Annotated in this window: 51 protein-coding genes, 3 tRNA genes and 1 pseudogene (1 of these 55 running past the window's edge); 26 read left to right on the forward strand and 29 right to left on the reverse strand. The window is 65.9% G+C overall.

What is annotated here, in order from left to right; translation table 11 throughout:
• The coding region (locus PV768_RS17205) for a hypothetical protein (protein WP_421093675.1) at positions 1-197 on the forward strand (197 nt) is incomplete at its 5' end.
• A 172-nt stretch (positions 198-369) separates the two neighbouring features.
• Here PV768_RS17205 and PV768_RS17210 read toward each other — a convergent pair.
• The 3 genes from PV768_RS17210 to PV768_RS17220 are packed head-to-tail and all read right to left on the reverse strand — an operon-like array spanning position 370 to position 7907.
• Positions 370-4068: a 1,4-alpha-glucan branching enzyme gene (locus tag PV768_RS17210; protein WP_321215377.1), complete on the reverse strand. Its 3699-nt coding sequence runs from the start codon at positions 4066-4068 to the stop codon at positions 370-372.
• Positions 4069-4071: 3 nt separating this feature from the next.
• Positions 4072-5868 (reverse strand): maltose alpha-D-glucosyltransferase, encoded by a 1797-nt coding sequence (treS, locus tag PV768_RS17215; RefSeq protein WP_421093676.1) that lies wholly within the window; start codon positions 5866-5868, stop codon positions 4072-4074.
• The gene (locus tag PV768_RS17220) at positions 5865-7907 is read right to left on the reverse strand and encodes an alpha-1,4-glucan--maltose-1-phosphate maltosyltransferase (protein ID WP_321216216.1); all 2043 of its coding nucleotides are present in this window, start codon (positions 7905-7907) and stop codon (positions 5865-5867) included. The genes treS and PV768_RS17220 overlap by 4 nt, the downstream gene beginning before the upstream one ends.
• Positions 7908-8078: 171 nt before the next feature.
• Here PV768_RS17220 and glgP point away from each other — a divergent pair, with 171 nt between their 5' ends.
• The gene (gene glgP, locus PV768_RS17225; protein WP_321215375.1) at positions 8079-10697 is read left to right on the forward strand and encodes an alpha-glucan family phosphorylase; all 2619 of its coding nucleotides are present in this window, start codon (positions 8079-8081) and stop codon (positions 10695-10697) included.
• A 32-nt stretch (positions 10698-10729) separates the two neighbouring features.
• Positions 10730-12511, forward strand: a complete 1782-nt coding sequence (locus PV768_RS17230) for a thiamine pyrophosphate-requiring protein (protein WP_421093677.1) — start codon at positions 10730-10732, stop codon at positions 12509-12511.
• Here PV768_RS17230 and PV768_RS17235 read toward each other — a convergent pair.
• From PV768_RS17235 to PV768_RS17270, 8 genes are all read right to left on the reverse strand, one after another.
• Positions 12508-12864, reverse strand: coding sequence for a barstar family protein (locus tag PV768_RS17235; protein WP_104996833.1), 357 nt, complete (start codon positions 12862-12864; stop codon positions 12508-12510). The genes PV768_RS17230 and PV768_RS17235 overlap by 4 nt on opposite strands.
• Positions 12865-12872: 8 nt before the next feature.
• The gene (locus tag PV768_RS17240; protein ID WP_323058106.1) at positions 12873-13343 is read right to left on the reverse strand and encodes a ribonuclease domain-containing protein; all 471 of its coding nucleotides are present in this window, start codon (positions 13341-13343) and stop codon (positions 12873-12875) included.
• 18 nt (positions 13344-13361) lie between these two features.
• Positions 13362-15473: a glycogen debranching protein GlgX gene (gene glgX / locus PV768_RS17245; protein ID WP_157239106.1), complete on the reverse strand. Its 2112-nt coding sequence runs from the start codon at positions 15471-15473 to the stop codon at positions 13362-13364.
• 10 nt (positions 15474-15483) lie between these two features.
• Entirely contained in the window at positions 15484-16473 is a 990-nt protein-coding gene (rlmB, locus tag PV768_RS17250) for a 23S rRNA (guanosine(2251)-2'-O)-methyltransferase RlmB (RefSeq protein ID WP_157239108.1), read from the reverse strand.
• A gap of 102 nt (positions 16474-16575) precedes the next feature.
• Positions 16576-18051, reverse strand: coding sequence for a cysteine--tRNA ligase (gene cysS / locus PV768_RS17255; RefSeq protein WP_421093678.1), 1476 nt, complete (start codon positions 18049-18051; stop codon positions 16576-16578).
• A gap of 9 nt (positions 18052-18060) precedes the next feature.
• Positions 18061-18576: a 2-C-methyl-D-erythritol 2,4-cyclodiphosphate synthase gene (gene ispF / locus PV768_RS17260; protein ID WP_157239110.1), complete on the reverse strand. Its 516-nt coding sequence runs from the start codon at positions 18574-18576 to the stop codon at positions 18061-18063.
• A gap of 2 nt (positions 18577-18578) precedes the next feature.
• Positions 18579-19361, reverse strand: a complete 783-nt coding sequence (gene ispD / locus PV768_RS17265) for a 2-C-methyl-D-erythritol 4-phosphate cytidylyltransferase (protein WP_421093679.1) — start codon at positions 19359-19361, stop codon at positions 18579-18581.
• A 119-nt stretch (positions 19362-19480) separates the two neighbouring features.
• Complete coding sequence (locus tag PV768_RS17270; RefSeq protein WP_011690592.1) at positions 19481-19963, reverse strand: CarD family transcriptional regulator; 483 nt, start codon at positions 19961-19963, stop codon at positions 19481-19483.
• A gap of 273 nt (positions 19964-20236) precedes the next feature.
• Here PV768_RS17270 and PV768_RS17275 point away from each other — a divergent pair, with 273 nt between their 5' ends.
• Complete coding sequence (locus PV768_RS17275) at positions 20237-20785, forward strand: hypothetical protein (RefSeq protein WP_157242697.1); 549 nt, start codon at positions 20237-20239, stop codon at positions 20783-20785.
• 91 nt (positions 20786-20876) lie between these two features.
• Here the strand turns inward: PV768_RS17275 and PV768_RS17280 are convergent, their stop codons facing one another.
• Both PV768_RS17280 and PV768_RS17285 read right to left on the reverse strand, forming a co-directional pair.
• Complete coding sequence (locus PV768_RS17280) at positions 20877-21557, reverse strand: response regulator transcription factor (protein WP_050056313.1); 681 nt, start codon at positions 21555-21557, stop codon at positions 20877-20879.
• Complete coding sequence (locus PV768_RS17285; RefSeq protein WP_157242698.1) at positions 21554-22798, reverse strand: sensor histidine kinase; 1245 nt, start codon at positions 22796-22798, stop codon at positions 21554-21556. The genes PV768_RS17280 and PV768_RS17285 overlap by 4 nt, the downstream gene beginning before the upstream one ends.
• A 206-nt stretch (positions 22799-23004) precedes the next feature.
• Between PV768_RS17285 and phoU the strand changes: the two genes are divergently transcribed.
• The gene (gene phoU, locus PV768_RS17290) at positions 23005-23667 is read left to right on the forward strand and encodes a phosphate signaling complex protein PhoU (RefSeq protein WP_321215370.1); all 663 of its coding nucleotides are present in this window, start codon (positions 23005-23007) and stop codon (positions 23665-23667) included.
• 70 nt (positions 23668-23737) lie between these two features.
• On the opposite strand, the gene PV768_RS17295 is transcribed toward phoU, so the two are convergent.
• Positions 23738-24484 (reverse strand): phosphoglyceromutase, encoded by a 747-nt coding sequence (locus PV768_RS17295; RefSeq protein WP_104996822.1) that lies wholly within the window; start codon positions 24482-24484, stop codon positions 23738-23740.
• 96 nt (positions 24485-24580) lie between these two features.
• Here PV768_RS17295 and PV768_RS17300 point away from each other — a divergent pair, with 96 nt between their 5' ends.
• Complete coding sequence (locus PV768_RS17300; protein ID WP_421093680.1) at positions 24581-25438, forward strand: class I SAM-dependent methyltransferase; 858 nt, start codon at positions 24581-24583, stop codon at positions 25436-25438.
• A gap of 29 nt (positions 25439-25467) precedes the next feature.
• On the opposite strand, the gene PV768_RS17305 is transcribed toward PV768_RS17300, so the two are convergent.
• Together PV768_RS17305 and PV768_RS17310 are read right to left on the reverse strand one after the other, a co-directional pair.
• Complete coding sequence (locus tag PV768_RS17305; RefSeq protein ID WP_321215368.1) at positions 25468-25827, reverse strand: DUF2516 family protein; 360 nt, start codon at positions 25825-25827, stop codon at positions 25468-25470.
• Between the two features lie 10 nt (positions 25828-25837).
• On the reverse strand, positions 25838-27040 hold the full coding sequence (locus PV768_RS17310; RefSeq protein ID WP_421093681.1) for a trans-sulfuration enzyme family protein: 1203 nt from the start codon (positions 27038-27040) through the stop codon (positions 25838-25840).
• A gap of 116 nt (positions 27041-27156) precedes the next feature.
• Here PV768_RS17310 and tmk point away from each other — a divergent pair, with 116 nt between their 5' ends.
• The 4 genes from tmk to PV768_RS17330 all read left to right on the forward strand — a co-directional run bounded on the left by tmk (position 27157) and on the right by PV768_RS17330 (position 30753).
• A complete protein-coding gene (tmk, locus tag PV768_RS17315) occupies positions 27157-27855 on the forward strand; it encodes a dTMP kinase (RefSeq protein WP_321215366.1) in 699 nt (232 codons plus the stop codon).
• The gene (locus PV768_RS17320; RefSeq protein ID WP_421093682.1) at positions 27852-28994 is read left to right on the forward strand and encodes a DNA polymerase III subunit delta'; all 1143 of its coding nucleotides are present in this window, start codon (positions 27852-27854) and stop codon (positions 28992-28994) included. Before tmk ends, PV768_RS17320 begins: the two co-directional genes overlap by 4 nt.
• Before the next feature lie 16 nt (positions 28995-29010).
• The gene (locus PV768_RS17325) at positions 29011-30576 is read left to right on the forward strand and encodes an alpha/beta hydrolase (RefSeq protein ID WP_157239115.1); all 1566 of its coding nucleotides are present in this window, start codon (positions 29011-29013) and stop codon (positions 30574-30576) included.
• Between the two features lie 104 nt (positions 30577-30680).
• Positions 30681-30753 (forward strand) — tRNA-Thr (locus PV768_RS17330).
• A 287-nt stretch (positions 30754-31040) separates the two neighbouring features.
• Here the strand turns inward: PV768_RS17330 and PV768_RS17335 are convergent.
• The gene (locus tag PV768_RS17335; RefSeq protein WP_421093683.1) at positions 31041-32576 is read right to left on the reverse strand and encodes an alkaline phosphatase D family protein; all 1536 of its coding nucleotides are present in this window, start codon (positions 32574-32576) and stop codon (positions 31041-31043) included.
• Positions 32577-32927: 351 nt separating this feature from the next.
• Between PV768_RS17335 and PV768_RS17340 the strand changes: the two genes are divergently transcribed.
• Positions 32928-34616, forward strand: coding sequence for a phosphodiester glycosidase family protein (locus PV768_RS17340; RefSeq protein ID WP_421093684.1), 1689 nt, complete (start codon positions 32928-32930; stop codon positions 34614-34616).
• A gap of 107 nt (positions 34617-34723) precedes the next feature.
• Positions 34724-34897 (forward strand): CsbD family protein, encoded by a 174-nt coding sequence (locus PV768_RS17345; protein WP_321215362.1) that lies wholly within the window; start codon positions 34724-34726, stop codon positions 34895-34897.
• A gap of 375 nt (positions 34898-35272) precedes the next feature.
• Here the strand turns inward: PV768_RS17345 and PV768_RS17350 are convergent.
• A pseudogene (locus tag PV768_RS17350) lies at positions 35273-35371 on the reverse strand (integrase core domain-containing protein); the annotation flags it as partial.
• Positions 35372-35571: 200 nt separating this feature from the next.
• Between PV768_RS17350 and PV768_RS17355 the strand changes: the two are divergent.
• Positions 35572-36138, forward strand: a complete 567-nt coding sequence (locus PV768_RS17355) for a hypothetical protein (protein WP_157239124.1) — start codon at positions 35572-35574, stop codon at positions 36136-36138.
• Here PV768_RS17355 and PV768_RS17360 read toward each other — a convergent pair.
• Positions 36135-36707, reverse strand: coding sequence for a DNA/RNA non-specific endonuclease (locus PV768_RS17360; RefSeq protein WP_421093685.1), 573 nt, complete (start codon positions 36705-36707; stop codon positions 36135-36137). The two genes, PV768_RS17355 and PV768_RS17360, sit on opposite strands and share 4 nt — an antisense overlap.
• Before the next feature lie 124 nt (positions 36708-36831).
• On the opposite strand from PV768_RS17360, the gene PV768_RS17365 reads away from it, so the two are divergent.
• Positions 36832-37779, forward strand: a complete 948-nt coding sequence (locus PV768_RS17365; protein WP_421093686.1) for a DUF6454 family protein — start codon at positions 36832-36834, stop codon at positions 37777-37779.
• 192 nt (positions 37780-37971) lie between these two features.
• Complete coding sequence (locus PV768_RS17370; protein WP_421093687.1) at positions 37972-38598, forward strand: hypothetical protein; 627 nt, start codon at positions 37972-37974, stop codon at positions 38596-38598.
• Positions 38599-38613: 15 nt separating this feature from the next.
• On the opposite strand, the gene PV768_RS17375 is transcribed toward PV768_RS17370, so the two are convergent.
• A complete protein-coding gene (locus PV768_RS17375) occupies positions 38614-40209 on the reverse strand; it encodes an alkaline phosphatase D family protein (protein ID WP_421093688.1) in 1596 nt (531 codons plus the stop codon).
• A 191-nt stretch (positions 40210-40400) separates the two neighbouring features.
• Here PV768_RS17375 and PV768_RS17380 point away from each other — a divergent pair, with 191 nt between their 5' ends.
• From PV768_RS17380 to PV768_RS17405, 6 genes are all read left to right on the forward strand, one after another.
• Positions 40401-40589 (forward strand): hypothetical protein, encoded by a 189-nt coding sequence (locus PV768_RS17380; protein ID WP_421093689.1) that lies wholly within the window; start codon positions 40401-40403, stop codon positions 40587-40589.
• A 480-nt stretch (positions 40590-41069) separates the two neighbouring features.
• Complete coding sequence (locus PV768_RS17385) at positions 41070-41288, forward strand: phosphodiester glycosidase family protein (protein WP_421093690.1); 219 nt, start codon at positions 41070-41072, stop codon at positions 41286-41288.
• A gap of 70 nt (positions 41289-41358) precedes the next feature.
• The gene (locus PV768_RS17390) at positions 41359-42318 is read left to right on the forward strand and encodes a hypothetical protein (RefSeq protein ID WP_421093691.1); all 960 of its coding nucleotides are present in this window, start codon (positions 41359-41361) and stop codon (positions 42316-42318) included.
• Between the two features lie 522 nt (positions 42319-42840).
• On the forward strand, positions 42841-43554 hold the full coding sequence (locus PV768_RS17395; protein ID WP_157239132.1) for a DUF416 family protein: 714 nt from the start codon (positions 42841-42843) through the stop codon (positions 43552-43554).
• 38 nt (positions 43555-43592) lie between these two features.
• Entirely contained in the window at positions 43593-44027 is a 435-nt protein-coding gene (gene comJ / locus PV768_RS17400) for a competence protein ComJ (protein ID WP_157239134.1), read from the forward strand.
• Positions 44028-44383: 356 nt separating this feature from the next.
• Complete coding sequence (locus tag PV768_RS17405) at positions 44384-44569, forward strand: hypothetical protein (protein WP_157239136.1); 186 nt, start codon at positions 44384-44386, stop codon at positions 44567-44569.
• Between the two features lie 108 nt (positions 44570-44677).
• On the opposite strand, the gene PV768_RS17410 is transcribed toward PV768_RS17405, so the two are convergent.
• From PV768_RS17410 to PV768_RS17445, 8 genes are all read right to left on the reverse strand, one after another.
• Positions 44678-45523, reverse strand: coding sequence for an aldo/keto reductase (locus PV768_RS17410; protein WP_157239138.1), 846 nt, complete (start codon positions 45521-45523; stop codon positions 44678-44680).
• Positions 45524-45586: 63 nt separating this feature from the next.
• A complete protein-coding gene (locus PV768_RS17415; protein ID WP_157239140.1) occupies positions 45587-46063 on the reverse strand; it encodes a hypothetical protein in 477 nt (158 codons plus the stop codon).
• 7 nt (positions 46064-46070) lie between these two features.
• On the reverse strand, positions 46071-46703 hold the full coding sequence (locus PV768_RS17420; RefSeq protein ID WP_157239142.1) for a bacterial proteasome activator family protein: 633 nt from the start codon (positions 46701-46703) through the stop codon (positions 46071-46073).
• Positions 46704-46780: 77 nt separating this feature from the next.
• On the reverse strand, positions 46781-46984 hold the full coding sequence (locus PV768_RS17425) for a YbdD/YjiX family protein (RefSeq protein ID WP_157239143.1): 204 nt from the start codon (positions 46982-46984) through the stop codon (positions 46781-46783).
• A complete protein-coding gene (locus PV768_RS17430; protein WP_157239145.1) occupies positions 46981-49284 on the reverse strand; it encodes a carbon starvation CstA family protein in 2304 nt (767 codons plus the stop codon). The genes PV768_RS17425 and PV768_RS17430 overlap by 4 nt, the downstream gene beginning before the upstream one ends.
• Before the next feature lie 232 nt (positions 49285-49516).
• A complete protein-coding gene (locus tag PV768_RS17435; RefSeq protein ID WP_157239147.1) occupies positions 49517-49801 on the reverse strand; it encodes a DUF1540 domain-containing protein in 285 nt (94 codons plus the stop codon).
• Between the two features lie 94 nt (positions 49802-49895).
• Complete coding sequence (locus tag PV768_RS17440) at positions 49896-50429, reverse strand: PadR family transcriptional regulator (RefSeq protein ID WP_321215350.1); 534 nt, start codon at positions 50427-50429, stop codon at positions 49896-49898.
• A 38-nt stretch (positions 50430-50467) separates the two neighbouring features.
• A complete protein-coding gene (locus tag PV768_RS17445; RefSeq protein ID WP_157239150.1) occupies positions 50468-51451 on the reverse strand; it encodes an NAD(P)H-quinone oxidoreductase in 984 nt (327 codons plus the stop codon).
• A 107-nt stretch (positions 51452-51558) separates the two neighbouring features.
• Between PV768_RS17445 and PV768_RS17450 the strand changes: the two genes are divergently transcribed.
• Positions 51559-51646: transfer RNA gene (locus tag PV768_RS17450), tRNA-Ser, on the forward strand.
• 109 nt (positions 51647-51755) lie between these two features.
• Here the strand turns inward: PV768_RS17450 and PV768_RS17455 are convergent.
• Positions 51756-53696: an FAD/NAD(P)-binding protein gene (locus tag PV768_RS17455; RefSeq protein WP_370460438.1), complete on the reverse strand. Its 1941-nt coding sequence runs from the start codon at positions 53694-53696 to the stop codon at positions 51756-51758.
• A gap of 84 nt (positions 53697-53780) precedes the next feature.
• Between PV768_RS17455 and PV768_RS17460 the strand changes: the two genes are divergently transcribed.
• The 4 genes from PV768_RS17460 to PV768_RS17475 form a co-directional block, all read left to right on the forward strand.
• Complete coding sequence (locus tag PV768_RS17460; protein ID WP_157239151.1) at positions 53781-56024, forward strand: prolyl oligopeptidase family serine peptidase; 2244 nt, start codon at positions 53781-53783, stop codon at positions 56022-56024.
• Positions 55994-56548, forward strand: coding sequence for a GNAT family N-acetyltransferase (locus PV768_RS17465; RefSeq protein WP_321215346.1), 555 nt, complete (start codon positions 55994-55996; stop codon positions 56546-56548). The genes PV768_RS17460 and PV768_RS17465 overlap by 31 nt, the downstream gene beginning before the upstream one ends.
• 102 nt (positions 56549-56650) lie before the next feature.
• Positions 56651-56738: transfer RNA gene (locus tag PV768_RS17470), tRNA-Ser, on the forward strand.
• 124 nt (positions 56739-56862) lie between these two features.
• Positions 56863-57671: the 5' portion of an MFS transporter gene (locus tag PV768_RS17475; protein ID WP_421093692.1), read on the forward strand. 625 nt of this gene lie beyond the right edge of the window; only the first 809 of its 1434 coding nucleotides appear in the window; the start codon lies at positions 56863-56865; its stop codon lies beyond the right edge, outside the window.

A 57671-nucleotide genomic window follows, 5' to 3' on the forward strand; every position in this document is an offset into this window, starting at 1 on the left:
GGTCAATTCAACCAATCACTAAAACAATTGGTATCAACAAACTTGGCACACTATTGAGTTCTCAAACAACAGACACACCCGGCACCACCACCAGCAAAAAACCACCGTGGATCGCTCCGGAGCAACTTTTCAAACTTACCCGCTGGCTTCTCACTTGTCAAACCGGCGTCCGCGACTCTCTACAGCCAAAAGCTTGAGTGTCGGTTTTTCCGTCTGACTCCGTGGAGCAGCGCGGAAATAAACTCTACCACCACTTTTTCCAGATCGCCAACCGGGCCGCAGAGGGCCTTCCGCGCCCCGTACTGGAGACAGGAAAAGGCCCGGAACCACGCGGATTCCGGGCCTTCCCCGCTCATCGGGGACCGGCTGCTAGCCGGCCGCCGGAGCTCCCGGCTTGAAGTAGGCAGCCCCCAGCGGCGGGAGGGTGACGCTCAGCGTTGCCGGCTGGCCGTCCTGTCCCTGGTCCGTTGCCTTCAGCGCACCGGAATTGAGGACACCGGATCCGCCGTAAGTGGTGGCGTCCGTGTTCAGCACTTCGGTCCATGCACCGGCCTCCGGAACCCCCAGGGTGTAGCCGACGTGCGGCGATCCGGAGAAGTTGATGGCGCAAACCAGCGGGTTGTTCTCCTTGTCCCAACGGATGAAGGACAGGACGTTCCGGTCCGCGTCTCCCCCGTTGATCCACTGGAAGCCCCCGGGCTCGTTGTCCCTGGTGTACAGCGCCGGCGTGGAACTGTAGAGCTCGTTGAGGTCCTTGGTGAGCAGTTGCACGCCGTTGTGTGCTGGGATGTCGGCAAGCCACCAGTCGAGCCCATGCTGTTCGGACCATTCCGCTTCCTGGCCAAACTCGGTGCCCATGAAGATCAGCTGCTTGCCGGGGTGCGCCCACTGGTAGGCGAGGAAAGCGCGCAGGTTTGCGAGCTGCTGCCAGCGGTCGCCAGGCATTTTGCGGAGCATGGAGCCCTTGCCGTGGACTACCTCATCATGGCTGATGGGAAGCAGGAAGTTTTCCGTAAAGGCGTAGACCATGGAAAACGTGACGGTGCCGTGGTGCCACTTGCGGTTGATCGGCTCCTCGGAAATGTACTTGAGCGAATCGTGCATCCATCCCATGTTCCACTTCAGGCCGAAGCCGAGGCCGCCATGGCTGGTGGGAGCGGTGACGCCCGGAAACGCGGTGGACTCTTCGGCGATCATCACAGCGCCGGGGTGCGTCTTGTAGACCGTGGCGTTGACTTCCTGGAGGAAGGAAATCGCTTCCAGGTTTTCCCTGCCGCCGAACCTGTTGGGCTGCCACTGCCCGTCCTGCCGCGAGTAGTCGAGGTAGAGCATGGAAGCCACGGCGTCCACGCGCAGGCCGTCAATGTGGAATTCGTCCAGCCAGTACAAGGCGTTGGCCACCAGGAAGTTCCGGACTTCGGTTCGGCCGAAGTCGAAGATCAGGGTGCCCCAGTCAGGGTGCTCGCCCAGGTTCGGGTCTGCGTGCTCGTACAGGGGCTCGCCGTCGAACTGCGCAAGCGCCCAGGCGTCCTTGGGGAAGTGGGCCGGGACCCAGTCCAGCAGCACGCCGATCCCCGCCTGGTGGAGGGTGTCCACCAGGTAGCGGAACTCATCCGGGTGGCCGAAACGGGAGGTGGGGGCGAAGTAGGAGGTGACCTGGTAGCCCCAGGACCCGCCGAAGGGGTGCTCTGCCACGGGCATGAACTCCACATGCGTGAATCCGAGCCACTTGACGTAGTCAACCAGTTCCTTGGCGAGCTCCCGGTAGCTGAGGCCCAGGCGCCAGGAACCGAGGTGCACCTCGTAGACGCTCATCGCCGAGTTGTGGGGATCCCGCTGGGCGCGTGCCTCCATCCATTCGTCGTCCTTGAAGGCGTACGAAGGCTCAACCACCCGGGAAGCGGTCAGCGGGGGCACTTCGGTACCGAAAGCCAGGGGGTCTGCCTTCTCCACCCAGTGGCCGGCCTTGGTCCTGATTTCGAATTTGTAGCACGCCCCTGCCAAAACGCCCGGCACAAAGAGTTCCCATACCCCCGAGGAGCCCAGCGAACGGAGGGAGTTCTCGCGGCCGTCCCAGGCGTTGAAGTCACCCTTGACGCGGACCGCCTGCGCGTTGGGTGCCCAGACGGCAAACGAAACACCGTCTACGTCCCCCATGGCGGACTTGTAGTGCTGGACGTGGGCGCCGAGCACCTCCCAGAGCTTTTCGTGCCGGCCCTCACCGATAAGGTGCAGGTCCACTTCGCCCACGGTGGGCAGGTAGCGGTAGGGCTCGTCCATGGTGACCGGTTCGGCACCCGGGTAGGTGACCGACAGCCTGTAGTCGGGGACGTGCCCGTGCTGCAGCGGTTCAAGGACTGCCACCCAAACGCCATGGGCTTCATGTTCCATCGGCACTTCGCCCGTCGGCGTAATCACGGTCACTGCTTCCGCGAGGTGCTTCACCGTACGGATAGTCACGTGGCCGTAATCGTCAAGGTGCGCGCCCAGGACAGAGTGGGGTGCGTGGTGTTCACCGTTCGCAATCTTGCCCAGGGTGCCCTCGTCCACATGGAGCGGCGCTCCCGGCCGGTCAGTTCGTGCTGAGCCTGTCATTTCGTTACCTTCCGATGCTGCGCCGGCGTGATCGCCGGCGCCGTTACCGCCCAGGAGCCGCCGGGAGGCGTTCACGGGGATCGCCAACCAGTCGGGCCTGTTACGCAATTCATAAACTACTTCGTACAGTGCCTTGTCCAGCCACAATGCCACAAAGAGGGGCGACTCCCTGTCCACGGTCCCGGGCGTCACCGCCGCGTACCCTGCCAGGAAGGCCTCCGCGCAGTCGTCAACCCAGTTGGCCGGGACCTGCGCCCCTTCCTGTTCGCGCTGGGCTGCTCCGGCCGCGTAATCGAAAGACCGCAGCATTCCGACGACGTCCCTCAGGGGAACGTCCGGGACGTTGCGTTCTGCGACGGGCCGCAGCGGTTCGCCTTCAAAATCGAGGATGGCCCACCGCGCAGGGCTTCCCGCGTGCCCCGGGACCTGAAGGATCTGGCCCAGGTGGAGGTCCCCGTGGATGCGCTGCAGCGGGCCGGCCGGTGCGTGGTCCAGCTGGTCGAGCAGTGCGGTCAGGGCGTCGTCGTAAGGGCCGACGGCGCTTCCGGCTTCCGCCCATGCCTGGCGGACGCGCTGGGCTACTGCGGGAGCGATGACCTGGCCCGGCTGGCGCTCCGCTGACTGGCCCAGCGCTTCGGCCAGCCGCTGGTGGACGGTGGCGGTCGCCGCACCGAGCGCGCGGGCTTCTGCCGTGAAGTCAGTGCCGGACCGGGCGGCGTCAACGGCCAGCAGCCATGCGTCCCGGCCGCCCGCCAGGAACTCGTGCGCCACAGCCAGTTCGCCCTGGACATACCGCGGGCCCGCGCCGTTGGCTGCCGCTCCGTTTGCCGCCTGGGCCAGCCATTCGCCGCGCACCCAGCCAAGGGTGGCGGGAACTTCCAACGTGCCTGCAGCCGTCAGGGCAGCACCCACTTCAACTTCCGGATTGGTGCCGTCGGACAGCACCCGGAACACCTTCAGGATGGCGGCAGACTCGCCGTCGTCCACAATGACTGAACTGTTGGATTGCTCACCTGACAGCACCTTCACAACGCCGCGGCTGGTGGGCAGCCGCCGCTCCCCCTCGACACGGAAGCCGGCCGCGGCTCCGTTCGGCGCCTTTTCCCTGTTCCGGATGAGCTCCAGCAAGCTGCCCACGAAGTCGGGATCGTGGACGGCGTCATAGACCCAGGTCCGGGATGGATCCATGCCGGCGGCCTGCCCCACAAGGGCACGTTCCATTCCGGCAGCCGGCGCCTGCCGGAAACTCAAGGGAACCTGGACAACGGCCGTCCGCCTGCCGCCGTCGGGCGTCTTCGTGGTGACGCTCAGGAGGAAGACGGCCAGCCCGGCGTGGCCCGAGGGATCCTCAAGCCCCAGGCTGCCGGCCTGGGACATCTCGAAGTCGGGTGTCTTGACCGGGAACCAGCGCTGCCGTGGCAGCCATTCCTGGAGGAGGGCAGTGAGGGCGGGGGTGAGGATTGGCTGGTTCATATCTCAGTTCTCAATCGAGAGGATCGGAATTGCCTGCGTGTACGGAGACGACGGGTTGGATGCAGCGGACCGGATCCGCAACCAGAAGAAGTCGTGGCTGCCAAGGGTCAGGGTCAGGTTTCCGTCCTCGTTGATGCCGGGGAACGGCTGGCCGCCGAAGACATCGCGCAACCCCCGTCCGGCGAACTGCGGGATCTTCAACTGGGCCGCGACCGGATGCTGCGAGAGGTTGAAGGTGCACAGGATGGTCTCCGCGACGGCGCCCGCCGAGTTGCCGTCCGGAAGTTCGCGGAGGTAGGCCAGTACGGCGTCGTGGTCGGCCTCGACGTGCTTGAACCCGCCGAGGCCGAAGGCGGGGTGGTTCTTGCGTACGCTGAGGATCTGACGGGTCCAGCGCAGCAGCGAACCGGAATGGGCCGCCTCAGCCTCCACATTGGCCATGCTGTAGTTGTACACCAGGGACTGGATGGGCGGCAGGTAGAGCTTGCCCGGATCCGCGTTGGAGAAGCCGGCATTCCGGTCCGGGTTCCACTGCATGGGGGTACGCACGGCATCGCGGTCTTCAAGCCAGATGTTGTCGCCCATGCCGATCTCGTCCCCGTAGTACAGGAACGGGCTTCCGGGCAGCGAAAGCAGCAGGGCGTTGATCAACTCGATCTCAGCGCGGGAGTTGTCCAGGAGGGGCGCGAGCCTGCGTCGGATGCCGATATTGGCACGCATGCGGGGGTCCGGCGCGTACCAGCCCAGCATGGCCGCCCGCTCATCCGCGGTGACCATTTCCAGGGTCAGTTCGTCATGGTTCCGCAGGAAGGTGCCCCACTGTGCCCCGTCCGGTATTTCGGGGGTGTCATGCATGGTCTCGATGATCGGGGCGGCCTTCTGGTCCCGGAGCGCGTAGTACAGCCGCGGCATGATCGGGAAGTGGAAGGCCATGTGGCATTCGGGCTCTTCTTCCGTCCCGAAGTATTCCACCACTTCATTCGGCGGCTGGTTGGCCTCGGCGATGATGACCCGCCCGGGATAGCTTTCGTCCACCATGGTGCGGAGCTTGCGGAGGAACTCGTGGGTGGCCGGAAGGTTCTCGCAGTTGGTCCCCTCCTCTTCGTACAGGTAGGGGATGGCATCGGCCCGGAAACCGTCGATTCCCTGGTCCAGCCAGAACCGGACCACATCGAACAATGCCTCGATGACCTTCGGGTTTTCGAAGTTCAGGTCGGGCTGGTGGCTGAAGAACCGATGCCAGAAGAACTGGCGGCGGATGGGATCGAAGGTCCAGTTGGATTCCTCCGTATCAACGAAGATGATGCGCGCGTCCTGGTACTTCTCGTCAGTGTCGCTCCAGACGTAGAAGTCCCCGTAGGGGCCATCCGGGTCCTTGCGTGACTCCTGGAACCACGGGTGCTGGTCCGACGTGTGGTTCAGGGGCAGGTCGATGATGACCCGGACGCCCCTGGCGTGGGCCTCGGCAACCAGCCGCTTGAAGTCACTGATTGTTCCAAACTCGTCCAGGACCGAGTTGTAGTCGGAGATGTCATAGCCGCCGTCGCGCAGCGGTGACTGGAAGAACGGTGGCAGCCAGAGACAGTCCACGCCCAGCCACTGCAGGTAGTCAAGCCTGTCAATGAGGCCGGAGAAGTCGCCCGAACCGTCACCGTTGGCATCCGCAAAAGCCCTGACCAGTACTTCGTAGAACACGGCCTTCCGGTACCACAGCGGATCATGCTGAAGGCCCGGGGCATTTAGCTCGAACGTGCTCTTGGGAGTGAAATGCTGGCCGGAACTTTGCGGATTGAAATTCACTGATGCATTCTCCTCACGCGCAGGATGTGCGCGGGCTCCACGTGCGGGTCGAGGCGGACGTAGTTGTACTCGCCCCACTCCCAGCTTTCACCGGAGATGAGGTCATCCACGTGGAAGCCGCCGTTATGCGTCAGGTCCCGGGCGTCGAGTTCAAGGGCCGCCAGGTCCAGCGAGACCGTGGATTCCCTGGTCCCGTGCGGATCTACATTGACCACCACGATCAGGGTGTCCTTGGACCCGTCAGGAAGGGTCTTGTGCTTGGAGTAGACCACCGTGGCGTCGTCCGTGCTGTGGTGGACGGTCAGGTTCTGCAGGTCCTGCAGCGCGGGGTGGGCATGCCTGATCTCGTTGAGCCTGGTGATGTACGGGGCGAGGGTCCGTCCGGATTGCGCCGCGGCGTCCCAGTCGCGTTCCTTGTACTCGAACTTTTCGTTGTCGATGTACTCCTCCGCGCCGGGCCTGGCCACATGCTCGAACAGCTCGTAGCCCGCGTAGACGCCCCACAACGGACTGGCCGTCGCTGCCAGGGCGGCCCTGATCCTGAACGCCGCCGGCCCGCCGAACTGCAGGTATTCAGTGAGGATGTCCGGGGTGTTGACGAAGAAGTTGGGGCGGAAGAAGGCCGCTGACTCGTGGCTCACCTCGGTGAAGTAAGACTCGATCTCCTTCTTGGTGTTCCGCCAGGTGAAGTACGTGTAGGACTGCTGGAACCCCGCGCGGCCAAGCGCATGCATCATGGCTGGGCGCGTGAACGCCTCGGCCAGGAACACCACGCCGGAAACCTCTTTGTTTACCTGCGCAATAAGCCATTCCCAGAACCACACCGGCTTGGTGTGCGGGTTATCCACGCGGAAAATCTTTACGCCGTGGCTCACCCACAGCAGCACAATCCGCAGAATTTCGTTTGAAAGCCCCTCGGGATCATTATCGAAATTGAGCGGATAAATGTCCTGGTACTTCTTCGGCGGATTCTCGGCATAGGCAATGCTGCCGTCCACGCGGGTGGTGAACCACTCCGGATGCGACTGTACCCAGGGATGGTCCGGAGCCGCCTGGAGCGCGAGGTCCAGGGCAACTTCCAGGCCCAGTTCGTTTGCCCGCGCCACGAAGGCGTCGAAGTCCTCGAAGGTGCCGAGGTCCGGATGGATGGCATCGTGGCCGCCTTCGGCCGCGCCGATTGCCCAAGGCGAGCCGGGATCGTTCGGGCCGGCGATCAAGGTGTTGTTGGGGCCCTTGCGGTGCTGCACGCCGATGGGGTGGATGGGCGGCATGTAGATAACATCGAAGCCCATGGCGGCGACGGCATCAAGCCGCCTGGCGGCGGTGCGGAAGTTTCCGGAGGTCCAGGTGCCTGTGGTGTGATCCTTGACGGCCCCTTCGGAGCGGGGAAAGAACTCGTACCAGGCGCCCCGTCCGGCACGGTCGCGTTCAACGTTCAGCGGGAACTTTTCGGAGACGGTCACCAGTTCGCGGATGGGCTGGTGCGCCACAACGCCGGCCACGTCGTGGCCGAAGCCGGCCCCGAGGCGCTCCTCCGTGCTCAGCGACGTGTCGGCGAGCCTGTCGGCTGCCGCACGGAGAACGCCCCTGTCCCAGTCGCTGCGGGAGTCGTCTTCGGATGCTTCACCGAGCAGCGCGGATCCTTCGGCCAGCATCAGCTCCACGTCGATTTCGGCGGCCACCTTCACCTCGGCGTTGTGGTGCCACGTGCCGTAGCGGTCGTGCCAGGCCTCGATGGCAAAGGACCAGTTCCCCTCTTCCGACGGCGTGAGCACGCCTTCCCAGCGGTCCGTTCCCATGCCGCGTTCCCCGCGCGGCGGCGCGAGCCTGACCCTCTGGCGCTCATTGCCTTCGGGGTCGAAGAGCACGGCACTGACGCCGAGTTGGTCATGCCCTTCGCGGAAAGCGGTGGCGCCCACCACGATTCCCTCGCCGGGCAAGGCCTTGGCCGGAAATTTTCCATCCTCCACAACGGGCTGCACGGCGGTGATCGGGAATCGTCCGAACCGCAGCCCATCAGTGATGGAGCCGGTCGACATTTTCATTGATACGGCGCTGGTTCCTGAGTTAGTCGTCACAGGCTCGACGTTAGCGAGAAAAGAGCAAGATTGCTAAGCCTGCGCACCAGTTTCTGCGCGTCCCCCGTCATTTACCCAAAAGAAACCCGGCGCTGGTTCCGGCCGCCCATGTTGTCGGTTAGTGTGACGCAGGTGAAGGCAATCCGCAGATTTACCGTCCGTACCGTCCTCCCCGAACCCATCCGGCCGCTGGCCCGCCTGGCGAGCAACCTGCGCTGGTCCTGGCACCGCCCTACGCGGGAACTTTTCGCGGGGCTGAATCCCCGCCTTTGGGAGGAAAGCGGCCAGGACCCGGTGGGTTTCCTGGGGATGGTTAGCCGCGAAGAATTCCAGCAGCTTGCCGCGAACCGCGCGGTGGTGGAACGCGTGCGGGCCGCTGAGGAGGACCTTGACCGGTACCTCGAGGAGCCGCGCTGGTACCAGGGCCTCGGCCCGGATGCCCCTGCATCGATTGCCTATTTCTCGCCCGAATTCGGCATCACCGAGGTGCTCCCCCAGTATTCAGGCGGCCTGGGAATCCTGGCCGGCGACCACCTGAAGGCGGCCTCGGACCTTGGAGTGCCGCTGATCGGTGTCGGCCTGCTGTACCAGGCCGGCTACTTCAAGCAGTCGCTGTCCAGGGATGCCTGGCAACAGGAGACGTACCCGGTCCTGGACCCGGACGGGCTGCCGCTCACGCTGCTTCGCGAGCCTTCGCCGGACGGCATCGGACGCCCCCTGCAGATCTCGCTCCCCCTGCCCAACGGCCGGCGCCTGCTGGCACACATCTGGCGGGCCGACGTCGGACGCGTCCCCCTCCTCCTCCTGGACTCCAACGTCCCCGGCAATGACGACGCCGCCCGCAGCATCACCGACCGCCTCTACGGCGGCGGCGGAGACCACCGCCTGCAGCAGGAGCTGCTGCTGGGCATGGGCGGGGTCAAGGCCCTGCGCGCCTTCCAGCAGCTCACCGGCACTACGGCCCCGGAGGTGTTCCACACCAATGAGGGCCACGCCGGTTTCCTTGGCATCGAACGCATCCAGGAACTCATGGCCGGAGAGCAGGCGCTGACGTTTGACGAGGCCCTTGCAGCCGGCAGGGCGTCCACTGTTTTCACGACGCACACCCCCGTCCCGGCAGGCATCGACAGGTTCGAGATCGCCCAGATCCACCACTTCTTCCAGGCCGGCCTGGCACCCGCCGTTCCCACGGACAGGATCCTGGAACTCGGCCGCGAGAACTACGCTGACGGGAACCCGTCCGTGTTCAACATGGCCATCATGGGCCTGCGCCTCGCGCAGCGCGCCAACGGCGTCGCAAAGCTGCACGGGGAAGTTTCCCGCGGGATGTTCTCCGCCCTGTGGCCGGGCTTCGACCACTCCGAGGTGCCCATCACGTCCGTGACGAACGGCGTGCACGTGCCCACGTGGGTGGACAGCCGCATTTCGCAGCTTGCCCGTGACCAGTTCGGCAGCGAAGCCGAAGCCAACGGCCGGTGGGACCTCGCCTACAACGTCAGCGACGCAGATGTCTGGGCGCTGCGGCGCGAGATGCGGGCGGCCCTGGTGGAGGACGTCCGCCGCCGCCTGCGGGCTTCCTGGAAGAAGCGCGGGGCCGCTGATGCGGAGCTGGGCTGGACGGACAATGTCCTGGACCCGGACATCCTGACCATCGGTTTTGCCCGCCGCGTTCCCACCTACAAGCGGCTCACCCTGATGCTGCGCGAGCCTGAGCGCCTGAAGGCACTGCTCCTGCACAAGGAGCATCCCATCCAGCTGGTCATTGCCGGCAAGTCGCACCCCGCTGACGACGCCGGCAAGAAGATGATCCAGGACCTGGTCAGGTTCACCGACGACCCCGAAGTGCGCCACCGCATCGCCTTCCTGCCCAACTACGACATCGCGATGGCCCGGACGCTGTTCCCCGGCTGCGACGTCTGGCTCAACAACCCGCTCCGGCCGCTGGAGGCCTGCGGAACATCGGGCATGAAAGCCGCGCTCAACGGGTCGCTGAACCTCTCCGTGCTGGACGGCTGGTGGGATGAAATGTACGACGGCGAAAACGGCTGGGCGATTCCCACCGCCAACAACGGCGCATCACCGGAGGAACGCGACGACATCGAGGCAGCAGCTTTGTACGAGCTGCTTGAAACCCAGGTGGCCCCGCGCTTCTACGGCAGCACGGTATCAGCCGGCGCCGGCGCCGCAGGCCCTTCGACGTCGGGGGCCGAGAAGGTGCCCACGCACTGGGTCTCCATGATCAAGCACACGCTCTCGCACCTTGGTCCGGCCGTCTCCGCCGAACGCATGCTCCGCGACTACGTGAACATCCTCTACCGCCCGGCCGCGGAGGCGGGGCGGAACGCCTCTGCCAACTCCTACTCTCAGGCCCGCACCCTGGCGGCCTGGACCGCAAAGGTACGTTCGGCATGGCCGCTGGTGCACGTGGAGCACGTGGACTCCGTGGGCGTCTCCGAGGATCCCCAGATCGGCGACACGCTCCAGGTCAACGCCTACGTGGCGCTGCACAGCCTCACCCCGGAGGACGTATCCGTGGAAGTGGCCTATGGAAGGGCCGAGGAAAGCGACACCCTCACCGACATCACCGTGATGGAACTGAAGGTACAGGAAGACCTCGGCAGCGGGCGCCACCTGTTCAGCGGCTCGCTGGTGATCGACCGGTCGGGACCGTTCGGGTACACCGTCCGGGTCCTGCCGCGGCATGACGCCCTCGCTTCGAAGGCCGAGCTGGGACTGATCGTCAACGCCTAAGGCACCTGCCCCGAACCCTCCGAGAGGAACCCATGGCCGAACGCACTGTATCCGACGTGATCGTGGAACGCCTCAGCATTTGGGGGGTGGACCGCGTCTTCGGCTACAGCGGCGACGGGATCAACGGTTTCATGGGCGCACTGCGCCGCGCCGAAGGCCGGGTCGAGTTCGTCCAGGCCCGTCATGAGGAGACGGCTGCCTTCATGGCGGTGGGCCACGCCAAGTACACCGGCGGGGTGGGGGTGGTCACCTCCACCCAGGGCCCCGGCGCCGTCCACCTGCTGAACGGGCTCTACGACGCCAAGCTCGACGGCGTTCCGGTAGTGGCGATCGTAGGGCAACAAAGCCGCACGGTGCTGGGGTCCGCCTATATGCAGGAGATCGAGCTTACGGTCCTGTTCAAGGACGTGGCCGCCCAGTTCGTCCAGCAGGTCAGCGCACCGGAGCAGGTCCCCATGGTCCTGGACCGGGCCTTCCGCACCGCCAGGGCCACCTCCTCGCCCTGCGTGGTCATCGTCCCGCATGACATCCAGTCGGCACCGGCGCCCGAGCTGGAACAGGAACACGGCATTGTGGTCACCGCGCCCTCGTGGAGCACAGCGACCAGGACGCCCCGGGATCAGGATCTGGAGGCTGCGGCAGCGCTCCTGAACTCCTCGGAACGGGTCGCGCTGCTCGTGGGCCAGGGGGCGCGGCGCGCCGCCGGGGAGGTGCTGGCGGTGGCCGAAAAGCTTGGCGCCGGAATCGCCACAAGCCTGCTTGGCAAGCCCTACATGGATGAGACCCTGCCGTTTGCGGCGGGCACCATGGGACACCTGGGAACCACCGCCAGCGCGCACCTGCTGGGCAACTGCGATGCGCTGCTGATTGTGGGCTCCAATGATCCCTGGACGGAGTTCTATCCTCCGCCCGGCGCGGCCCGGGCTGTCCAGATCGACATCGACGAACGGAAAATCGGCAACCGCTACCCGGTTGAGGTGGGTTTGGCGGGCGACGCCGCTGTGGCGCTGCAGGCACTGGGGGAAAGGCTGCAACCGCGCGCCCCCGGGCAATGGCGAACCGACGTGGAGCGGGAAGTCTCCCGGTGGCGGGCATTGGCCGTGGAAAGGGCTGCCGTCCCGGCGAGCCCCGTGAATCCCGAGCGGGTGGTCCGGGAACTGAACGGCCGGCTGCCCGGGAACGCTTTGGTGAGCATCGACGTCGGCAGTTGCGTTTACTGGTATGCCCGGCAACTGGTCCTTCCGCCGGGCGTCCCGGCGCACCTTTCCGGAACCTTGGCCAGCATGGGGTGTTCCCTCCCCTACGGCATTGCCGCGAAACTGGCGCAGCCGGACCGGCCGGTTGTGGCCCTGGCCGGTGACGGCGCCATGCAGATGATCGGCATCGCCGAACTGGTGACTGTCGCCCACCGGTGGCGGCAGTGGGCCGATCCGCGGTTCGTGCTCTGCGTGTTCAACAACAGGGAACTCACCGAGGTGACGTGGGAGCAGCGGGAGTCCGAGGGCGAGCCGCGGTTCGCCGCAAGCCAGGAGCTGCCGGACTTTCCGTTCGCGGGCTACGCGGACCTATTGGGTTTGAAAGGCATCCGGGTGGAGGATCCTGGGCTTCTTGGCGATGCCTGGGAGCAGGCGTTCGCGGCAGACCGGCCAGTGGTGATCGAGGTGCTGACAGATCCTGAAATCCCCCTCCTGCCGCCGTTCCCGGCCGGCAGGGAGAAGGCGGACAGCATGCGCAAGGGACTGGCTGCAGAGGACGACGGCGGCAGGGCCCTGGATCTCCTGGCGACCTACACGGGCCACGAAGAACGCACCTAAAGCAGGACGGCGGTGACCGCCAGGTCCTTGCCCGCATAGCGCTCGGCGTCCTGGAGGATCTCGCAGATGATCCCGAATGCCCTGTCACTGCGGAAGGGGGCAGCCACCTGCCACAGGACCGTGACCGGAGCGTTGCCGTTATCCGTGATGCTGTCCGCGAAGTCATGCAGTGAATCGTTGAGCGCGTCGAGGTTGACGCCGTAGTGCTCGGGAAAGTTAAGGACCTCGCCGAAGGTTTCCAGGACAGCCTTCTTGCTGTCGGCTGCGGGAACCACCAGGCTGCGGCGTCCGGCGTCGGCCACCTGCTCCTGCAGCTCCTCAAGGGTCCAGGTGTCGCCGGAGTAGATCTTCATGGCTTTGCTCAGCTGCCTTCCGCTATGTATCTGAATGACTCGTAGTGATCGTCCGTGTAGTACTTCTCGCCGTCGGCGCCGGCCACGATGCGGCGCGCTCCCCTGTCCGATTCCCCGGGCGTTGGCACTGTGTACTCGCGGTAATAGCCCCTGTCCCGCCGTGGCAGGAGGCGCTCGAAGTTACCGAAGGCCTGGCCGTCCTGGCTGTAGCGGTACGGTCCGCCAGCGCGGATGAGTTCGAGAACCCTGCGGCCCTCCGCCGGGAGCGCGGACTCGCGAACCTCCGGCAGCCCCGAAGGGTTGTCCTGTCCAGGGGCGCTGGTCCCGGGCCCGGCGCCGGGCGCAGGCATGGCACTGGAGGTGCCCTCCGGCGTCGTAGTTTCCGTCAGCTGGCCGAGGAAGCCCGTGCCGCCGAAGGCCAGGAAAGCAAGCACCATCAGGCCCGCCAGCAACAGGGGCAGGACGGAACGGTTGCGCATTCTGGAAATCCCGGGTGCCTAGCTGCGGTAGATGCTGATGGAATAGGCCTCCACGAGGTCCTTCTCCCCCGAGGCAACCTGCCCGCCCTGGCGTGCCTCATGCAATGGCGAGGTAGTCAGCCGGAGCTCGAACATCCGCGGGGCTGTGGTCCCGGCCGGAACGCGCGGCAGCGTGACCTGCAGGTCCGAAGCGCTGCCGTTCACCACCATCAACCCCGCAAAGCCGCCGTTGTCCGAGCCCAGGAGGAGTTGCAGGACGCGGTTGTGGGGATCGTTCCAGCGCTCCATGGACATCGGGTGGCCGTTCTGGTCGAACCAGTACAGGTAGGACTGCTCGTCCCGGACAGGGAAGTCGTGGGGCTGGGCCGCGAGGAACTCCTTGCGCAGGCGGATGAAGCGCTTGGTGCTGCGGAGCATTTCGTGGGACTCGGGAGTAAGGGTCCAGTCCAGCCATGCGAGCGGGTTGTCCTGGCAGTAGGCATTGTTGTTTCCCTGCTGGGTCCGCGCCAGTTCGTCGCCGGCGGTGATCATGGGAACGCCCAGGGAAACCAGCATGGACGCCATCAAGTTGCGGCGGGCCTGGGCACGCTTGGCGAGGATCGCGCCGTCCTCGGTGGGACCTTCCACGCCGTGGTTGTAGCTCCGGTTATCCCCGTGCCCGTCCCTGTTCTCCTCGCCATTGGCCTCGTTGTGCTTGCGGTCAAAGGAGACCAGGTCATTGAGGGTGAAGCCGTCGTGGGAGGTGATGAAGTTGACTGACGCCAGGCGGGAACGTCCGGAAGGCTGGAAGAGGGCGGCGGAACCGGACAGCGAGTCCGCGAGTTTGGCCATGGGCCCGCCGTGCCCGCCAGCATCCAGGGCGGCGCGGTCAGTGAGCCAGAAGGAACGGACCGCGTCCCGGAAATGGTCGTTCCAGTCGACCCAGCCGACAGGAAAACGCCCGGTCTGCCAGCCGCCGTGGCCCACGTCCCAGGGTTCGGCAATCAGCTTCACGTCGGACAGGACGGGATCGGCGGCGACGGCAACCAGGAACGGGTGCCGCGGGTCAAACTCGTTGGCCGCGTTCCGGCAGAGGGTGACGGCGAGGTCAAAGCGGAAGCCGTCAATGTGGAACTCATCCACCCAGTACCGGAGGGAGTCCAGGACCATCTGGACCACGCGGGACTCACCGAAGTTCAGGCTGTTTCCGCAGCCCGTGGTGTCCACGTATCTCCCGTGCCCGTCAGTGCGGTAGTACGCCTGCTCGCCCAGTCCGCGGAAGCTCAGGGTCTGGCCGTCGGGGCCGCCCTCGGCCGTGTGATTGTAGACGACGTCCAAAATGACTTCCAGCCCGGCGGCGTGGAAGCGTTTAACCATTGACTTGAACTCGTCCTGGACAGCCTGCGGCCCGGCCTTCTGGGCGGCACGCGTTGCGTAGCCGGGGTGCAGGGCGAAGAAAGCCGCTGTGTTGTAACCCCAGTAATTAGTCATCCCCAGGTCCTGCAGGTGCGGCTCGTCCAGATGGAAGTGCACGGGCAGCAGCTGCACCGAGGTGACGCCCAGGCTTGTGAGGTGCTCGATGATGGCAGGGTGGGCCATGCCGGCGTAGGTTCCGCGGAGTTCTTCGGGGACGTCGGGGTGGAGCATGCTTTGTCCCCGGACGTGGGCTTCATAGATGATCGTGTTGCGCCACGGCAGCCGCAGCCGCTCGTCGGTTCCCCAGTCGTAATCGCCTGCCATCCGCACGCTGGCCAGGAAGCCGGCCTGCTGGTCCACGGCGCGCCCGTAGGGATCGAGCAGCAGCGGCTGGCCGGCGTCGTCCTCAATTTCGCTGGTGGGCGCGGCAAAGGGCAGGGACTGCTCGCCGGACGCAGGCCGGAAACCATAACGGGATCCGTACGGCAGGTCCTCGACGATGCCGTGGTGGACGCCGTGGGTGACGTTGGGCAGCGCCTGGGTCCGCCACTCCCCGCCCGGGGCGGCGTAGACGATCTCCAGGCTGGATACGCCCGGCGCATAGCACGCCACGTTGGCCCGCCCTGCGTGGTGGCTGCCTGTCCCGTCCACGTCGGCGCGCGGAACACTGACACCGAGCGGAACCGCCGTGGAGGCGTCCATGGTGGAAGCAGTGTCGAAAAGCGGCATGACCATGACCCGGCGCCTACTTTGCGGCGCGCTGCCGGGAGACCTCATACAGGGAGATGCCCACGGCCATGGAGGCGTTGAGTGACTCCATTGCGGAATCGATGGGGATGGAGACGATCTGGTCGCAGTTCTCGCGGACCAGGCGGCTGAGCCCCTTTCCTTCCGAACCCACCACGATGCACACCGGTTCGGTTGCGAGGGTGAGGTCCGGCAAGGAGACGTCGCCGTCGCCGTCCAGGCCCAGGACGAAGATTCCCATGGACTTGAACTGCTTCAGGGCGTTGTTGAGGTTTGAGGCCCGCGCCACGGGCACGCGGACAGCGGCTCCGGCGCTGGTCTTCCAGGCCGAGGCGGTAACGCCCACCGAGCGGCGTTCCGGGACAATGACGCCGTGGCCGCTGAAAGCGGAGACTGAGCGGATGATGGCGCCAAGGTTGCGGGGATCGGTAATGCCGTCCAAGGCAACGAAGAGCGGGGCGTTGGGGACGTGGCCCTTCTTCCATTTCCCAACCGTTTCCTCTGCCAGTTCGTACGCGTCCTGGTAGTCGTACGGCGGGATCTGCAGCACCAGCCCCTGGTGGACGGCGTCGTCGGTCATCCGGTCCAGTTCAGGCTTTCCGGTTTCGAGCAGCGGAATGCCCCGCTCGGCGGCGAGCTTCAGGGACTCCTTGACGCGGTCGTCCATTTCGATGCGGATGGCCACGTGCAGTGCCTTCGCGGGAATGCCGGCGCGGAGCGCCTCGACCACCGAGTTGCGCCCGGTAACGACTTCTTCGGTGGCACGGCCCTTGGGGCCGGATTTGGCCGCTCCGGCGCTGCGGGCACCCGGATTGCGCTTGGCCGCGGACCGCTCGGAGAGCTGCTTGGCCTTGTGCGCCTTGTGGTACGGGCGGTCCTCCGCCTTGGGCGTGGGGCCCTTGCCTTCCAGGGCCTTGCGGCCATGGCCACCGGTCCCGATGGTTGGGCCCTTCTTCGCTTTAACCGATCGGCGACCATTGTTGGCCATTGTGTTCCACCCTTGATTGTGTTGACTGAGTCTGCCTACCAGTCTACTGATCGAAGAAAAATCGGCTGCTAAGGGGGACGGCCGCTTCGGGAAACGCGCCGGTCAGTCGCGCTTCAGGCTCCAGGTTGCCCCGTCCGGGCCGTCCTCCACCAGGATGCCGGCAGCGGAGAGGGTGTCACGGATGGCATCCGAGGCCGCCCAGTTCTTCTCCGCCCTTGCCGCGGCACGGGCTTCCAGCTGGGCCTGCACCAGGACGTCCAGGGCGGCCTTGTCCTTGGTGTTGCCGGCATCGGCACCTGCCACGGCATTCAGCCCGAGGACGTCGGTCATGACTGCCACCGTGTTCAACGCGAGACGGGCCGCGGGGTCATCGCCTTCGGCAAGGGCGGTGTTGCCGGCCCGGACCGCCTCATGCAGGGCGGCCAGCGCACGCGGGACGTTCAGGTCGTCGTCCATGGCTTCGGTGAAGGTGCGCAAGGTTTCCGCGGAGGAGCCCTGGTGGCCGGAAGCTGTGCCGGAGCCGGTACCGAACCGGGCGGTCGCCTTGGCAATGAAACCATCAATGCGTTCGACGGCGGCGGCGGCCTCCTGGAGGGACGTGGGACGGTAGTCCAGCACTGAGCGGTAGTGGGCCTGGCCAAGGTAGTAGCGGACCACCCGGGGGGACGCCAGTTCCAGCATCTCGGCAGGACTGACGGTGTTGCCAATGGACTTGGACATTTTTTCGCCCTCGTAGGTGACCATGCCGTTGTGCATCCAGAAGTTGGCGAACGCGTGGCCGGCCGCCTGCGACTGGGCGAGCTCGTTTTCGTGGTGCGGGAACCGGAGGTCCAGGCCGCCGCCGTGGATATCGAATTCGGAGCCGAGGTACTTGGTGACCATGGCGGAGCATTCCAAGTGCCAGCCCGGGCGGCCCGCACCCCACGGGGAAGCCCAGCTCGCCGTCGTCGGCTCTCCTTCTTTGGACCCCTTCCACAGGGCGAAGTCGCGCGGGTCCTTCTTCCTGTTGCTGAACTGGGGTTCGACGTCCGGGGCTGCCTGCATGTCATCGATGTTCTGCCGGGTCAGTGCGCCGTACTTGCTCCAGGAACGCACGTCAAAGTAGACGTCACCGGAGTCGTCGGGGGCAGGATAGGCGTGCCCGCGGTCGATCAGCTGCTGGATGAGGGCGTGCATTTCGGGGATGTGGCCGGTGGCGCGGGGCTCGTACGTTGGCCGGGAAACGCCAAGCGTGTCGTAGGCCTTGAGGAATTCCTGCTCGTAGCGGTAAGCAAGCGCCCACCACTCTTCCTCGGGCACTTCCCCGGGTTCCGGGGTGAACCCCGGCGCGAAGGAGGCCTCGGACTTGGCCAGGATCTTGTCGTCGATGTCCGTGACGTTCCTTACCACCGTGACCCGGAACCCGCGGTAGGCCAGCCAACGGGTGAGCTGGTCAAACGCAATGGCCGAGCGGATGTGGCCAACGTGGGGCATGCCCTGCACGGTGGCCCCGCAGTAGTAGAGGCTGGCTTTGCCCTCGACGATGGGCACGAAGTTCCGGACTTCGGCGGAGGCAGTGTCATAGAAGCGCAGGGTCACCGCTCCAGATTAGCTGATGGGAAGGTGCGGCCTCGGGTAGACCAGTGCGGTGGCCACCGCGGAGATGCCTTCACCACGGCCGGTGAACCCGAGGTGGTCGCTGGTGGTGGCGGTAACGCTGACGGGCGCGTCCGCGGCATCACTGAGGACCTGTTGGGATTCCTCCCGCCGCGGGCCGAACTTGGGCCGGTTGGCGACGAACTGGACAGCAACGTTGCCAATCTCAAACCCGGCAGCCCGGACGATCCGCGCAGCCTCGGCCAGCAATGCGACGCCGGAGGCGCCGGCAAATTCCGGCCGGTCCGTACCGAAGTGCGTGCCCAAATCTCCTATCCCGGCGGCGGAAAACAGCGCATCGGCGGCGGCATGGGCCACCGGATCGCCGTCGGAGTGCCCGGCCAGGCCGCGTTCACCCGGCCACAGGAGTCCGCCCAGCCACAGCGGGCGGGGCTGGTCCTCCGTGGCGTAGGCGTGAACGTCCAGCCCGATTCCGGTTCGGGGGATGACCATGTCCGCAGGTCCCATTCCTAGCCTTCCACCCAGCGTGCGCCCAGCGGGCCCTCAAGGAGCCCCTCGGCGAGGATCAGGTCCAACGGAGTGGTGATTTTTAGGGACTGGGTGGACCCCCGGACCACGTGGACGGGGATGCCGAGCATTTCGACGAGCATTGCGTCATCGGTGACGGCGTCGGACTCTTTCGGGCCCAGGGCCCGCGCGGCTTCGTGGGCCTTCAGCAGGGTGTTGAGTTGGAAGCCCTGCGGCGTCTGCACCGCGCGCAGTTCCTCGCGGGGCGCGGTCCCGGTGACAACCTCCGGGGCCAGTTCGCTGTCCGGGCCAGTGGTGGCCGCTACCGTCTTGACAGTGTCCACTACCGCTACGGCAGGTATGACTGCCGCGGCCCCCGCGGCCAAGGCGTCCGTCACGCGGTGGAAGACGGACTCGGGGGTGAGGGCGCGCGCGGCGTCGTGCACCAGCACCGCTTCTATGCCGTCCATCAGGGCTGCCATGCCGGCCCGGACGGAATCCGCGCGGGTGCTGCCGCCGTCGACAATGGAAAGAAGCGGGCCGCCGTCGGCCAGTTCCTGCCGGAAGTCCTCGCACAGGCTGCGGAGGGCGTCGTCTCCCGGGGGCAGCGTAACGCACACCTGGCTGCCCGCTCCGGATGCGACAATGCCGCGCAGGGCATGCATCAGGATGGGCTCGCCGCCCAGGGGGACCGCCGCCTTGGGCATGCCGTAACCCAGCCTTTGCCCCGTACCTGCTGCCACCAGGATCACTGCGGTGACCAGGCGGGTGCGTGTTTCGCTCATGCGGACTAGCCTACGTCCCTGCAGGGCCGGCGCCTGAACACCTCGGGAGGAATGCCCGCGGCCTGTTTTTGGGCAAAAAGAAGCCCCGGCGGCACGTGGGTGCCCCCGGGGTTCAATTCTTAGGAAGCCAGGACCTCGTCGAGAACGCTTGCAGCCTTCTCTTCGTCGGTCTTTTCAGCCAGCGCCAGTTCTGAAATCAGAATCTGCCGGGCCTTGGCCAGCATTCGCTTCTCGCCTGCGGAAAGGCCCCGGTCGTGATCCCGGCGCCACAGGTCGCGGACGACCTCTGCAACCTTGATGACGTCACCGGAAGCAAGCTTCTCCAGATTTGCCTTGTACCTGCGTGACCAGTTGGTGGGTTCTTCGGTGAACTCGGCGCGAAGCACATCAAACACGTGCTCCAGGCCTTCCTTGCCCACTACGTCCCGAACCCCAACAAGGTCAACGTTCTCTGCTGGAACTTCAATGGTCAGATCACCCTGAGCCACCTTGAGCTTGAGATACATCTTCTCTTCGCCCTTGATGGTGCGCATCTTGATTTCTTCAATCTTCGCAGCACCGTGGTGAGGGTAAACTACTGTCTCGCCGACCTCAAATACCATGTGGACATTTCCCCTTTCCCGCTGACCAGTTTATCACGATTCAGGCATATGACCGGCCCGGAAGAGGGCGCCGAACCGCAGAAATACGCGGAAAACGGGCCAAATCGGCCCCTTTCACCCCCTTGACGAACGCGGATAATAGTGCATGTGCGGGGTCCTGGGGAAGGCCGATGTGACAGCTCCGAATCCTCGTTTGGCGTGCTTTGCGGATAGGCTATGCGTGATTAATGTTTCAAGACTCTTTGAGGAGTACGCGACGTGCGTTTCACTGCGATGACCCGGGCCCAGCGCGGCAAACTGGCACTGACGGCAGGCGCCCTTGGCGTGGGCCTGCTGACCGCCGGCTGCGGTTACATCACGCCCCAGCAGACCAGCGAACGGTACGCTGCATCGGACGGCATCGTCACCGACCTCGGCCCGATCCAGCTGCGCAATATCCTGATCATTTCCTCCGGCGAGGACCAGCCGGGCCGCCTGATCGGCGCCGTCTACAACTCCTCTTCGCAGGACGTGACGCTCACGGTCAACGGCGCAAAGGGCTCACAGACCGAGGTGCCGGTCAAGGCGAACTCCTACACGCTGCTGAACGACAGCTCGGACGAAGCCATCCTCAGCACCACCGGAGGAATCCCGGGCTCCCTCGTGGACGTCAAGATCACCGAGGACGGAACCAACGTGAGCAACACGGTGAAGGTCCCCGTCCTGGATGCAACGCTGCCTGAGTACAAGGAGTACCTGCCGGCCGGCAGCACGCCCTCGCCGAGCACATCGGCCACGCCGTCGCCGTCCGCTTCGGAAAGCGCAGGCGGGACCGGCCACTAAGGCTGCGGGCTGAGCCCACTGCAGGACAGGCATGCAAAAGGAGGGGCCGGAGGGCCCCTCCTTTTGCATGCCTGTCGCCGGGCGACCCTTTCTAGGGCTCGAACTTATAGCCAAGCCCCCGCACGGTGACCAGGTACCGCGGCGCTGACGGGTCCGGCTCGATCTTTCCGCGAAGCCGCTTCACGTGGACGTCGAGGGTCTTGGTGTCACCGACATAGTCAGAGCCCCAGACCCGATCGATGAGCTGGCCGCGGGTCAGCACCCGGCCTGAATTGCGCAGGAGCATTTCGAGGAGCTCGAACTCCTTCAGGGGCAGCAGCACCTGCTCGCCGCCAACGCTGACCACATGCCGTTCAATATCCATCCGGACAGGCCCGGCCTGCACGGTGGAAGAAATGAGTTCCTCCGGCTCGCCCTGGCGCCGCAACACCGCCCTGACCCTGGCCACCAGTTCGCGGGAGGAGTAGGGCTTGGTGACGTAGTCGTCCGCGCCAAGTTCCAGTCCCACTACCTTGTCGATCTCCGCGTCCTTGGCCGTCAACATGATTACCGGGACGCTGGACCGCTGGCGGAGCTGGCGGCACACTTCCGTGCCGGAGAGCCCGGGCAGCTGCAAATCCAGCAGCACCAGGTCCGCCCCGTTCCGGTCGAACTCGGTGATGGCGTCCAGGCCGTTGTCCACGACCTCCACCTCGAAACCTTCCTTGCCCAGCAAGTAGGACAACGGATCGCTGAACGACTCCTCATCCTCGACAATCAAGATCCTGCTCAAGCGTTTGCTCCTCGTTCGGTGGCGCCTGCGGCGCCGGGTACTTGGGTAACAGTTGGCTTTTCGGACCCTGCGGTCCCCGCCCGGGCGGGGGCAGCGGCCGGAGGTGTTTCTTCCCCGCCCTCCTGGCCCTCCATCTCGGGAAGCCGGAGGGTGAACGTGGAGCCCTGCCCGGGCTGGGACCAGAGGGTCACTTCGCCGCCGTGGTTGGACGCGACGTGCTTGACGATGCTCAGGCCAAGGCCTGTCCCGCCGGTATGGCGGGACCGGGCCGAATCCACCCGGTAGAAGCGTTCAAAGACGCGCTCCTGGTCCTCGGGGCTGAGTCCCTCGCCCTGGTCCGTAACGGAAATGGAAACCAGCCCTTCCCTGCTGCGCACACCGATCCCTACCCGGGTGTTCTCCGGGGAGTACCTGATGGCGTTATCGATCAGGTTGCGCAGGGCGGTCACCAGCAGGTCCTGGTCCCCGAAGACCTTCGCGTCGGTCCGGCCACCCACCACAATGCGGATATTCTTGCTCTCCGCGGGGAGCTGGGACCGGTCCACGGCCTCGGCTATGACCGCATTGACGTCAACCGGGCGGCCCTGCTGGGTGACGCTTGCGCCCTGCAGCCGGGAGAGCTCGATGATGTCCTGCACCAATGCGGCGAGCCGGCCGGATTCCTTGTGCATTCGCTTGGCGAAGCGCCGGACGGCCAGTTCGTCGTCTGCCGAGGATTCCAGGGCTTCGGCCAGCAGGGAGATGGCGCCCACCGGCGTCTTCAGCTCGTGGGAAACGTTGGCTACGAAGTCGTTCCGGATCTCTTCTGTCCTGGTGATCTCGGTGCGGTCGTCCGCAAGCAGCAGGATGTATTCCTCCCCGAGCATTGCCGCCCGGACCTGGACGATGATGGTTCCCTGGCCGAGCGGGCCGCGGGGAAGTTCCAGCTGCCTTTCCAGGATGACGCCATCGCGGCGGACCCCGGCCGTCATGTCCAGCAGTTCCTTGTGGACCACCGTGTGGCCGCGGACCAGGCCGTAGGCATAGGCGGCCGGGTTGGCACGGACCACACCGTCCACCGCGTCCACCACCACAAAGGCGCGTCCGACGACGGCAAGCACCTCCGCGGCGCCCGCCGGCAGGGCGAGCTCCCCGGCGTCCACGTCCAGCAATTGCCGCTGTTTCTCGCTGACCCGGAAAGCGAGCACGCCGAACGTACCGAGCGCCAGGCCGATAAGGCCGGCCACCAGGCCGATAAGCATAGGATCCACAGCTCCACCTTATGCTGTAGGTGAAGGCATATCGGCGCGTCCCGGCCCCTTGGCCGGACGGTTCAACTAACGTTCACCTGCAAGGGCTTAACCGTTTACCGAACTTTGGCATTCTAGGTAGTTGGAGTGCCGAACGGCGACGCGATTCCTGCTGCCCGGACCGGGACCGGCGGGAGTTACAAGGAAAGGACGCCTACGTGCGTAAGGTTTTTCAGGAAGAGCTCACCCAGGTCGGTGACCAGCTGGTGGAGATCTCCCGGCTGGTCAGCGAGGCCATGGACAAAGCCACCACCTCCTTCGAGGTGGCGGACGTAGACCTTGCGCAGGACGTCATCGCTGCGGATGCCCGCATCGACTTCCTGCAGAACAGCCTGGATGAACGGGCAATCGACATCCTGGCCCTGCAGGGGCCCGTGGCGAGCGACCTCCGGATGATCGTCGGATCGCTGCGGATGAGCGCTTCCCTCGAGCGCATGGGAGACCTTGCACGGCACATCGCCCAGCTGGCACGCCTGCGCTTCCCGTCTACCGTCATCCCCGAATCCATGACCGGCACGTTCAAGCGCATGGCCGAGCTGGACAAAGAAATTGCGAACAAGTTGACGGTCCTGCTGGAAACCCGGGACCTTGAGGTTGCCCGGGACATCCTGAAGGCGAACACCGCCATCAACGATCTCCACCTCAGCGTGTTCAAGGCCATCGCGGCACCTGAGTGGGCCGAGTCGCCGGCAACCACGGTGGACGTCGCACTCGCGAGCCGGTACTTTGAACGCTTCGCGGACCACGGTGTCTCCGTCGCCCAGAAGGTCACCTATTTGGTGACCGGCGCGTGGCAGCCTACCGGGACCGAACACAGCTGACGTCAACGCTGCGGAATAACGACGGCGGGCCGGTCACGTGAAGTGACCGGCCCGCCGTCGTACGTACTGCTTACTTCTTGCCCTGATTGGCGACTGCGAGGATGGCCTGTTCCGCGGCTTCCGGATCAAGGTAGGTTCCGCCGGGCTTGATCGGCTGGAAGTTTTCGTCGAGGTCGTACACCAGCGGGATGCCGGTGGGAATGTTCAGGCCGGCGATGGCTTCGTCGCTGATGCCGTCCAGGTGCTTGACCAGTGCGCGCAGGGAGTTTCCGTGGGCCGTGACCAGGACGGTCTTGCCGGCCTTGAGGTCTTCCTTGATGTCCGATTCCCAGTACGGCAGGAGCCGGACCAGGACATCCTTCAGGCACTCGGTGCGCGGAAGGGCGTCTCCGAGGTCTGCATAGCGGGGATCGTGCGCCTGGGAGAACTCGGAGTTGTCATCCAGGGGCGGCGGCGGGGTGTCATAGGAGCGGCGCCATTCCATGAACTGCTCCTCGCCGTACTCGGCAAGGGTCTGCGCCTTGTCCTTGCCCTGCAGCGCGCCGTAGTGGCGTTCGTTCAGCCGCCAGTCGCGCTTCACCGGGATCCAGCCGCGGTCGGCCTTGTCCAGGGCGATGTTCGCGGTGTTGATGGCACGCTTCAGCAGCGACGTGTACAGGATGTCCGGGAGAACGTTATTCTCAACCAGCAGCTCCCCGCCGCGTGCTGCCTCCTCGCGGCCCTGGTCGTTAAGGTCAACGTCCACCCAGCCGGTGAACAGGTTCTTGGCGTTCCATTCGCTGTGGCCGTGGCGCAGCAGGATCAGCTTGTAAGTCATGATTTTCATCCTAGCCGAGCAGTGTTGCCGCCCGCCCAGCGTTACATGCGTCGCCCGGTTAGGTGTCACCTATTGCTTCAGGGATAAGGTTGGGCGGTGGTGCAAAAGGCTGAACGGGTGACCGCCCCCCAGATTTTGGGCAGGAATACCGGCAGGCCCGGCAGGCCGGTTGGCAACATCACCCGCGGCACCACCAACCCTAACCGGATGCGCCGGGTGGACCGCTGGCTGACGGGACCGCAGGCCTGGCGGCTCCGGAATGCCGCGGATCCCCTGGTGGTGGACCTGGGCTACGGCGCTGCGCCGGCCACCGCCGTCGAGCTTTATGAACGGCTTTCTGCCGTCCGCCGGAACGTGCAGGTCTTTGGAATCGAAATCGAACCGGAACGGGTCCGCGCGGCGATCCCCCTGGAGCGGCCCGGGCTCAGCTTCCGTGTGGGCGGCTTCGAACTGCCCGTGCCCGGCAAACCGGCCCTGGTGCGTGCGTTCAACGTCCTGCGGCAGTACGAGGAAGCGGACGTGGCCGGAATCTGGCGGCTGGTGCAGGACCGGCTGGCTCCCGACGGCCTGTTCATCGACGGCACCTGCGACGAGATCGGGCGGCGGGTCACGTGGGTGGCACTGGATGCGGAGCGGCCGCTATCCCTGAGCATCTCCGTCAGGTTCGGCAGCTTCCTCCTTCCCTCCGACGTTGCCGAAAGGCTGCCCAAGGCGCTGATTCACCGCAACGTTCCGGGCGAACCGGTGCACGCCCTCATGCAGGCCATGGACCGGGCCTGGCTCGAGTGCGCGCCGCTGGCGACCTTCGGGAACAGGCAGCGCTGGCAAGGCATGTGCAGGAGCCTGCGGGACACGGGCTGGCCAGTCCATGACGGGCCTTCGCGGTGGCGGCTCGGGGAGCTCACCGTGGACTGGGATGCCGTGGCACCCTTGGCCGGCGGGGGCGCCGGCTAATTCACGCCGGCCAATTCACCCCGGCTAATTCACCAGGGGCCGTAGGGCCCCGTGTTGCGGCTGCCGCCCCTGCCCGCATCCTTCACGGCCGGCCGTACGTCAGCCAGGTAAACCGACGCAGCAACGACGGCGGCGAGCCCGAACAGCCCGAAGGTTCCGAAGAATGCGCCGCCACCACCGCTGTACAACGAAAGGGCGCCGATCAGGGCCGCGCCGCCGGTCAGTGCCAGCCAGAAGGTCTTGGTCCGCTTGCCCGTGGCCTCGAACGCGTTTGCACGGTGCCGGGCGCAGTCCGCCACGGCCCAGAGCTCCAGCCCCAGCGAAACCAGGGCAAGGATAAAGAACAGGGCCTTCTCAACGGGCTGGATGATAACGAGTTCAACGTCCACAAGCCCAAGCCTAGCCGTCCAGCGAGTCCAGCGCCTGCTTCACATCGGCCCAGAGATCCTCAACGTTCTCGATTCCCACACTGAGCCGCACCAGGTTCTCCGGGACGCTGGCCGGCTCAGCGGTGTGCCGCCGTCGGCGTTCGATGAGCGACTCCACACCTCCCAGCGATGTGGCAGGCAGCCACAGCTGGACGGCGCCAACCAGTTTGTCGGCGGCGTCAGCGCCGCTCATTCCCGCGCCCGGGCGTACCTGGATACAGATGATGGACCCGAAGCCCTTCATCTGCGCCTTGGCGCGTTCGTGGCCGGGATCCGCGGACAGGCCGGGGAACCGGACAGTCTCGACCGCGGGGTGGTCGCCAAGCCGCTCCGCCAGGACCATTGCAGAAGCCTGGGACCGTTCTATCCGCAGCGCCAGCGTCCGCAGGCCGCGCAGGGCCAGCCACGCTTCGAAGGGCCCCGCAATGGCGCCGTGGATAATCCGGTGATGGAGCAGCGCGGACCGGATGTCCGGGTTGGAGGTGACCAGGGCGCCAAGGACGACGTCGGAATGGCCCGCGAGGTACTTGGTCACCGAGTGCAGGACGACGTCGGATCCGAGCAGCAGGGGCTGCTGCACCAGGGGTGTGGAGAAAGTATTGTCCGTAACGACGATGGCCCCGACGGCGTGGGCGGCGTCGGCCAGGACGGAGACATCCGCAATGCCGAGCATGGGGTTGGTGGGGCTTTCGAGCCACAGCATCGCCGCCGGCCGGGCGTGCGGCCCCGCAGCGGGGCCGCGGGGAGCAAGGGCCTCCTTCACGGCGGCAGTATCCGCAATGTCCACTGTCCGGAGCTCGATGAAGCCCTTCTGGGCGAGCTCAGCGGCCATGACCAGCGACCCGGAGTAGCTGTGCGTGGGCATTACCAGCACTCCCCCGGCAGGGACCAGGGAGAGCGCCGAGCTGACGGCCGCGAGTCCTGACGCATAGAGGAGTCCCGGCAGTTCTGAGCCCTCCAGCTGGCCGAGCGCCTCTTCGAAGGGGTCCCAGGTGGGATTGGAATACCTGCCGTAGCCGCGGTCGCCGTCGCCGAGTGCCCCGGTGCCGAAGTATGTGGAGGAAAGGACGATCGGCTGATTGACCGGCTGGTCCCGTTCCCGTGGGGGACGCCCGGCCGCAACCACAACCGTCTCGGCTGACAGGGCCGCCGCCTGCTGTTCGGAAAGACTCATGGTGACAGCGTACTGTCCGCCGGGGACGGCCCGGAAAGCCGTTACCCGCCTCGTGGCCCCCGCGGGAATCCACAGCTGAATCGGGAATTGCCAGCGGGGGTCGGTAGGCTTGGGTGGTGAGCAAACAGAGGGCCGGTCTTTTCATCGCGTTCGAAGGCGGCGACGGCGCGGGCAAGTCCACGCAGGCTGCGCGCCTTGCCGAAGCCCTCGAATCCCGTGGCCTGACCGTCCTGCTGACCCGCGAGCCGGGCGGAACCCCCGTCGGCGAGAAACTGCGCTCCCTTGTGCTGGACCACGGACACGGTGAGATTGATGCGCACACGGAAGCCCTGATTTTTGCCGCTTCCCGGGCAGCCCACGCAAGCCAAGTCATTCGGCCTGCGCTTGAACGCGGCGACATAGTCCTGACGGACCGGTACATCGATTCGTCGGTGGCATACCAGGGGGCAGGACGTGCCTTGGGCGAAGACGCCGTACGGTCCCTCAACGAGTGGGCCACGTCCGGCCTGCAGCCCCATCTCACCGTCCTGCTGGACGTTGATCCAGCGGTGGGCCGCCGCCGCCGCACGGCCGGCGAGACGGCGGAGGACCGTCTGGAGTCCGAAGCTGACGAGTTCCACCTCCGGATCCGTGAGGCCTTCCTGGAGCTGGCGCAGCGCCGTCCGGAGTCCTACCTCGTGCTGCCCGCCCATGACTCCGTCAGCAGGCTTTCCGCCCGGATCCTCGAGCGGGTGGATACCCTGCTGGCCGAACAGGACGAAACACCGGCGGGCGCACCCCAGGCCCGGGCCACGGCGGTCGGGGGCGCCCCGTGACGGTGTGGGACGACCTTCGGGGCCAGCCCGCCGTCGTCGAACAGCTGCGGCAGGCCTCCAGCGGCGAGGGACTGACGCATGCGTGGCTTTTCACCGGCCCGCCGGGTTCCGGGCGTTCCAATGCGGCCAAGGCGTTTGCCGCAGCACTGAACTGCGACCAGGAGGACGTCAGCCTGCGGGGCTGCGGGCGCTGCGCGGCGTGCCTGACCATCCTGGGCGAGACCCATTCGGACGTCACTTTCGTCCGCACCGAGAAGGTCACGATCACCATTGACGAAGCCCGTGAACTGGTGGCCACTGCCGGGAACCGGCCCTCGGCCGGCCGGTGGCGGATCATCGTGGTGGAGGATGCGGACCGCATGGCCGAGCGCACCACGAACGTCCTGCTCAAGGCCATCGAGGAGCCAACTCCCCGGACTGTGTGGATGCTGTGCGCACCGTCCCCGGCCGACGTCCTGGTGACTATCCGGTCGCGCTGCCGCAGCGTGGCGTTGCGGTTGCCGCCGGCTGCGGACGTCGCCGCCCTGCTGGTCAACCGCGACGGAGTGGATCCGGCCCTCGCGGAGCGCGCCGCGCGGGCGGCTCAAAGCCACGTGGGCATCGCCCGCCGCCTCGCCCGTGATCCTGCGGCCAGGGAACGCCGGCTGGAAACAGTGCGGTTTCCGCTTGGCCTGCGGGGGGTTACGGCTGCCGTGATGATGGCAGACAAACTCGTCAAGATCGCCACAGCGGAGGCCAACAGTTCCAACGAAGAACGGGACGCTGCGGAGAAGGCCGCCTTGCTGGCAACACTGGGCGCACCCGAGTCCGGGACGCTCCCGCCTGCCATGCGCAGCCAGGTCAAGCAGCTGGAGGAAGACCAGAAGCGCCGGGCCAAGCGGTCCATCACGGACTCCCTTGACCGGACGCTGACCGATCTCCTCTCCTTTTACCGGGATGTGCTGATCATCCAGTTCGGGAATGCTGTGGAACTGGTAAACGTTGAGTTGAGGAGCGAATTGGAGGATTTCGCCAGCCGCTCCACGCCGGAATCCACTCTTGCCCGGATGGATGCCATCAACAAAGCCCGCGAACGCATCACCACCACGAACGTTGCACCGCTGTTGACCATTGAGTCCATGGCAGCCAGCCTGATCTAGTCCTTCAAGGAGACCGATGACTGCCCGCCCCCTGCCCGCACGGCCGCGACCCGTGGCGCTTGGCTTCCGCGCACTTGGGGCCATGGTTCTTGCCATGGTTCTGGCGTCCTGCAGCCTCCTCAGTGGCGGCGACCGCAGCCAGGAGGCTGCCACCGCCAAGGCCGACCCATCGATCGTTGCGTCTGCTCCCGCCGGGCTGGAGAAGTTCTATTCCCAGGAAGTCGTCTGGGAGCCGTGCGAGGGCGAGTTCCAGTGCACCAAGGTGACAGTGCCCATGGACTACGGCAATCCCGACGGCGGGACGATCCAGCTCGCAGCGCTGAGGGCTTCGAGCACGGGGGAAAAGGCCGGGAGCCTCCTGGTCAATCCGGGCGGTCCCGGCGCCTCCGGCTATGACTTCGTCAAGGATGCCGCTGGAACCCATTTCTCCCAGGCTGTTCGTGATTCGTTCGACGTCGTGGGCTTCGACCCCCGGGGCGTGAAGCGGTCCGCCCCCGTGACCTGCATGACGGACGCGGAACGGGACGCAGCCAGGGCGAAGGTCTACGACCTCGAAACGGATGCCGGACTTGCTGCCGCCCTGGCGGACAACAAAGCGATTGCCACCCAGTGCGGGGAGCAAACCGGCCCGGTGCTGGCGCACATCGACACCGTCAGCTCCGCGAAGGACCTGGACATCCTCCGGGCCGTGGTCAATGATGCAAAGCTCAACTACCTCGGGTACTCCTACGGCACGTTCCTGGGATCCACGTACGCTTCGCTCTTCCCTGACAATGTGGGCCGGATGGTCCTCGACGGTGCCCTGGATCCGTCCATCAGCAATGAGGAGCTGACCAGCGGCCAGGCCCGCGCCTTCGAAAAGGCCATTCGGGCCTATGTAGCCAGTTGCCAGGGCCAGGACGGATGTCCGCTGAGCGGAGACGTGGAGGCGGGCGTCCAGCAGATCCGGGACCTGATCGCCGCCGTCCAGCAGACTCCGCGCACGGCAAAGGACGGCCGTGTAGTCAATGCCACCACGTTCGTGAGCGGCCTCATCACGCCGCTGTACAACGACCAGAGCTGGCCCGCCCTGACCCAGGCTTTGGACGCGGCAATGACCGGGGATGTAAGCCTTATGCTGCGGCTCGCGGACCTCGGCGCAGACCGCTCACCCAACGGGACCTACACGTCCAACTCGACCTTTGCGTTCAACGCCATCAACTGCCTTGACTACCCCATGGTGTCCGACACCGCCGGAATGCGTGCCGAACAGCAGCGCCTGATGCAGGACTCCCCCACCTTCGGGTATTTCTTTGCCTATGGCGGCACCAACTGCGTCGATTGGCCGTACCCGAACGTGCGCACGCCCGCCCCGGTGGAATACGACGGCGGGTCCACCATCGTGGTGATCGGCACCACCGGGGACCCTGCCACGCCGGTGGAATGGGCGTCATCGCTGCGCAAGCAGTTGGGCAATGCGGCACTTATGACCTGGAAAGGCGAAGGCCACACCGCCTACGGCCGGTCCAACGCCTGCATCGAGGATGCGGTTGACGCCTACCTTGTCAGCGGAAAGGTTCCCACCGACAACACGGTGTGCTGAAGGCCCCAGCAGCTCCCCGGCCGTCCATTTTGACCCGGGCGCGGGGACTCTATTACAGTTGACTCTTGCATGAGGCGCCCGGTTACGCCGGAGGATCATGCGGTGCTTCCTTAGCTCAGTCGGTAGAGCGTTTCACTCGTAATGAAAAGGTCATCAGTTCGATTCTGATAGGAAGCTCGGGATAAACTCCGGACAGCCCCTGTTTTCGGGGGTTTCCGGGGTTTTTCGCTGGTTAAGCGGTTGGCACCGTTCGAGGGCAGGGCACACTTATGGCACACTTTGCTGCCGGGCAGCCATCTGGGTTCCGGCACCAGTACGTAGCCCGCCGAACTCAGCTGCGTATTCGTGGCGCTTCCGCTTCGACTCAACAGTGACCCCGTCATCGTAGCGATCAGGCAATGAAACGCGCTGAGCCGGCAGACGAGCGGGGCAGCCCTGAAGTACCTGCCCCGCGCTCCGGGCGCTCAGGCTCGCTGGGCCCCTGGTCGTCCATTGCTGACCACGAAGGACGCGTCCACGACAGCCGGAGACGTAGTGTCTGCGGCTGAGGCCACGGTGAGGTAATCGCTGCGGAACTCGTCCGGGGTGACGGTGCAGCGGGTCCAGCCCCGCTTATCCGGGTTGATGTAACGGGTGTGCGGGTTGTTGGGCAGGGCGTTCTTGATGGACTGGGCCCAGCCGCAACCGGAGCTGATGGAGGTCCCGACGAACTCGGTAGTGACGACTTTCGAGGCCGGATCAGCGAAATCGAGGAGGACGTCGTTGACGAAGGCAGCGTGCCAGTCACCACTCAGGATCACGGGGTTGGCAGGGTTCTGCTGGTTGATGAAGTTGGTGAGCCTGTTGCGTGAGACGACGTAGCCGTCCCACTGGTCGTGGTTCACGGACAACACCTCGGACGGGTCGTAGTCGTACTGGGCCATCATCGTCTGCTGGGCGATGACATTCCAGCGTGCCGGGGAGGACGCGAGCCCTTGGAAGAGCCAATGCTCCTGCGCGTCACCCATCAGGGTGCGTGAGGGGTCATAGACGTCGGGGTGCTGCGGGCCGCCGGGGAAGTTCTCGGTCAGCTGGTCGGAGCGGTATTGGCGGGTGTCCAGGACGTGGAACCTTGCCAGGTTGCCGTAGTCCAGGCCGCGGTACAGGACCATGTCCGGGCCGGTGGGCCGCTGCGGGCGGCGCAACGGAAGATGCTCGTAATAGGCCTGGAAAGCGTTGGCGCGCAGCTGGAGGAACCGCTGGGGTTCGTTGGAGGCCTCGTTGTCCGGTTGGGACACGCCCGCGGCCCAGTTGTTCTCAACTTCGTGGTCGTCGAAGGTGACGACGAAGGGGAACCTGGCGTGCGCGGCCTGCAGGTCAGGGGAGCTCTTGTACTTGGCATGGTTGTTTCGAAAGTCGGCCAGGCTTTCGTGGGTTTTGCCCTCGTAGGTGTAGTCCCCCACGTGCACGACCAGGTCAAGGTCCTCCTGAGCCATTGTGCGGTAGGCGGCGTAGCGGCCTCCGGCCCAGGACTGGCAGGAGGCCAGGCCGAAGGTGATCTTGCCCGGATCCGACCCGGCCGCCGGCGCCGTGCGGGTGTGCCCGACCGGGCTTTCCTCGTTGCCGACACGGAAGCGGAACCAGTAGTCAGACGATGGGTTCAGTCCCACGACCTCGGCGTGAACGGAGTGGGCAAGTTCCGGTGTGGCCGACTCACTTCCTGCTTTGACCACAGTGCGGAACTCCGGGTCGGTTGCGACCTGCCAGATCACTTCGAGCTGATACGGCGGCATTCCGCCGAGCCCGTCAGCTGCCTGCGGTTCCGGTGCCAGCCGCGTCCACAGGACGATGCCGTCCGGGGTGGGGTCGCCCGAGGCGACTCCCAGGGTGAACGGATTCTGCGGGAAGCGAGGCTCCGCCCATGCCGGGGCGGTGGAGAACCCGTAAATGGCTGCTGTCGCAGCCGCTCCCCCGCTCAAGGTGAGGAAGCGACGGCGGGAAGTTGCACGAGAAAGGGACACAATGTCTCCTGAGGGTCTGGGCGATGTCCGGTCCATTCAGTCAAGGGGAATCAAGGGGGCGATGAACCGGGAGTTAACATGCTTCAAACGTTGCCGGAGCCGCAGGGCAGCGATCGTGAGGGCGGGGACTCGCCATCTCCTCCGAGCGGGCCCAAAACACAATCTCCCAAAGAAGCCGTAAATCTTCAGGTTGCCATGCGGCTATTCCGGGTTGCCCCGTGTCGTCGGCCGTCTGTCGCGTCGGGGCGATCCATACCCGCATCCCCAGTTAACCTCCCAGCCACATCCGGTTAATTACCGATCAGTAACTTGAAAGCTCCTGTTGAGACCCCAACCTTAAGAGGCCCCACAATGAGCTCCTCAACCACCCGCCGCGTCCTCACGACGGCCCGGCACCGCCGTGCGGCCGTCACCGCGCTGGCCGCGTCCCTTCCCCTTGCCTTCCTTGCCCCGGCCGGCGCTTCCACCGCGGCGCCCCTGGCTCCGACGCAGGATCAGCAGAGTTCTGCACCATCGCAGCCCGGTCACCTTGACCTCGGCGCGCCGGACCTTCCCGAGACCCGGAACGTGACCACACTGGCCCCGGGCCTGACCCGCACCTCCATCACCCGGGGCACCCCGAACCCGGACTTCTTCTGGACCGCCGAAGTGGCTGTCCCGTCCACCTCACCGGACCCTGACGCGCCCTCCTCGGCGCTGTCCTCCCAGGCGCAGGCCCAGATGGTCGCTGACAGGCTCACCGCGGCCGGCGTCACAGCCCGGGTCGAGCACGTCCAGTCACCCCAGCTGGCCGACGCCGGCGGTGACCTTGGCTACCGGGTCCGCGCCGGACAGTTCGCGGCCAAGGCTGACGGGGCCGCCACCGTCGACCAGATCAAGGCGGCAGGCTACAAGTCCTCGGTCATCTACACCGGCTGGGACGGCGACGCCGGCTCCAGCGAGGACGACCGCGGGCCCTGGAAGCTGGAGGTGCTCACCATTGACCCGAAGGAATTCCGCGGCGACCTCACCTCTTCGTTCGGTCCGAACCTCCAGGACCGCGAAACCACCAGCTCACTCGCTGCCGGCGCCGGCGCACTTGCGGCAATCAACGGCGGCTACTTCGTTATGGACCCGGCGGCAGGCGCCCCCGGTGATCCCGCAGGCGCAGCAGTCCACGACGGCAAGGTCCTCAGCGAACCCGTCGGAGACCGTCCCTCCCTGGTCCTCGACGAGAACAGCAGCTCCGTCCAGCGGCTGCACTGGCACGGCACGGTCACGGGCGCCGCCAACACGGGATCCCTGCCCCTGGACGGAATCAACCGCGTGCCGGGTCTCATCCGCAACTGCGGCGGCACCGACGATACCCCCACCAACCTGCCGCTGCACGACTTCACCTGCACGGACGCGGACGAAATCGTAGCGATCACCCCCGAGTTCGGCCCCACCCCGTCAGGGCCGGGACTCGAAGTCATCCTCGACGCCCACGGCACCGTCACGGCCGTCAACCACGCCCGCGGCACCACCCTCCCGGCCGGCGGGCAGGCTCTGCAGGCCATCGGGGCGGACGCGGACAAGCTCGCCGCCCTGGCAGTGCCCGGCGCCAAGCTGAAAATCGACACGGACCTGCTCGACGAGAGCGGCAAGACGCTGAAGACCGGGGCCACCACGGACGTGGTCAACGGCGGCCCGACCCTCGTCGAAAACGGCCAGCTCAACGTCACCGCCAAGCGTGACGGCATGGTCCGCACCAACGACAGCAACAGCTTCTTCTACGGCTGGGTCCACAAGCGCAACCCCCGCACCATCGCCGGCACTGACGCCCAGGGCCGCACCCTGCTGGTAACCGCCGACGGACGCCAGACCACCAGCCTGGGCTTGAGCATCAAGGAATCCGCCGACGTCGCCCGCTCCCTGGGCATGGTCAACGCCATCAACCTCGACGGCGGCGGATCAACCACCATGGTCCAGAACGGCCAGGTCGTGAACTCCCCCTCGGACGCCGCCGGCGAACGCCCGGTCGGCGACGCGCTCCTGCTGCTGCCGGGCCGAAAAGGCTAACGGCGCACAGGCAAGCATGACTTCTTTGGCTTGCCAACCAGATCATCAGCATGCTTAGTATGGGTGCAGCCGAATGCGAACGGCTGCCAACCAGAGGAGGAAACACCATGGGACTAGGCGACAAGATTGAGAACGCTGCCGAGAAAGCCGGCGGCAAGGGCAAGGAAGCTGCGGGCAACGCCACCGGCGATGACAGCCTGCGGGCTGAAGGCCAGGCAGACCAGGCCAAAGGCGATGTGAAGCAGGCCGGCGAAAAGGTCAAGGACGCCTTCAAAGACTAACCGCTTTTACGAGAAGGGTGCGCTCAGCGAACGGGGCGCACCTTTTTCGTGCCCAGGTGTTGCTGAGTTGCACCAGAGTATCCGGTCATGCCGTCCTAGACTTCGCCATGCACCCGTTAGCGGCGATCGCCCTGGTTTTCCTCACCGGGCTTACCTGGATGGTCACGATCCAGACTTTGTTGATCGCCCTGGCCAAAGCCCGGCGCCCGCCTCGGGCTGAAGTCAGACACGCAGCCCACGCCGAAGCCCAAACAGCTGACGGCGAGGCAGCGGCGAGCCTTACGCTCAGTGGCTGAAACGCCCCTGATCAGCAGGACAGCTCAGTCCCGGACGTTTTCCCCAGGGAAGCGTGCAGCCCATTCCTGAAGCCGGTCAGTGCTCCCGGGCGTAGGCCCATTCCGTGGTGAGGGTGCGGTTGAAGCGTTCTACTTTGCCATTGGTCTGTGGCCGGTAGGGGCGAGTCTTGCGGTGTTTACACCTAGAAACCAAAGTTTCTGGGTGTTTTTCGCTCGTTTAATCGTCAGGCGGGTTTGCTGGGCAGTTCCCCGGCTTCCCTCCCTTGCTTTTATGGCTTTCGTCCTGCCTGGATCCGCGCAGATGCTTTACAGCCGGCAGGCATTCGCCGCATTCTGGTGTGAAGGCTCCGGCAGAGGGGCCTCGGACAGGAGACCGGCATGGCTATTCCCGCAGGCTTTCCCGGACGCGCATTCCACCGAAACACAGCCACGGCCCCTTCCCTGGCCGACTTGCTGCCAGCACCGGGCCCGGATCTGCGGATGCGGTTTGAACCCCGTTTTGCCGAGCTTGTGGGTGGTGTTGTGGCCACGCTCCGGGTCGCCGGAAGGACGCCAGTACCGGTCAGCGATCCGCATGGGCGCCAATGGGCACCCGCCTACATTCTGGGCAGCCTCGAACAAGACCACCCCTTAAAGGCCGCTGCTTCCAACACGGCGGTGGCGGAGGTGGTGGTGGACGGCTCCGGCCGCATGGTCCGCAACCACCCGGTTCAGGTCATCCGCGGCGCACACAGGCTACTGCCCGTCAGCTGCCCGAGCCTGGCCGACCGCTACGAACAGTTCATCCTCGCCGTAAGGATGGGCGAGGAACCCCGTGGCGATGCAATGGTCCTGACGCGGCACGGGGAGCTGATGATTGCAGGCCCCGGCCAGGAACCTGTTGCCTTGGCCGACTACCTGAACGACCTTTGCCGTTCCGCTGTTGGGCGCGCTGCAGCTTTTTAGAACTCGAGGTCGAAGTCAAGATCCAGGTCTTCCATTGCCGCCAGTTCCCGCCAGGTTGATCCAACGGCGGCTGCTCCGAGCGTCGCTGCGATCGGCATTCGATCAACGGCGGCCAACTGCTCCAAATCCAGCCCCGTCAATTCGGCGATGTCACGGATCGGTGCCTGGAAGGTACCGAACGGGCCCAGGGGCGGGGTGCCGTCGAGTGCGCCGGGACGCGGCACCTCCGGCAATTCCGCCACTTGCGGAGTCTGGTCCACAACGTAACCGGTGGCCGCCAGTTCACCTTCATGGATAAAGGCTGCAACCTTGAAAAATCGCAACGGGATGTCCACTCCGCGGTAAACCGGGTCGACGTCGCTGAAGATCGGACCCGTGAAGACCACGATCCTCCTCCGGTGCCCGGCTGCATGATCCAGCAGGTAGGACTCCATCCCGAGCCACAGTTCCAGGCCCTGGTTGAACTTTGCCGCCTTCCAAGCCCGGTCACGGCAGCGAGGCGCTTGTCCAATCGCATCCGCACCGAGAAGTGGGTGTAGGGCAACAGGCAGCTGAAATCCCCGGGGCATCCCCCGCGCTGGCCGCCGGCTTCATCCCCCCGACACCTGCCGTTGTCTGCCGCGCCATCCCGGGCGCCTACGTTTGATCGCGCCCGGCCCCACCGGGCACCCCCAACACGCACCTGGAGCAGACATGAAGATGAAGCGAGTCCTGGCCATTGCGGCCGTCGCCGCGGCCACCCTGGCAGCCGGAACCTCCGCTGTTGCCACCAACGGGCAGGCCCCCAAGGGCCTCACGGCAGAAGCCGAGGCCTTCACCAAGGTGGACCGCAACACCCAGTGGGAACAGGTCCAGAAGCTCAAGCTGGACTTCCCGACCTTCCACCCGCAGGGCATGTCGCTGGTGGGCGACAAAATCTTCCTCAGCAGCGTCGAGATCCTCGAACCGACAGTGCGCTACCCTTCGCCCGTTGACGGCTACGACCGCACAACCGGCAAGGGCCGTGGCCACGTCTTCGTCCTCGACCGGCAGGGAAAGCTGCTCAAAGACATCGTCCTGGGCGAGGACACGATCTACCACCCGGGCGGCACCGACTTCGACGGCGAGAACGTCTGGGTTCCCGTCGCCGAATACCGGCCGAACAGCAGCTCAATCGTCTACACTATCGACCCTGACACCTACCAGGTCACGGAGCAGTTCCGCGAAGCGGACCACGTTGGAGGGGTCGTCGCCGACCGCAAGACCAACCGAATCAGTGGCGTCAGCTGGGGTTCACGGAAGCTGTTCACCTGGAACAGCCAAGGCGCGCTCCTGGGGACGCAGGCAAACCCCAGCCACTTCATTGACTACCAGGACTGCGAGTACGCCGGTGCCGGCCACCAGCTCTGCTCGGGCGTTACCGGCCTGAAGACTGCTGACGGGAAACCGTTCGAGCTCGGCGGCGTCGCCCTGACCGACCTTGCAGACGGAACCATCATCCACGAGGTTCCCTTCCAGAAGTTCTCCACCGCCGGACACTCCATGACCCGCAACCCCGTTGCCTTGGAATCTGATGGCGGTGTTCTGCGCCTGTTCGCCGCCCCCGATGACGGCGAGGAAGCCGCCGGCACTGAACTCTTCGTGTTCGAGGCCCGCCCCTGAGCCAGCAGGAATCATGGCTGCGGGAGGGGACCGGGATTCCGTCCCCTCCCGCAGCACACCCTAAGGAGTGGTTCCCGGCGGGGATGGCCGGGCAGGGCTAGACTGGCCGGGCAAGGACGGATTGGGGATCCAGGGCGGCGCTGCCGCCGTTCCGCTGGTCGGTCGCAGCCAACGGACCCGAGGACTCTCACCGTGACCTTCTTCCAGGACTTTCCCATCCCGGCGTCCGGTCCCAGGCCCTCCGCCCCCAGGTTCGAGCCGCCTCCGTGGGCCGCTCCCCCGTCCTATGAACTGCCGGCCGTGGTCCACGTCGGCAAGTTTCTTCACCACAGTCCCGCGATGGTCATGGCGCTCAGAAGTGCGGAGGTGTTCTCCACCGGCTGTTCCTTCAACCTGTCCTGGATCATTCGTCGCGGCGAGGAAGACGAGGATGACTGGGCCGACAAGCATGCACTGTTCTTCCAGCCGGGCATGCGCCTCCGCCGCGGCACAGTGCCCTTCTCCGGGCTGATGTTCGGCGTTCAGTTCGCCGACGGATCCAAGGCAAGCACGGGAGCCCGCGGCCCCCACGGGTTTATGGGCAGCACCGGGGAGCCGGAACCCCCTACCCTTGTCCTGAACAACGGTGGCGGCAGCGGAGCCCCCGATGAGCTGGCCGGCAGCGGCACCCTCTGGCTCTGGCCGCTTCCGCCCGCCGGCGACCTGCGCCTGGTGGCCCAGTGGATCGACTTCGGCATGGAGGAAAGTTCCATAACGCTCGCCGGCGGACAGCTGCGGCAGGCCGCGGCAGGCGTGCAGCGGTTCTGGCCGGAGAAGTAGCAGATGGGGTAGCTGCTACGACACCTGAACTGCGCCCGGTGCGCCGTCTTCGACCTCGAACACCGCATGCGTGTACTGCCCGGCGGCCCGGCTGCCCACCCCGGTTGCCATGCGAAGCTCGGTGCGCCAGCGCTCCGGAGTGACCTGGCACCGGACGTAGCCCCGCCGGTCGCCGTCGAAGAACTTGATGTGCGGGTTGAACCCGATCATGGGCTCGTAGTAGGGCCCGTAGACTGGCACGTCGCCGTTGGTGCTGATGGAGGTACCGACGAACTCGGTGGCCACCACCGGGGAGTCCGGCCGGTCAAAGTCCAGGTGGACATCGTTGACAAAAGTGGAGTGCCAGTCGCCGGTGACGAACACGGCATTGCGCACCGCGGGCCCGGCGATCACGTCCAGCAGCCTCTTGCGGGCCGCCGGGAAGCCGTCCCAGGCGTCATGCCACAGCAACTCACCCGCGGCGCCATCGTGGTCGAGGCGGGAGACCATGACGTTGTTTCCCAGGATGTTCCACCGCACGTCTGAGTCGCGCAGCCCGGCATAGAGCCACTGTTCCTGCTCCGGGCCGAGCATGCTGATGGCGGGGTCGTAGGCCGCTTCGCATGCCTGGGCTTCGCCCCAGCCGCAGGGCGGAGCGTCGCGGTACTGCCGTCCATCCAGGACGTCCAACTGAGCCAGGCGGCCATAGCGCAGCCGCCGGTAAAGCTGCATGTCCGTGCCTTGGGGCAGCGACCGCGCCCGCAAGGGCTGGTGCTCGTAGTAGGCCATGTAGGCCGCGGCCCGCACTGCGGTAAAGGCTTGGGTCTGCCCTTCCCAGTTTCCGGCGTAGTCATTCTGGACCTCGTGGTCATCCCAGGTCACGATGAACGGGAACCGGGCGTGTGCAGCCTGCAGGTCGGGATCCGACTTGTAGAGGGCGTAGCGTGCCCGCCACTGCTCAAGCGTTTGCGGGGCCGGCTGCGCGGCGGCGGGCACTGGCGTGCGGCGCAGGCCGCCGTCGGCCCCGATCTCGTACTCGTAGACGTAATCGCCCAGGTGCACCACAAAGTCCAGGTTCTCTGCTGCCATGTGGCTGTAGGACGGAAAGAAGCCGTCATCCCACTTCTGGCAGGAGGCGAAGGCGAAATCCAGCTGCCTGACATCGGCCCCGGGGGCCGGCAGGGTCTTGGTTCGGCCCACAGGGGACCAGTGGTTACGGAACTTGAACTCGTAGAAATACTCGCTGTCCGGTTCCAGGCCCTCCACCTCCACGTGAACCGAGTGCCCCAACTGCGCCGGGGCGTGTGCACTGCCGTCCCGAACAACATTGCGCATCCCGGCGTCGGTGGCCAGACGCCACTCCACGACGGGGTGGCCGGGAGGCATGCCGCCGTTCGGCTCGAACGGTTTCGGCGCGAGACGGGTCCACAGCACCACGCCGGAAGGCGTGGGATCGCCGGATGCGATTCCCAGCGTGAAGGGATCATCTTTGCTCCGCACCGGCGTCGTGCCCGCGTCGGCCTTGGTGGCCGGGGTGGCGGCCAGCGCGGCGGCGGCGGAGACACCGGCCACGCCGGAGAGGAAGAGGCGGCGGTCTATCAGACGGGAGTTTCCAGGCAGGATCAAGGGCATGCTGCCAACGTCCCTTGGAGCCTTGAACAGGACGCCTCCCGCCGGGAACTCCGGGGGAACCCGCCGGTAAACATGCGGTGAAACAGTACAGCAACTGCCAGTGGAAACGAGCCGCGAACAGTCCGCCACAACCTGCTGAACACCGGCGTTTGGCTTCTTCCTCCGGTTAAGCGCCTGACCAGGGTCGCAGCATGGAATCCCCACACAAACTCCCGGTCAAGGCTGCAATTACCGCCCTAATCCCCGGGCTTCCCGGAGCCTTCCTTGCCACCGCCGGCCCCTCCGCAGCCGCCCCGCCCCTCCCATCCGGGGACGCCCAGCCCTTCCCGCCGTCGAACTTCACCTCGGCGCCCGGGACCTGCCCGAAACGCGCGGCGTGACGGAACCGGCCCCCCGCCTGACCTGTACGTCGATTACCCGCGGAACCCCCAACCCTTCCCTTTTTGGACGGCTGAAGTGGCCATCCCGGCGAATTCACCCGACGTTCGGCCCCGACCTGGTCAACCGGGAAACCACCAGCCAGCTGGCGGCTGCCGATGGTGCGCTCGCCGGCATCAACGGCGGCTACTTCGTCCTGGACCCAAAGGCCGGCGCCCCCCGGAGAGCAACGACGCGGCAAGGCCGCCAAGGTGCACAGCTGGCCCTGGACGGCGTTAACCGCGTGCCGGGGCTCATCCGGAACTGCGGCGGAACGGGCGATGCTCCCTCCGTCCTCCGGCACGACTACACCTGCACGGACCCCGATGAGGTCATTGCTTTCACCGAGGACTTCGGCTCCGCCACACCGTCCGGGCGGGGCTGGAAGTGGTGCTGGACAGCCAGGGCACCGTCACCGCCGTCAACGCTCCCGGGGCACGGCCGTGACCGCCGAGGGACGCCAGACGGCATCCCTTGGGCTGAGCATCAAAGAAGCGGCAGACGTGGCCACGTCGCTGGGCATGGTGGAGGCAATCAACCTCGACGGCGGCGGATCCACCACTATGGCCGTGGGAGGGCAGGTCGTCAACAATTCGTCCGACGCATCGGGCGAACGTCCCGTAGGCGACGCAATCCTCGTCCTCCCCCGCCGCAAGGACTGAACGCCGGCAGCGGGCGCGGTCGGCCGCGGGGCGTGAGCCCGCGGCAGTCGCGGCACCTAAGATGGCGTGCATGGAAGACGTGGCCCTGGCTGGGATCGCGAGCGGGCTTTATGCCAAGCCGCTGGAAGACTTCGTTGCGGCGCGCGCCGTCGCGGCCAAGGAGGCTGCCGGGTCGGACAAGGAACTTGGGGCAGCCGTGCGCGCCCTGCCGAAGCCGTCAGCTGCCGCCTGGACCGTCAACATGCTGGCGCTGCACCAGCCTGGTGTCCTTGCGGAGCTGGCGGCCCTGGGTGGCAGGATGCGCGAGGCGCAGTCGTCGCTGGACGCCGGGGCGCTGCGGGAACTGGGACGTGAGCGCCGGACCCTGCTTGCTGCCGCCGTCGAGGCCGCCCGTGCCGTTGCCAGGGAGCAGGGCCGGGGCATCAGCGATGCCGTAGCGGGGGACGTGGAGGAGACCCTTCGGGCCCTGACGGCCGATGAAGGGGCAGCGGCCGCCGTGCGGAGCGGGCGCCTCCTGAAGGCGTTGTCCGCCGACGGAATGAACACCGCCGATGTGGAGGGGGCCGTGGCCGTGCCCTCCGCGCTGCCGCCGGCCGCCCCGGTTCCGCCCCCTGCGCCAGCAGCCACAGTAAGCAGGAAGACGCGCACGACGACGGCGGGCACCGCCCGTGCCACGCCGGACAGGCCGCGGCTTGAGGCGGTCCGCCAGGCGCCGCGTCCAGCGTCACCGCCTGCATTGGAGAAAGCCAAAGCCGCCCTGGCGGAGGCGCAGGCGGCCGAGGCTGAGGCTGCCCGGGCGGCGCGGGAGCTGCAGGACCAGGCGGACCAGGCACGGACCGGGATCACGGAACTCGTCCAGGAGGCAGCCGAGCTCCGTGCCAGGCTCAAGGGCGTTGAAGAGCGGCTGGAGCGCTCCCGGAAAGCGCTGGCTGCCACCACTGCGGAGGCCAAGCAGGCAGCGCGTGCCGCGGACAGAGCCGAGCGGACGGCGATGCTCGCGCAGGAGCGGGTCCTTCGGCTGGGCAACTGAGACACGTGTAACTCTGTAAAAGTCTTCCGTTATTCCTGGAATACTGCCGGACAATTGGCCAAGGTGACACCGCAATCAGTACGGGCAGCTCTCTTGCCTACAATCGCCACTCGTCCTGCCCCGGAGCCATCGTCAACGCCGCCATCGTGGCAGTCGCCGGTCGATTCGGGGTTGGCGGGAAAGTGGCCAGTACAGATATCCGGCCTTTCTCCACTACAGGGCTAGGACAGGGACGAGGCGCCCCGGCAGTATTCAAAGAATCAGGGAACCCGTCAGTCCGATATGTAGATGTACATTCGAATCGCTCTCTTGGCGCCTACTTTAGGCAGCAATGGTCAACACGGACCCAAGCGGGCTCAGCGAAGATGACTGGCGGGAAACGTCTATCCACAGCCTCCTTGATCCCATCGCTCAGAATATGCGGACGACAGCTACCCTCAGCACCAAGGAGGGGGTCAATGTTCTGGCCTCGGGTGGTTGCGACCTCACACGGGCACAGAGGGCAACGGCCGGGGTGACGATATGATTGCCGTCTCGCCGACAGGCCATGCGGAAGTGACAGCTGTCAACGGCGCGCTGAATGCGTCACTAGCCCGACTACAGCAAAGTGGTGACGAGTTGTTAACAGAGGTTTACGACGAGGCGGCCCTGAAGGAGCGGCTTTCACACCTTGATACGAGAGCCAAGACGGCCTTCGCTGCGGCATGCGCGGAGAGCCTGGTTCCCCTGCAGGAGCGCTACTGGAGCAGGGCTGAAGAAAGCGCCAATGAATCGCGGGCACGAGACATCCTCGACTCCGTCTGGGGCGCTGTTTCCAAAGACAATGCCGTCGTCAGCTCGTTGGCTTCCGAAGCCGCCGCATTCGGACCTACGGATGACGAGCCATGGTTGTTTGATATGGGGTACGCGCAAAACGCCGCTGCTGCACTGGCGTACGCGATCAGGACATGGCTGTCTGATGACGCTCAGGAGGCCGCGTGGGCCGCACGGCAGGTTTGCGAAGCGGCCGAATACTCGTGCAGCCAGCCCGACATGGGCTCGGACGAGTTGCTCGTCCGCAAGATCAGCGACATTTCGGCCCAGAATGCGGGCCTCGATTCATCGGCGGGCATGCAATCTGCCTTGGCCTTTCTTGATCAAGCGCTCAGAATTTGCGAGGCCACGCCATCTTCCTGGGACCAGTTGCAGCGACTGGCGCGGTCCGCGGGCCAGTCGTGGGCCTCCTCGTTCAGATAGGAGCTGATGGTCCAGATCAACGACGGGTAGGAGCCAGCATGGACGCCGAATTCAACCTCTTCACCGATTACCACCAGTTCACGGTCTCGGACTCGACCGCGGACTTCTCGGATCTTTGGGCGAAATGGACGGACGAAACCATCGAATCCATGTTCGTCCAGGGCGACCGCTATATCGCCGTGGGCACAGCGCGCGATTTCAACGCACCCGTTCTGCTCCGCCTCGACTCGGAGCGTTCATTCACCGGCAGCGTGGATAGGGTCATGACGGGAACCCTGGAGGTCCCCAGCGGAGTGGTGGCAGTATCGGGACCAACAGACAACGGCATGAGCGGCGGGAGGATGGAGGTGCCACCGGGCACCTACCGGGTGGAGGTGCAGTACTTCAACCTGGAATCGATCGATAACGACGGCATCGAAGGGGACGACCGCTACATGGTCACCCTGACGAGGGCGGACGCACAAACCGAGTAACCCAAGTCGAAGTCATTACAGGCACGCGGGTTGAGCGGCCGGCGGGCTGTCCCCTTCATGCACAAATTAACACTTGTTAAGGTCCTGTTCAGCCGGACCGGACGACCGCGAAAATTCGTACGGCACATAGCCAGTGTGGGAGACTCCGCTGCGCGTATCTTCCTTAGCTTCGTGAGCCGGATTCCCACCACGTTTGATGTTCTGGCAGCTCGGACGCCCTTGGCGGGGCTACCCTGGCTCTACTTGCCAGACCGAAACTTCCAAATAGGGACCGGTTCTTCTACTTAGGTCTACGGTCACAGCAACACGCGGGGATGATTCCGAAGAATGTCAGACCCCGGTTGCAGACTGGATTCATGGAAAACCAACTGGTACAGGAATTTCACGTCACGTACTTCGACGCCGACTGCGGCCGTGCCCGGGCCGAGGTCTTTGACACGCTGGCCGAGGCGGAGCGTTTCGCCAGCCGGCAGTGCCGCGAAGAGGATGGCTGGGCCGTCGTTGACGCAGTGTCAGTCGAGCACATCCGCACTGCCGCCTGACATGCTCCGGCTACTTGCCGCACCCGTTTAACGCGGGCCGCCCCGGCCTGTTGGACAGGCCGGGGCGGTTTGCGGGGCTGGCACCATGGCGCGGGTGCCGGCCGCCGGCTAAGCGAAGTCGGAAACTGCGGGGTCCGCGCCGATGCGGCCTTCGCCGTTGGCGGAGCGGTCCAGCGCGTTGATGGCCTCGACGTCGCCGGAATCCAGGCTGACCCCGAGCGCTGCGAAGTTTTCCCGGATCCGGGACTCGGTGACGGACTTGGGGATGACCACGTTGCCGATTGCTAGGTGCCAGGCAATGACAACCTGCGCAGGCGTGGCGCCGTGCTTGGCTGCGATCGAGGCGACCGTTCCGTCGTCCAGCAGCTCGCCGCCCTGGCCCAGCGGTGACCAGGCCTGCGTCAAAATCCCGTTGGCCGCGCCGAACTCACGCAGTTCCCGCTGGCTGAAGTACGGGTGGAGCTCGATCTGGTGGATGGCCGGAACCACGCCGGTCTCGTCGATGAGCCGCTGCAGGCCCTCGACAGTGAAGTTCGAGACACCAATGGACTTGACCCGGCCGCGCTTCTGCAGCTCGATCAGGGCCTTCCAGGTGTCCACGTACTTGTCCTGCTTGGGCTGCATCCAGTGGATCAGGTAAAGGTCCAGGGTCTCCAGCCCGAGCCTGTCCATGGATTCCTCGAAGGCGGCCAGCGTGGACTCATATCCCTGGTCTGCGTTCCAGAGCTTGGTGGTGATGAAGAGCTGCTCCGGGGACAGCCCGGAACTGGCGATCGCCCGGCCCACACCCGCCTCGTTGCCGTAGATCTTGGCGGTATCGATGTGGCGGTAGCCCGCTTCAAACGCTTGGCGGACCACCTTTTCAGCCACGCCATCCTCAACCTGCCACACGCCGTAGCCGAGCTGGGGGATGGTGTTTCCGTCATTAAAGGTCAAGGTAGGTGAAAGAGTCATTCGTCCATCCTGCCAAACTATCGGCTCCGCCCGGCGGGTATCGGCCCGAAGTAAGCCAGGCGCTTAACCGGGAATACCCAACTGCTGCGGTCCTGAACCCTCTTCGCTGAGGTGCCGTTCGGCGTCGGCCACCTGCTGGAATACGGACTCGGCCCGGCGGCGGACCGAGGCTGCACCTACCGGGACGGGGCCCACGGCGAGCCGGAGCATGGCGGCCGCTTCCGCCGTCGTCGCCAGGGAGTTGCCGGCTTTGGACAGGGCGCGGTGTACCCCGGAAAGGGCCGCAGGGATGTTGAGGCTGTCGTTGGGCGAACGCCGCTGCGCTTCCATGCATACCAGCCGTACCCGTTCGAGGAGGCTGGCCAGTTCATTGGCGATCTCCAGCAATTCGGCGTACAGCTGGTCGTCCTCCACGCCCTCAAGAACCTGGTGGAAGCGGTCCAGTCCCCGCTGGAAACGGTCATGGGCCCGGCGCCATAGCCCCTGGCCCAGCTCCGCGTCGTCCTTGCGCCCCTGCCTGGCGGCGCTGAAAAAGCCCAAGCGGAGCCTACAGGTATTGTCCGGGACCGTGGTCCGGGTCGTCCCGCTGGCCAGGCCGAGCAGGGCTTCCGGAGCGCGCGCCGGCGCCGGCGCGCTGCGGTTCCCCGTTCTCGCCGATGACCACTCCCGGGGCGATCATGGTGCCGGGCGGCAGCTGGCGGAGCTGCATCTGCGCGGCCGCATTCTCCCGGGCCGCATGCTGGGCAGCGATGGCAGTCTGGATGCCGTGGAACAATCCCTCCAACCACCCGACAAGCTGGGCCTGGGCTATCCGGAGTTCAGCGTCGGAAGGCGTGCCCTCGTCGGGGAAGGGCAGGCTGATCCTGTCCAGTTCCTCCACCAGTTCAGGAGCCAGCCCGTCCTCCAGCTCCTTGATGGAGCGCGCGTGGATCTCAGCAAGCCTGCCCCGCGCAGCCTCATCCAGCGGTGCAGACTTCACTTCTTCCAGGAGCTGCCGGATCATGGTTCCGATCCGCATGACTTTGGCCGGTTCATCCACCAGGTCCTGGATGTTGCTGCCCTTGGGCTTCCTGCGATCGGCAGGTGCGGACGGCGGGGGCACCGGCGGCTGCCACTCATCGATGGGAGTGCCTTCTACCGGGAGGTCCTCGGCTGATTGAGTGTCTCGTGGATCGCTCATGCGTTCATACTCTCATGAGCGATCCACCCGGAACCCCTGGATGATCCCTCCCGGCGGCTTGTACGCTGCAAGCTCAATCAGCAGCACCGGCCCTGGGGGTTGCTGTCCTGGCGGTCGGTCCGGTCACGCCAGAACTCACGCTCCGTGAGGGGCGCCTCCCCGTGCCCGGCCGCCCTGTGGTGCTCGAGGTACTTGGCGTAGGCGTCCGCGCCCAGGACTCCGCTGAAGTACTGGGCGAAGCCGCGGAACCGCCGCTTGAGCACAACGAGTCCGGCCGTCATGAGTGGTGGCCCGCCCTTTCGAACCTCAGTTCCGCGGGGACTTTCTCCCATTCAGCCATCAACTCGCGCTCGGCAGGAGTGGGAATGAGTCCGGCAGGGGCGAAGACACGCGACGGGCGGGCGGGGTCCTCGTTGCCGCGCGTGGCGGCGGCGTCCCCGCGGTTGCGGAACGCTTTGGCAGTGGCGAGCAGCGCCGTCGCGATCACGATGATGCTCAGCACCACGAAGATCACAGACAGCCAGCCCTGGATCGCCGTGTTCCTGACCACGGCCTCCATGGCCGGGACCGTCTTGGCGGTGCCGAACGAGGTCTTGCCCTCGGCCAGGGCCTTGCTGAAGGCCGCGTTGTTGGCAAAGTAGCCGACAGCCGGGGTGGACGAGAAGATCTTCTGGTAGCTCGCCGTGATGGTGACCACGGCGGCGAACGTTAGCGGCAGCGCGACGATCCACAGGTAGTTGAACGTTCCTCGCTTCGCCACGATGGCCAGGCACACGGACAGTGCAATCGCGGCAAGCAACTGGTTGGCTATGCCGAACAACGGGAACAGCGTGTTGATGCCGCCCAGCGGATCGGTGACGCCCATGAGCAGCACAGCGCCCCAGGCACCGACCATGATGGCGGTGCAGAGCCAGGCTCCGGGACGCCAGGAGTGTTCCTTGAACTTGGGGATGAAGTTGCCGATCGAATCCTGCAGCATGAACCGGGCAACCCGGGTGCCGGCGTCCACAGCGGTGAGGATGAAAAGGGCCTCGAACATGATGGCGAAGTGGTACCAGAAGGCCATCATGGCCGTGCCGCCGATGAACTGCTGCATGATGTGGGCAAGTCCCACGGCCAGGGTGGGAGCGCCACCGGTACGCGAAACGATGCTTTCTTCACCCACGTTGGCGGCGGTTTCACTCAGGAGGTCAGGCGTGATGTTCACCCCGGCCAGGCCCAGGCTGTTGACCCAGGTGGCTGCTGTCTCCACCGTGCCGCCGGTCAGCGCCGCGGGGGAATTCATGGCGAAGTAAAGGCCGCGGTCGATCGAGATTGCCGCCACCAGGGCCATGATTGCCACGAAGGACTCCATCAGCATTCCGCCGTAGCCGATGAAACGGGTCTGCCGCTCCTTTTCAACCAGCTTGGGTGTGGTACCGGACGAAATCAGTGCATGGAAGCCGGACAAGGCACCACACGCAATGGTGACGAACAGGAACGGGAACAGGGCGCCCGGGAACACCGGACCGTTTTCCCTGCTGGCGAACTCGCTGAACGCGGGAACGGTGATCTCCGGCCGGACCACGATGATGGCAAGCGCCAGCATCACGATCACACCGATCTTCATGAACGTTGAGAGGTAGTCACGCGGTGCCAGGAGCAGCCACACGGGCAGGATGGCGGCGATGAAGCCGTAGATGATCAGGCCCCAGGCGATGGTCACCTTGTCGAGGCTGAAGATGTCCGCCCCCCACGGGGTTTCCGCCACGATGCCGCCGCCGATAATGGCAGCCATCAGCAGGACGAAGCCGATCAGCGAAACCTCCATCACCTTGCCGGGCCGCAGGTAGCGGAGGTAGATGCCCATGAACAGCGCAATCGGAATGGTCATGCCGACGGAGAAGACGCCCCATGGGCTCTCGCCCAGGGCGTTGACGACGACGAGGGCCAGGATGGCCACAATGATCACCATGATGAGCAGGGTGGCGATGAGGGCGGCAGTGCCGCCGATAACGCCCAGTTCCTCGCGTGCCATCTGGCCCAGGGAACGGCCACCGCGCCGCATGGAGAAGAACATCACAAGGTAGTCCTGGACGGCGCCGGCAAGGACGACGCCGATGATGATCCAGATAGTGCCCGGCAGGTAGCCCATCTGGGCCGCGATGACCGGGCCCACCAGCGGCCCGGCGCCGGCGATGGCGGCAAAATGGTGGCCGAACAGGACATTGCGGTCCGTCCGGACATAATCCTTGCCGTCGGCCTTGTACTCCGCCGGAGTGGCGCGGCGGTCATCAGGCCTGGTGATGTAGCGCTCGATGACCTTGGAGTAGAAGCGGTAGCCGATCAGGTAGGTGCACACGGAGGCGAACACGAACCAGATGGCGTTCACGGTTTCGCCGCGGACGATGGCCAGCATGAACCATGCCACGCCGCCGAGGAGGGCAATCGCAGCCCACAACGCGATCTTTCCCGGCGTCCATTTCCGCTCTTCGGCCTCCCGGACCGCTTCATCCACCGCTGTCGGCGGCAGCGCCGGGTCGGTGGCGGCCACGCCCCTGCCTCCGGATGCACTACCCCGCTGATCAGGCGTTTCGGCCATGTCTCCTCCTTGAGATTGTTATGCGTCTTCTGTCACGCACCCTACCAAGCCGCAGTCACAATCCGGAGGCATTCTGCCGGCTGCCGCAGAAACGTGCGGCGAGCGGAGTGGACGCGGCGACGAACGACCGGACCCGGGCTGCCAGTTGTGCCTGCGTCAACGCAGGCAAGGCCCCCGTCCGGAAGGTCCGGGCGGAGGCCTTGGCTCGTGGGAACTGCGTAAAGCTGCCCCCTTACGCGTGTGAGTAGGTGAGGCAGTCAGCGTTGTCGGCGCCGGGGCCGACGTGGACCTCGGTGGCCTTGCACATCAGGTGGTCATTGTGGACGCACTCGGCGCGCTGGCACGCCCCGACGTCGGCAAGGACCTTGGGCAGTCCGCCGTGGATCCCGGTCTCGATGAACGTGGCGCAGCGGGCGTGGTTTTCGGCGCCGCCCACCGTGATGGCGGCGGCGTTGCAGTTGGTGTGGTCATTAAAGGAACAGTTCGTTACGCTGCAGTCGGCGACGTGCGTTGTCATGAGCTTCCTCCGTTTGTTCCACCGCCCGGCCGGACGGTTCCTGGGACTTACGGTATGCCTGTCCGGGTCATTCAAAAAGACCCAATTGTGTGACCTATTTCCCCTGTCCCTGCTGGATCATCCTGGCCTCGCACAAGTCCAGCCACCGGACTTCCGCCTCCGCCTGGAAGATGAGTGAGTCCAGGACCAGCAGCGACGCGGTGTCACCGGCGCGCTGGTTCAGCGCCATGTCCCGGCGGGCCTTCGAATAGTCCTGCAGCGACTTCATGGAGGACACACGCTGGCTCTGGATGACGGCCTTGACGTCGACGCCGGGCAGGGTGACGGCCAGCGCCAGCTTGATGGCCAGTTCGTTGCGGGGCGGGTTGTTCCGCTCCACCGGTGCCGCGAACCAGTTCCGGATTTCGGTCCTGCCGGCTGCGGTGATGCTGTACACCACGTGGCCGTTCCCGTCGTCGCCGTCCCTGGCCACCAGCGCATCGCGTTCCAGCCGGTCCAGCGTGGTGTACACCTGTCCGATGTTCAAAGGCCAGGTGGCGCCGGTGCGGTTCTCGAATTCAACCCGCAGCTGGTAGCCGTAGCGGGGCTGGTCCTCCAACAGGGCGAGGAGGCTGTGGCGGATGGACATGCTGATCCTTGTACTTGGCGGGCGTCGGTGTGCCGGACCTACATGACCAACAGGACTTTGCCCACGTGGTCTCCCGTGTCAAAGTACCGGTGGGCAGCGCGCACCTGGTCCAGCGGGAACGTCTTTGCCACCAGCGGCCTGACCGATCCGTTGCTGACCAGCGGCCACACAGCGTCGCGGACGGCGTTCATGATGGCGCCTTTTTCCGCTACGGGCCGCGGCCGCAGGGCGGTGGCAACGACGGCGGCGCGCTTCTTCAGCAGCTGCCCCAGGTCGAGCTCCCCCTTCCTTCCGCCCTGAAGTCCAATCACCACCAGGCGTCCGTAGTCAGCGAGCGCGTCCACGTTCTGGGCCAGGTACTTGGCGCCCACGACGTCGAGGATCACGTCTGCGCCCTTGCCCCCGTTCTGGCGGCGAAGGCTTTCCGGAAAGTCCTCCTCGGCGTAGTTGATGGCGATGTCGGCGCCCAGGAAGGCTTTCGCCGTGCTCACTTTTTCGTCGGATCCTGCAGTTGCGGCAACCTTGGCGCCGAGCGCCTTGGCGAGCTGGATGGCCATGGTGCCGATCCCGCCCGTTGCCCCGTGGATCAGGACGGTCTCGCCTGCCTGCAGCTGGGCCGTCATCACCAGGTTGGAGTAGACAGTGGCCGCAACCTCGGGAAGGGCGGCCGCGGTCACCAGGTCAACGCCGTCGGGCACCCGAAGGACCTGCTCGGCCGGGACCGCCACCTGCTGCGCATACCCGCCGCCGGCCAGCAGCGCCACCACCTTGTCACCGAGGGAGAATGCCTTTGTGACGCCGGGACCGAACCCGGCGATCCGGCCGGATACTTCAAGGCCCGGAATTTCCGATGCGCCGGGCGGCGGCGGGTACAAACCCCTCCGCTGCTGCACGTCCGCCCGGTTCAGGCCGGCCGCCACGACGTCGATGAGCACCTCTCCGGGACCCGGTACCGGGGCCTCCACCTCGCGGACCTCCAGAACTTCCGGGCCGCCAGGCTCCGAAATGTAGACGGCTTTCATGGAACACTCCCGTTTCTGACTGAATACTGCGTGCAACCAGTGTGCACCGGACGCGTTCCGGGTTCTGTTTTGTTGCAGGCAAGTGCCTATGAAACACTACTGGGTGAGGAAGGTTGTCCGAGCGGCCGAAGGAGCTAGTCTTGAAAACTAGTGTGCGGTAACCCCGTACCAAGAGTTCGAATCTCTTACCTTCCGCGAAACAGGACCCCTGTCCGCCAGCATGCTGGCCGGCAGGGGTCCTTCGTTTTGCCGGCAAAAGCCTGCGGGCGCCGGGTTCCGACTGCTTGAAGCAACCTCCGGGCAGTTACAGCGCGAGTATTGCCCCGGCGATTTCGTCCGCGTCGCGAAGGGTCCGCTGGCCACTGCGGTAGTTTGGGCCGCCGGGCTGGATGGCCTCGGCGGCGATGGCCGTGCCCCATTGGACCGATGAGAGCTGGAGTCCCAGCACGTACAGGCCTCCGGTCACCGAGCCGTTGGCTGCCACGGGACGGTAGGGATGCGGCACCACATCCAGGCCGGTGGACTGCACGGGGGCACCCTCCACCGTCATCATCAGCCGCGGCCGGACCAGGCCGTCCGCCAGCAACTGCTCCAGCACCGGCGAATCACTGGCCGAGACCCGGTTACCGGGCGCGAGCGCCTCCACCATGGTCCGGGCAGCCACCGGAGCTCCGGCCACCCAAGGTGAAGACGCCGTGAAGGCGGCGTTCTTCCGGTCCACTGAGAACTTGGGGTCTGGACCCACGAAGCTCACCACCCCCGCCCTGGCCAGCGCCGCCAGCTGCTCGGAGCGCAGGGCCGGAGGCCCGCTGGCGAGTCCTTCCACAAACGACTCGAACCAGCCACGCAGTCCCGCCACCCAGGATTCATCGGTGATGCCGCCGTCGGCCACTGCTGTCTTCAGCACGGCGCGCCCGTGGTGGAGCGCCCCAATGGCCATCTTCACGGGGTCATCTTCCCCAAGCGCGGACCGGCGGGCGTCGTCCAGCAGGTAGTCGACGACGGCGGCATCGAGTTCGGTGCGTGAGGCAAAGGATCGTCCGGCAAGGGGTGCGGCGAGCGCCGGCAGGTCCAGCCGGTGCCGTGGCCCCACGTGCACGGCCAGCACACTCTCCACGCTGTCTTCCCAGTTCGCGGCACTGTGCGCGTGCGGATGCAGCGCCTCATCGAGTGCGGCGAGGAAGGCCGCCGGATCCGGTACCGCGTTCGGCTGGGAACGCACCAGGGTGGAGTAGTACGCCCACAAAGCGTCACGGTGCAGGAGCGGCCAGAAATCGTGGTCGAACGCCGGGCGGATTCCTGCGGTGCGGAACCGTTCCAGCGCCGCTTCGGTGAAGTAGCGCAGGGTGACCGACGCCGGGTAGTAGCCGTCCAGGGCAGCTTTCGCCCGGTAGGGCGTTCCCCGGCGGGAGGCGGCAATGATCCGCGGTTCCTGGCCCGAAGGCTCGTACCTGAGCGCCGTTCCGTTGCTGATGAATTTTCCGCCGCGGCCCTCGGTCAGCTGCACCATGGTGTCGAAGAAGTTCAGGCCCATGCCGCGGACCAGGACGGGCTCCCCTGCGGGAACCAGGGACCAGTCCACGTCCGCAGGTACAGCCGGCGGGAAGTATCGGAGGCCCAACCGCTTGGCCGACGCCTGCAGTTCGCGCTGTTCGGGGTTCAGGCGGGACGGGACGTGGCCCAAGGCAAGCACCACGGCGTCGGTGCGCAGCCTGTCTCCAGTGGCCAGGCCGACGTCGAACGTTCCGTCCCCCGCGGGGCGCACGGACTGTGCCGACGTTTCGTGGAAGTCGATGGTGACGCCGTCGGGCGCTTTGGACGTCAGCTCCTCCAGCGTGCTGCGGAGGTAGCGGCCGTAGAGGGCCCGGCTGGGAAAGCCGTTCGGGCCCAGGGCGGCCAGTTCAGCGAGGTCCTCCCCTCCCAGGGACGGCGAGGGGTTGCGCTGCTGGCGCGCCCGCCACAGGTCGAAGGTGGTTCCTGCGACCGGCGGCGCCAGGTCAGGGTCCTCGGGGATCAGCGTGGGGTAGAAGGACTGCGTGTTCATCAGGAACAGCCGGGACTGCTGCGGCTGCCACACGTGCCCCGGGCCCGCCGGAAAGGGGTCGACGACATCGATGTGGAGACGCACCGTTCCTGCACCGGAAGCGATCTGCGCAGCACGGCGGGCAAGCAGGCGTTCCAGCACGCTGGTGCCCCGCGGACCTGCGCCGATGATGGCGGTCCGGATGCTCTGCGTTTTTTCCACGCCATCCAGCGTACGGGCTGGAAACAGAGTGTGGGCTGAACGCTTGACTTGCCAGCCGTCCGCGGTGTTGTTTGGATGGGGCGCATGACCACCACTGAAGCTGATCCAGCGCCCGCCTCCGGAACCGGCAACCCCTCCGGAACCGGCCCGCGGGACATCGCGCCCGAGCCCACTGACGAAAACGCCTGGCTCGAAGACATTTACGGCGAGGAGCAGCTTGCCTGGGTGAAAGAGCAGAATTCGCGCACGGAGGACCTCCTGGAGGACGCGGACTACGCCGGACTGGAAGGCAGCATCCTGGAGGTGCTGGACTCCACGGACCGGATCGCCATGGTGGGGAAGCGCGGTGACTGGTACTACAACTTCTGGAAGGACGCGAAGAACCCCAAGGGCCTGTGGCGGCGCACCACCTGGGAGAGCTACTGCACGGATTCCCCCGAGTGGGATGTGCTGCTCGATGTCGACGCGCTGGCGGCAGCCGAGGGCCAGGAGTGGGTTTTCCACGGCGCCACCTTCCTGCGCCCCGCGTCCGGGGAACCGTACCGGCATGCACTTCTTGCCCTCTCCCCCGACGGCGGCGACGCCAACCGGTACCGCGAATTCGACGTGGAGGGCAGGACTTTCGTGGACCCCGCCCAGGGCGGTTTTGACCTGCCGACGGCGAAGGGAAACGTTTCCTGGCTGGACGCGGAAACGTTGCTGGTGGCCTCCACCGCGGACGGACTGCCGAAGACCGCTTCCTCCTACGCCCGGGCGGCCGTCACGCTCAAACGCGGGGATTCCCTGGCCGGAGCGCCGCGGCTGTTCGAGGTCCCCGAGCACCACATGATGGCCGTGGTTGCCCACGATTCCACCCCCGGTTTTGAGCGCACCTTCGCCGTTGACTACATCGATTTCTTCAACCGCAGGAACCTGGTGCTGCGTGAAGGATCCTGGGTCCAGATCGATGTGCCCACCGATGTGAATGTCAGCGCGCATCGGGAATGGCTGCTGTTCCGGCCGCTCCAGGACTGGGTGCGTGGCACGTCAACGTACCCGGCGGGCTCGCTCCTCGCTGCCCGGTTCGAGGATTACCTGGCCGGTTCAGCCGACCTGGCCGTGCTGTTCACCCCGGATGCGAATACGTCCCTGCAGTCCTGGAGCTGGACCCGGGACTTCCTGCTGCTGAACCTCCTGAAGGACGTGTCCTCCGAAATCCGGGTGCTGGATCCCTCCCGGCCAACGCACAATGCCCAGGCCGCGTGGGCGTCGTCGCCGCTGGATGCCTGCCCGCCGCTGCATGACGTCAACGCCTACGCGGTGGACGACGAAGACGAGGCCGACGGCGGTGCGGGCAACGACTTCTGGCTCGTCGCCACGGGCTTTACCACGCCTACCACGCTGCTGCGCGGCAGCTTGGAGCGTGCGGCGTCCGGTCCCCCCGGCGTGGTGAGCCGGCACGCGGTGGTCAAGGCGTCGCCGTCGTTCTTCGATGACGGCGGCTATGAAGTGCAGCAGCACTTCGCCGTGTCCGACGACGGGACCCGGGTTCCGTATTTCCAGGTGGCTTCCCGGGACCTGGCCCTGGACGGGCAGAACCCCACCCAGCTTTCCGGATATGGCGGATTCGAGGTTTCGCGCACGCCGGCGTACAGCGGCACGGTGGGCAGGGCCTGGCTGGAACGGCGCACGTCCGGGGCGCCAAACGCGGACGGCGGGGCACCACACTCCCGGGGCGGCGTCTACGTCGTGGCAAACATCCGCGGCGGCGGCGAATACGGGCCGTCGTGGCACCGGGCGGCGCTGCAGGAGAATCGGCACAAGGCGTACCAGGACTTCGCGGCCGTTGCGAGGGATCTTCTGTCCCGGGGAGTCACCTCACGGGAGCGGCTGGGCTGCGTCGGCGGGTCCAACGGGGGGCTGCTGGTAGGCAACATGCTTACCCGGTACCCGGAGCTTTTCGGAGCTGTCTCATGCGGCGTGCCGCTGCTGGACATGCGCCGTTACACCAGGCTTTCGGCCGGGCACTCCTGGATTGCCGAATACGGCGACCCTGACGTCCCGGAACAGTGGGAGTACATCAAGACCTTTTCCCCCTACCACCTGCTCAAGGACGGGGTTGAGTACCCGGAGACGTTTATCTGGACGGCCACCTCCGACGACCGGGTTGGCCCCGTCCAGGCGCGCAAGATGGCAGCCCGCATGCTGGCCATGGGCATCCCCAACGTCTGGTTCCACGAGGCGCTGGAGGGCGGCCACGCAGGGGCGTCGGACAACCGGCAGGCTGCGGCGCTGCAGGCCCGCAGCCAGCACTTCCTGTGGAAGGCACTGGCGGGCGGGGCCTCGTAGCGATGGCGCTCGAGGTGCGGCGGGCGGCGGCCTCCGACGTGGAGCGGCTGGCCGAGGTTCACGTCCTCTGCTGGCAGGAGACCTACCGCGGGATGCTGTCCGACGGGTTCCTGGCCTCGCAGAAGACCGGTTCGCGGCTGCAGCTGTGGCGCCACCTGCTGGAAGCCGCCGAACCCGCGCATGCCTGGGTGGCGTCCGACGGCGGCACGGTAGTTGGGTTTGCCGGCATCCGCAGGGAGCCTGGGGCCGCGTCGCACGGGTTTGCGCCGCCGTCGTCCGGGGACCTGGAACTGTGGGGGCTGTATCTGCTGGCGTCGCACCAGGGGCTGGGCCTGGGCCGCCGCCTCCTGGCGGCAGCGCTGGGCAATGAGGCGGCGAGCCTGTGGGTGGCCGCCGACAACCAGCGCGCCATTGGCTTCTACCGGCACTTCGGGTTTGAACCTGACGGCGCCGCCGACGTGATTCCCGGGTGGGAAGACCTTCGCGAAATCAGGATGGTCCGGGGCGGACAGCCGCCGGGGTGAAGCCCGCACCGGGCAGCCGGGGAGTCCTTTGGAGGCCCGGGCGATCCGTTTTGCACTGCATGCCCCGTTCTGCGTATCCTTGGTGGGCTAGGAATAGCAATTGGAGACGTGCCAGAGCGGCCGAATGGGCTTCACTGCTAATGAAGTGTGGGGCACAACTCCACCGGGGGTTCAAATCCCCCCGTCTCCGCGTTTGGCCCCGGTCCTGGACCGGGGCCTTTTGCGTTCCCCGGCAGGTTCAACGCCCCGGACGTATCCGTCCGTGGGACGGACACCCGGCGCCTTGCCCGTCCCGGCGGTGGCAGGATTGTCGGATGGCAGCAAGCGACACGGTGGATGAGGCGCACGGCGCGGTGCAGGCGTGGAGCCCCCGCCTGGCGCTCCTGGTGGCCGCCACCTTCTTCATGGAGTTCCTTGACGGCACAGTCCTCACCACGGCCATCCCCAACATCGCTGCCGACTTCCGGGTGCCCGCCGCGGACGTCAACATCACCATGACGGCGTACCTGCTGACCGTTGCCATGGGTATCCCGCTCAGCGGCTGGCTGGCTGAGCGCTTTGGTGCCCGACGCATCTTTTGCCTTGCCATTGCGATCTTCACGGCAGCATCCCTGGCCTGTTCGCTCAGCCAGGACCTGGTTGTCCTCACCCTCAGCCGGACCGCGCAGGGATTCGGCGGCGCCATGATGGTGCCGGTGGGAACCCTGCTGGTCCTTCGCGGGACGCCGAAGGCGGACCTCCTGCGCGCCACTGCGTTCCTGGTGTGGCCCGGGCTCCTGGCGCCAGTGCTCGCACCGCTGGTAGGCGGGGCCCTGACCACCTATCTTTCCTGGCACTGGATCTTCCTGATCAACCTCCCGCTGGGTGTGGCCGCACTGCTTGCGGCACTCCGGCTGGTTCCTGCTGCCGCGGGCGACGGCGGGCGGCGGCTGGACTGGGTGGGCTTGTCCCTTACCACGCTGGGCGTGGGCGCCCTGGTGGCTGGCCTTGAACTGGTGAGCGCCCATCCTGCCGCCCCCTGGGCGGCCCTGAGCGCAGGTTTCGGCGTGACGGCTGCAGCCTGCGCCGTGTTCTGGATGCGCAGGACCCCCAATCCACTCTTTGACCTCGGGGTGTTCAGCAC

This window comes from Pseudarthrobacter sp. CC4, assembly GCF_048957775.1.
Taxonomy (GTDB): Bacteria; Actinomycetota; Actinomycetes; order Actinomycetales; family Micrococcaceae; genus Arthrobacter.

Bases quoted from the DNA above. Each gene is read 5' to 3' on its own strand.
- PV768_RS17410 (WP_157239138.1), bottom strand. From the start codon at position 45,523: ATGACTCTTTCACCTACCTTGACCTTTAATGACGGAAACACCATCCCC.
- PV768_RS17240 (WP_323058106.1), bottom strand. From the start codon at position 13,343: ATGCGCAACCGTTCCGTCCTGCCCCTGTTGCTGGCGGGCCTGATGGTG.
- rlmB (WP_157239108.1), bottom strand. From the start codon at position 16,473: ATGGCCAACAATGGTCGCCGATCGGTTAAAGCGAAGAAGGGCCCAACC.
- PV768_RS17365 (WP_421093686.1), top strand. From the start codon at position 36,832: ATGAAGATGAAGCGAGTCCTGGCCATTGCGGCCGTCGCCGCGGCCACC.
- PV768_RS17310 (WP_421093681.1), bottom strand. From the start codon at position 27,040: ATGAGTCTTTCCGAACAGCAGGCGGCGGCCCTGTCAGCCGAGACGGTT.
- PV768_RS17430 (WP_157239145.1), bottom strand. From the start codon at position 49,284: ATGGCCGAAACGCCTGATCAGCGGGGTAGTGCATCCGGAGGCAGGGGC.
- PV768_RS17285 (WP_157242698.1), bottom strand. From the start codon at position 22,798: ATGCTTATCGGCCTGGTGGCCGGCCTTATCGGCCTGGCGCTCGGTACG.
- PV768_RS17460 (WP_157239151.1), top strand. From the start codon at position 53,781: ATGACCACCACTGAAGCTGATCCAGCGCCCGCCTCCGGAACCGGCAAC.
- PV768_RS17390 (WP_421093691.1), top strand. From the start codon at position 41,359: ATGGAAGACGTGGCCCTGGCTGGGATCGCGAGCGGGCTTTATGCCAAG.
- PV768_RS17395 (WP_157239132.1), top strand. From the start codon at position 42,841: ATGATTGCCGTCTCGCCGACAGGCCATGCGGAAGTGACAGCTGTCAAC.
- PV768_RS17230 (WP_421093677.1), top strand. From the start codon at position 10,730: ATGGCCGAACGCACTGTATCCGACGTGATCGTGGAACGCCTCAGCATT.
- PV768_RS17235 (WP_104996833.1), bottom strand. From the start codon at position 12,864: ATGAAGATCTACTCCGGCGACACCTGGACCCTTGAGGAGCTGCAGGAG.
- PV768_RS17425 (WP_157239143.1), bottom strand. From the start codon at position 46,984: ATGACGGCCGGACTCGTTGTGCTCAAGCGGCGGTTCCGCGGCTTCGCC.
- PV768_RS17210 (WP_321215377.1), bottom strand. From the start codon at position 4,068: ATGAACCAGCCAATCCTCACCCCCGCCCTCACTGCCCTCCTCCAGGAA.
- PV768_RS17275 (WP_157242697.1), top strand. From the start codon at position 20,237: ATGACCCGGGCCCAGCGCGGCAAACTGGCACTGACGGCAGGCGCCCTT.
- PV768_RS17325 (WP_157239115.1), top strand. From the start codon at position 29,011: ATGACTGCCCGCCCCCTGCCCGCACGGCCGCGACCCGTGGCGCTTGGC.
- ispF (WP_157239110.1), bottom strand. From the start codon at position 18,576: ATGGGACCTGCGGACATGGTCATCCCCCGAACCGGAATCGGGCTGGAC.
- PV768_RS17380 (WP_421093689.1), top strand. From the start codon at position 40,401: ATGGAATCCCCACACAAACTCCCGGTCAAGGCTGCAATTACCGCCCTA.
- PV768_RS17375 (WP_421093688.1), bottom strand. From the start codon at position 40,209: ATGCCCTTGATCCTGCCTGGAAACTCCCGTCTGATAGACCGCCGCCTC.
- PV768_RS17355 (WP_157239124.1), top strand. From the start codon at position 35,572: ATGGCTATTCCCGCAGGCTTTCCCGGACGCGCATTCCACCGAAACACA.
- PV768_RS17340 (WP_421093684.1), top strand. From the start codon at position 32,928: ATGAGCTCCTCAACCACCCGCCGCGTCCTCACGACGGCCCGGCACCGC.
- PV768_RS17445 (WP_157239150.1), bottom strand. From the start codon at position 51,451: ATGAAAGCCGTCTACATTTCGGAGCCTGGCGGCCCGGAAGTTCTGGAG.
- PV768_RS17220 (WP_321216216.1), bottom strand. From the start codon at position 7,907: ATGTCGACCGGCTCCATCACTGATGGGCTGCGGTTCGGACGATTCCCG.
- PV768_RS17405 (WP_157239136.1), top strand. From the start codon at position 44,384: ATGGAAAACCAACTGGTACAGGAATTTCACGTCACGTACTTCGACGCC.
- comJ (WP_157239134.1), top strand. From the start codon at position 43,593: ATGGACGCCGAATTCAACCTCTTCACCGATTACCACCAGTTCACGGTC.
- PV768_RS17420 (WP_157239142.1), bottom strand. From the start codon at position 46,703: ATGAGCGATCCACGAGACACTCAATCAGCCGAGGACCTCCCGGTAGAA.
- ispD (WP_421093679.1), bottom strand. From the start codon at position 19,361: ATGAGCGAAACACGCACCCGCCTGGTCACCGCAGTGATCCTGGTGGCA.
- PV768_RS17345 (WP_321215362.1), top strand. From the start codon at position 34,724: ATGGGACTAGGCGACAAGATTGAGAACGCTGCCGAGAAAGCCGGCGGC.
- PV768_RS17295 (WP_104996822.1), bottom strand. From the start codon at position 24,484: ATGACTTACAAGCTGATCCTGCTGCGCCACGGCCACAGCGAATGGAAC.
- PV768_RS17440 (WP_321215350.1), bottom strand. From the start codon at position 50,429: ATGTCCATCCGCCACAGCCTCCTCGCCCTGTTGGAGGACCAGCCCCGC.
- PV768_RS17360 (WP_421093685.1), bottom strand. From the start codon at position 36,707: ATGCCCCGGGGATTTCAGCTGCCTGTTGCCCTACACCCACTTCTCGGT.
- PV768_RS17435 (WP_157239147.1), bottom strand. From the start codon at position 49,801: ATGACAACGCACGTCGCCGACTGCAGCGTAACGAACTGTTCCTTTAAT.
- glgX (WP_157239106.1), bottom strand. From the start codon at position 15,473: ATGGTCATGCCGCTTTTCGACACTGCTTCCACCATGGACGCCTCCACG.
- PV768_RS17270 (WP_011690592.1), bottom strand. From the start codon at position 19,963: ATGGTATTTGAGGTCGGCGAGACAGTAGTTTACCCTCACCACGGTGCT.